This window comes from Kribbella deserti (assembly GCF_042434725.1).
In the GTDB taxonomy this organism is placed as follows: domain Bacteria; phylum Actinomycetota; class Actinomycetes; order Propionibacteriales; family Kribbellaceae; genus Kribbella; species Kribbella deserti.
The window spans coordinates 114,488-171,843 of sequence record NZ_JBHLTC010000011.1 but is presented as its reverse complement, the minus strand read 5'-3'; the positions used below and the strand labels follow the sequence as shown (position 1 = coordinate 171,843).

Here is a 57,356-nt window from a genome sequence, read left to right as displayed (position 1 = left end):
CTCGTCGCCGTAGTAGACGACCGGCTGACCGCGGGTGAGGAACATCAGTGAGTGCGCGAGCTTGTCCCGGGCAAGCAGTTCGTTGCCCTTGGCCCCTGCGTTCTTCAGGAAGGTGCCGACCCGGCCCATGTCGTGATTGCCGAGGAACGTCGGCAGCTGGTACGCGTTCGAATCCGCGTCGGTGTAGTAGTCGTCGGTGGTGAAGAAGTCCCGCAGCTGACTGGTCGGTTTACCCTGCGCGAAGGCGACCGCGTTCGACTGGAAGCCGAAGTCCAGCGTCGCCTGCAGCCTGCCCTTGGTGGTGTACGGCGACATCAGCCGCGCGTCCGCGTCGAAGACCTCACCGAACATGAAGAAGTCCGCGTTACCGCCCTTGCGCGCGTGTTCCAGCACGGCGGGGGAGAACTTCTGCCAGAACTCCATGTTCACGTGCTTGACCGTGTCGATCCGGAAGCCGTCGATACCGAGATCCGCCCAGGCCTGGTAGACCTCGGTCATCCCGTCGACCACCTTGGGCTGCTCGGTGAACAGATCGTCCAGCCCGACGAAGTCGCCGTACTCGCTGGACTCACCGGCGAAGGTCGAGTCGCCCCGGTTGTGATAGAGGGTCGGATCGTTCAGCCAGCCGGGGACCTTCACGTTCGCGTCCGCCGGGGTGCGGAAGACCGGCACGTTCGGGAACGACGTCTTCGGGTCCAGCGGCGGGAAGGTGCTGCCGCCCGCGTAGGCCTTGTCGTCGAACACGTTGCCCTGGGCATCCTTGTACGGGCTGGTGGCCTTCGGGATGTAGCCGTACTGCCCGGACTGGTAGGCGATCACGTCCGCGGTGTGGTTCGTGATGATGTCGAAGAAGACCTTCATGCCCTTGCGGTGGGCCAGGTCGATCAACTGGCGCATCTCCTCGTTGGTGCCGAGATGCGGGTCGATCTGGGTGAAGTCGGTGATCCAGTAGCCGTGATACCCGGCGCTGACGTCGGCGCCGGACCCCTGCACCGGCCGGTTCTTGAACGACGGGGTCAGCCACAGCGACGTCGTACCGAGGTTCTTGATGTAGTCGAGCTTCTGGATGATCCCAGCCAGGTCACCACCGTGGTAGAAGCCCTTGTCCGTCGGGTCCAGCCCGGTACTTAGGCGATCCCCGGTCAGACCGCCCGCGTCGTTCGCCTTGTCGCCGTTGGCGAACCGGTCGGCCATCACGAAGTAGAACCGCTCCTTGGTGAGGTTCTCCCGCAGGCTCGGGCTGGCGAGCTGCTTGTCCGCCGGGGTGAGACCGCCCGCGAGGTCGACCGGCGCCACCTTCAGCACGTGCGAGGTGTCGTCGTAGTCGAACCGCAGCTTGGCCGGGCCCTCGATCCGCAGCGGGATGTTCGCGCCGTCGCGGACACCACCCGCGCCGTAGTTCTCGGTCCAGGACCCGTCGACCGTGACCTTCAGCTCGTACGCTCCCGCGGGCACGTCGAACGTCCGGCTGTACGACGTCCCCGGGCCCTTCGCCAGCCGGCTGGCGGCGCAATCCGGCTGCCAGTCAGCGGGACATCCCAGCTCGGACTGCACCGACCCGGCGACGGTGATGACCCGCTCGGCCTGAGCTTGAGCCGCGAGCTGGACCGGTGTGCCGAGGGCCGCCGCGGGGGCGGTCGCGGTCCCGAGTCCGGCGGCCACCAGGCCCACCGAGGCGAGCACCGCTGGAACGATCAAACGAGAACGCGCGAACACCGACATCGGCAAACCCTCCCAGAGCCCAACGAACAGCCGGACGCTAACCCGCCCACCCGCGCAACGGAAGACCTCGCCCGGCCGAGTTCAGCCAGGGGCGGCTGCCAGAAGGCCGGTTCAGGGGCGGCGGGCGACCAGGATGTCGCGCACGATCGCCTGGTCGACGCGGTGCACGAAGCCGTCGTACGGCGCGTCGATCAGCGGTTCGAGGCCCGCGCCGGCCAGGATCTCGGCGGCCGCATCGCGCCGGGCGACGTTGGTGTTCCAGGCGATGCCGAGCGCTCCGCCCGGGCGCAGCAGTCCGGCCCAGGTCGGGGCGGCCGCCTTCAGCAGGTCGATCGGGCTGCGGTGCAATCCGGATTCGGCGGTGCGGCTGCCGTGCTGAACGCCGTACGGCGCGTCCGTCACCAGCAGGTCGAAGCTGCCCGGCTTGTAGAACTCCAGCGCCCTGGTCGTGTCCACGTTCACGTAGGACAGGTTGAGCTTGTCCCCGGCCTTCCAGCTCTCCTTGGTCAGCCCGAGGGATACCTGGAGCCGGTGCGCGACCACCTCGTGATTGCGGCGGACCCGGATCACCTCCGCGTCGTGCTTCAGCCGCTTGCGCTTGAGCCAGGTCTGCAGGAACGTGCCGTACAGCTCGAAGTCCTTGCGGTCCACGTCGACCCCGGCGGCGTCGAAGCCGTACATCAGCGCCTGGTTCATCGTCGTACCGCGGCCGCAGAGCGGATCCACCACGCTGAACTTGCGAGCCAGCATCTGCTCGGCGAAGGCCGAGGCCAGCAGGGTGACGTTGAGCAGCAACTTGGTGAAGTGCTCGTTCGTTTTGCCCTGGTACTTCTGAATGCTGATCAGGTCGCTGTCGAGCTTGTCCAGCGGCCGCAGGTGCAACGGCGCGAGCAGCCGGCCGTCGTACTGGAACAGCGCGTAGACCGATGACATGTTCGACAGCAGCGCGATGTCCCGCTCGCTCAGCTCATCGGCCTCGAACGTGACGTACGGAACGCCGCCGATCGAGGTCTGCGCGATGTCGCTGATCCGGGCCTCGAGCGCGCGTTCGCCGAACAAGGCCAGTTCCGCCATCGTCAGGCCGGTGGACGACTCGGCGTACACCCGGTTGGTCGCCGGAAGAATGAGTAGTGCGTACTGAGCCATATCTCCTGCAGGATCCGGCGAATGGAATGGGCGACGGGCGATCGTATCGCAGCCGCTCCGGGCCGGCTTGGACCCGATGCTCCTCTGGGGGCCGGTCGGCGGTCGGCGATCGGTGGTCGGTGGTCGGTGGGATTGTGGCCGGGCATGTTCGGCAGGGCCGATGCGACGGGGGCATGCGTCTTCACTCGCGGGTCGTCGCGGGTCGTCGCGGGTCGTCGCGGGTCGTCGCGGGTGCGCGTGAGTGGTCGCGGGTGCGGGTGCGCGTGCGTGGTCGCGAGTGGTCGCGAGTGCACCACCTCACCGGGGCCGGGATATTGCGTGGTCACCCGTCCCCCTGAGGAGTCGCGGATTGTCGGGCCGGGTCGGCCCGCGTCAAGGGTTGGAATCGCCTGCGGCGACGCGTGCGCGCCCTTGACCCGGGCCGACCCGGCCAAGTGCAGCGGGCTATCAGGGGGACGGGTGGGGTATGGCCGGTCGACTCGGGTGGTGCCGAGGTCGGCTGCCGAGTATTTGCGCGACTACCTGGTTGGAACCGGGTAGTCGCGCAAAAAGTCGGTAGCGGGTCTACCAAAAGCCGGTAGTCGGCTCACAACCCGGTAGCCGGCCCGGGCACGCGCCGTACCTGGGCCTGTTCGACGGACCAGCTCAGCGCAAAGGCGAAGAGGCGAACCGGGCTGAAGCAGCGACCTGCGGCGACAGACCGGGCGAAACGGGAGCGGAACGGGGGCGAAAGACGGGCAGCCCAGGAGATCGGGATCGGGCGGCAAGGGTGGATATCGTCGCTGATCCCCAGCTCATCACTGTTAGATGGTGGGCCACTCGGGCGCGAGGATCGACATCACGGTGGCGTCGACGCGTTCGCCCTCCCAGAGCAGGGCGTCGCGCAGCACGCCCTCGGTCACGAAGCCGGCCTTCTCGTACGCGCGACGGGCCCGCGGGTTGAACGCGTAGACCTCCAGGCTGATCCGGTGCAGGCCGAGCTTCTCGAAGCCGTAACCGACGATCAGGCGGGTCGCCTCGGTGCCGAGGCCGCGGCCACGTCCGGTCGGGCCGATCAGAATGCGGAAACTGCAGGACTCGTTGTCCGGGTCCCACTCGTTGAGCACGGCCTCGCCGACGCACTCACCGGTCTCGTTGTCGACGATGGCCAGGTCGAGCCGGTCGGGCTGGTCGGCGCGGGTGCGCATCCACTCGCGCGCCCGCTCCGGTGTCAGCTCGCCGTGGCTGCCGGTCAGGCGCGTCACCTCGGGGTCCTGCATCGCCGCCCACATCGCGTCGAAGTCGTTCACGGTGAGGCAGCGCAAGGTCACCTTGTCGCCGGTCAGCGTCGGCTTGTACGAGAAGTCGGTCACGCAGGGAGTCTGCCCGAGGTCCCGCCGCGACCGCGAGGCATTTAAGGCTGGGTGACGAGAGCGGGCAGGATCTGGCCGATCGGGTCGTGGGCGAGGGCGTCGGCGGCCGCGTCGTACGGCGTGGGCTCGGCGTTGATGATCAGCAGCCGGGCGCCGAGGCCCTGGGCCACGTCGCACAGGCTCGCCGCGGGGTGGACCTGGAGCGAGGTGCCGATCGCGATGAACAGGTCGCACTCCCGGGCCGCGTCGACCGCCCGATCCATCACCGCCGGGTCGAGGGACTGGCCGAACGAGACCGTGGCCGACTTCAGGATGCCGCCGCAGACCTCACACGGCGGATCGTCCTCGCCAGCCTCCAGCCGCGGCAGCAGCTCGGCCATCGGGAGGCGCCGGTCGCAGCTCATGCAGACCACGTTCAGGGCGGTGCCGTGCAGCTCGTGCACCAACTCGGGGGAGGACCCGGCCTTCTGGTGCAGGCCGTCGATGTTCTGGGTGACGATGGCGCGGAGGCGGTGCTGGCGCTCCAGCTCGACCAGCGCGCGGTGACCGTCGTTCGGCTCGACCGTCCACGGCTGGGTGATCAGGCGCTGCTTCCACGCCTGCATCCGGACCTCGGGGTCGGCCAGGTAGCTGTCGATGTCGAAGATGGCCATGGCGGCCGGGTGCTGGGTCCACAGCCCCTGCGGTCCACGGAAATCCGGGATGCCCGACTCCGTCGAGATACCCGCACCGGTCAGGACGGTGATCCGTTGCGCCTTGGCGACCAGCTCATATGCGTCCATTACTAGAGGGTAGTCAGGTCCGCCGCCGGATCTTGGCATCTCCCAGCACATCGGTGACCAGTTTGCGCGAGGACATTGGTGACATGCCCGGCGCGTTCGGTCGATGCGACGGCGGAGCGGGCTTCTTCACTCACGAGTGGTCACGAGTGGTCGCGAGTGCGTCCGCCTGACCGGGCTGTTGGCGAGATCTACCGAAGCCGGGATTGTTCGGTGGTCATCCGTCCCCCTGAGTCTTTCGAATTGCCGGGCCGGCTATCAGGGGGACGGGTGAGGTCTGGCCGGTCGACTCGGTGGTTCGGCGTGCTCGGCCGGAGGTGATTCCGAATGCTCGGCCGGAGATGGTTCCGGGATGCTCGGTCGAAGGTGGTTCCGGGCCTGCGGACGAACGGGTCTTGCCTCGCCTGTTCACCGGGTCGACCTTTGACGTCGGGGGGCGACGACGGGTCCCCCCCCTGGCGAAGAGGGGTCGACCCTCGGAACACGTCAGCCGACACAGTCCACTGCCGAGTATTTGCGCGACTACCTGGCTGCAACCGGGTAGCCGCGCCAAAACTCGGTAGCGGGCACACCACAACCCGGTAGCCGCACCACAACCCGGTAGCCGTCCCCACGATCCGCCGGGCACCTCGGGCTGCGCCGGCATCAGAGGCCGCTCGACGCGTCAGGTCAGCCGCCGGATCTCGTAGCGCTCGCCGTCGGCCCGGACCAACTCCTGCGCCCGCATCCGGCACCAGGCGGGGATGTCCACCGCCGCCGCCGGGTCGTCCGCCAGTACGACGACCGTCTCGCCGACGCCGAGCTCCCCGAATCGCTTCGCCAGCATGATCACCGGTAGCGGGCAGAGCATGCCCCGGCAATCGAGCTCCAGCACTGGACCGGTCACAGGGCGGTCACAGGCCCACCTGGGCCCGGATGTCCCGCACGATGCCCGGCACCACCCGCGCGAACCGGTCCACCTCGTCGTACGTCGACTCGCGGCCGAGGGAGACCCGGACGTTGCCGTGCGTGAGCGCTCCCATCGCCGCCAGGACGTGCGACGGCCTCAGCGTGCTCGCCGTACAGGCCGAACCGCTGGAGACGGCGAACCCCTCGGCGTCCAGCGCGGTCACGAGCGCCTCGCCATCGACGTACAGGCAGGAGAAGGTCAGGATGTGCGGCAGCCGGTCGTCCGGATCGCCGACCACCTCTATGTCGGACACGTCCGCCATCAGCCGGTTCCGCAATTCGCCGATCCAGGCCCGGTGCCTGGTGTCGAGCTCCTTGGCCTCCGTACGACGGGCCTGCAGCGCGGCGGCGGACGCCAGTACGGCCGGGATGTCCGGATGGCCGGGGGCGAGACCTTGCTCGCGTTCCTCCAGGGGCCAGCGGGGCAGCAGGCGCACACCTTTACGTACGGCGAGCAGGCCTACCCCGGCAGGGCCACCCCATTTGTGGGCGCTTGCCGTGAGCAACGACCACCTGGCGGGCAGGTCCTCCCGGCCGAGGGTGGCCGCCGCGTCCACGAGCAGCGGTACGCCCGCGTCCGCGCAGGCCGTCGCGATCTCGGTGACTGGCTGCCGGGTGCCGACCTCGTGGTTCGCCGACTGCAGCACGGCCAGGGCCACGCCCGGCGCCGCCACGGCAGCGCCGTACACCTCGGTGTCGATCCGGCCCAGCGCGTCCACGCCCACCTCGACGCCGGCCCCGGCCACGGCGGCGGCGTGCAGAACGGCGGAGTGCTCGACCGCGGAGTGGACCACCCGATCGCCCGTACGACGGCGGGCGGCGGCCGCGGCGGTCACGCCGGTGTGGATGGCGGTCGTGCCGGAGGACGTGAAGAACAGCTCGTCCGGGCGGCAGCCCACGGCGTCGGCGACCACCTCGCGGGCGTTGTCCCACAGCAGCCGGGCAGTGCGTCCCTCGTGGTGCAGCCGGGCCGGATCGGCCCAGCCCGAGTCCAGCGCGGCCAGCAGAATCTCCCGCGCGGCGGGATGCAGGGATTCCGACGAGGCGGCGTCCAGATACGAGCGGTTGGTCACACTCGCCAACTTACCGACCGGGTAAGGCCTACCTGTGCGCGGTTCTGTCATTGCTGTCCAGTAGTGTTCTGTCGTCAGTCTCACCTGGGAAGGGAAAGGCGCCCCGTGGGTTCGAAGAGACGCCTGGGAGTAGCAGCCATCAGTGCTGCAGGATTGCTCCTGGCAACCGGTTGTTCCGCCGAGACCACTGAGCAGTGGAAGCGGCTAGGCCTGCCCGAGGGCGCCTCGGACCGGACCGAGTACGTGCACAGTTTGTGGATCGGCGCCTGGATCGCCGCCCTCATCATCGGCTTCGCTGTCTGGGGCCTGATGCTGTACGTGGTGGTCCGGTATCGCCGGCGTAGCGAGGACGCGCCCCGCCAGGTCAGGTACAACCTGCCGCTGGAGGCGCTCTACACGCTGGCCCCGTTCGCCATCATCGGCGCGCTGTTCTTCTACACGATCGAGAACGGCAACAAGGTCACGGCGATGTCGGACAACCCGGCGCACACCGTCAAGGTGGTCGGGTTCCAGTGGCAGTGGATCTTCAACTACGACGAGCAGGTCGAGGGCGAGTCGGAGAAGGGTGTCTGGGAGACCGGATCCTTCGCCAAGCCCGCGGAACTGTGGCTGCCGGTCAACGAGTCGGTCCGGTTCGACCTCAGCTCGCCCGATGTCATCCACTCGTTCTGGGTGCCGTCGTTCTACTTCAAGCGCGACATCATTCCCGGCCGGGCCAGCTCGTTCGAGCTGACGCCGACCAAGACCGGCACCTTCGCGGGTAAGTGCGCGGAGCTGTGCGGGCTCTACCACACCCGGATGACCTTCAACGTTCGCGTGGTCACCCGAGCCGAGTACGACGCGCACCTCAAGGAACTGGCCGCCAAGGGCCAGACCGGTGCCGCGACCGGCGGGCAGGACGCGGACACCATCCCCGCTGGGGAGCACGACAAAGAGCACGGAGGCGAGAAGTGACCGACTTCGCCGAGCGGAGCGCGATCCCGGCCGTCGGTGCCGTGCCGCGCCGCCGGAGCAAGGGACAGCTCGCCGTCAAGTGGCTGACCACGACCGATCACAAGCTGATCGGCCACATGTACCTGCTGACCTCGTTCGCGTTCTTCCTGATCGGCGGCGTGATGGCGCTGCTGATCCGCGCCGAACTGGCCAAGCCGGGTCTGCAGATCGTGAACGAAGAGGTCTACAACCAGCTCTTCACCATGCACGGCACGATCATGCTGCTGCTGTTCGCGACGCCGCTGTTCGTCGGCTTCGCGAACGTGATCATGCCGCTGCAGATCGGTGCGCCTGACGTCGCGTTCCCGCGGCTGAACATGTTCAGCTTCTGGCTGTTCCTGTTCGGTGGCCTGATCACGATCAGCGGCTTCTTCACCCCCGGTGGTGCCGCCGACTTCGGCTGGTTCGCCTACGCGCCGCTGTCCAACGAGGTCCGTTCGCCGGGCGTCGGTGGCGACCTGTGGATCATGGGTCTGTGGATGGCCGGTCTGGGCACGATCCTGGGTGCGGTCAACTTCGTCACCACGATCATCACCATGCGCGCGCCGGGTATGACGATGTTCCGGATGTCGATCTTCACCTGGAACATCCTGGTGACGTCGATCCTGGTGCTGATCGCGTTCCCGATCCTGGCCGGCGCCCTGCTGATGCTCGAGTCCGATCGGATTCTCGGCTCACATGTGTTCGACGCTGCCAACGGTGGGCCGATGTTGTGGCAGCACCTGTTCTGGTTCTTCGGTCACCCCGAGGTGTACATCATCGCGCTGCCGTTCTTCGGCATCGTGACGGAGATCCTGCCGGTGTTCAGCCGCAAGCCGATCTTCGGTTACATCGGCCTGGTGGCCGCGACGCTGATGATCGCGGCGCTGTCGGTGGCGGTGTGGGCTCACCACATGTATGTCACCGGCGCGGTGAACCTGCCGTTCTTCTCGTTCATGACGTTCTTGATCGCGGTGCCCACCGGGGTGAAGTTCTTCAACTGGATCGGCACGATGTGGGGCGGGTCGCTGTCGTTCGACACCCCGATGCTGTGGTCGGTCGGCTTCCTGACGACCTTCCTCTTCGGCGGTCTGACCGGCATCATTCTCGCCTCGCCCGCGCTGGACTACCAGCTGTCCGACTCCTACTTCGTGGTCGCGCACTTCCACTACGTCGTCTTCGGCACCGTGGTGTTCGCGATGTTCGCCGGGTTCTACTTCTGGTGGCCGAAGATGACCGGGCGGATGCTGGACGAGCGCCTCGGCAAGCTGCACTTCTGGCTGCTGTTCCTCGGCTTCCACACCACGTTCCTGGTGCAGCACTGGCTCGGTGTCGAGGGCATGCCCCGCCGCTACGCGACCTACAAGGCCGACGAGGGCTTCACCACGCTGAACGAGGTGTCCAGCATCGGTGCCTTCCTGCTGGGCGTTTCGATGCTGCCGTTCTTCTACAACGTGTACAAGTCGCGCAAGACGCCGCTGGTCAACGTTGACGACCCGTGGGGCTGGGGCCGTTCGCTGGAGTGGGCGACGAGTTCGCCGCCGCCGCGGCACAACTTCCTCAAGCTGCCACGGATCCGTTCGGAGAGCCCGGCGTTCGATCTGCACCACCCGGAGCTCGCCCTGGCGGAGTACCGCGACAATCATGTCGCGCCGGGCAACCTGCTCGACGCCGGCGATGACGACGGCCGGGTCGAACATCTGGAACAGGTCGTACAAGACCGCGACGACGTGGACGGAGACAAGGCATGAAGGCGGAGGCCTGGATCTTCGGCATCCTGACGGTGTTCGTCATTCTGGTGACGCCGGTCTACTGGTTCATGTCGAAGGACCCGACCGGTACCAGCGCGCTGGTGATGACGTTCTTCCTGTGTCTGCTGGTCGCGTTCTACCTGGGCGCCACCGGCAAGCGGATGGACGCCCGTCCGGAGGACCGCAAGGACGCGGAGATCGTGGAAGGCGCCGGCGAGCTCGGCTTCTTCCCGCCGTACTCCTGGTGGCCGCTGTACTGCGCCCTGGCGCTGTCGGTGATCGTGCTCGGCATCGTGTTCGGGTGGTGGCTGTTCATCATCGGCAGCGCGATCGGCATCGTCACGCTGTCCGGGTTCCTCTTCGAGTACTACCGGGGCGATCACGCACACTGAGTTCGACTGTCGGTAACCACCAGAGAACCCTGTGCCTTCGGGCCAGGGTTCTCTGGTGGTTTTCGGGCCTTTGCCGAGCCTTGATCGCTCGCTTCGGCGCGGAATTCCGGGCCTTTTCAACGTCGGGTCTCCGGCTTTTCAGCGCTGTGCTTCGCGCTTTTCGGGGGTGGTCTGAGCGGCGGGTACGCTGGGCGACGGTCCAGAGTGTCGCAGGGTCCTGGGGGCCCAAAGGGGAGAGTTCGGGGATGTTGAGTCCGGTGAGGAAGTACGGCCGTGCCGTGGCGCTGTTGGCCGCCGTGGCACTGTCGGTCACGGCGTGTAGCGACACCGAGGGAGGGCCCGACGCCGGCCCTGGTCAGTCGCCATCCGCGACCCCCTCGACCACCGGCCCGACGACCCCGGGCGCGACCACCACGACGACCGAACCGGGCGGCAACTCCGATCCTGGCGCGGCCAAGATCACCGTCACCCCGGCCGCGGAGACGAAGTCCGTCCGACCGGATCAGCCGGTCAAGGTGACGGCGGCCGACGGCACCATCAATTCGGTACAGCTGACCGATTCTGACGGCGACGAGGTCAAGGGCAAGCTCGACGACGCCAAGACCACCTGGACGTCGGAGCCCGCCCTAGCTCCGGGTACGACGTACACGGTCCTGACCAAGGCGACAGGCACCGACGGCAGGGAACTCACCCAGAAGTCGACCTTCCGTACGCTGACCGCCGCGAACCGCCTGAAGGCTTCGATGGCCCCGCTGAACGGCGAGACCGTCGGTGTCGGGATTCCGATCCAGATCTACTGGAACAAGCCCGTCAAGGACAAGGCCGCCGTCGAGAAGCGCCTGTCGGTGAAGACGTCGACCCCGGTCGAGGGCGGCTGGTACTGGCTGAACAGCAAGACCGTGCACTACCGCCCGAAGACCTACTGGCCCGCCGGTACGAAGGTGGCGGTCGACATCGGCATCCAGGGCGTGAACGCCGGTAACAACACCTGGGGCGCCGCCAGCCGGCACATCGAGTTCAACATCGGCCGTTCGGTCGTCGCCAGTGTCAACGTGCCGAAGCACCTGATGGTGGTTCGCATCGACGGCAAGGTGGCCCGCACCATCCCGATCACGGCCGGTAAGAAGGGCTTCACCACCCGCAGCGGTGTCAAGGTCATCATGGAGAAGTACCGGGTGAAGCGCATGGACGCCCGTACGGTCGGTATCCAGCCCGGCGACCCGGAGTACTACGACATCCACGACGTGCAGTACGCCCAGCGCGTCACCAGCTCCGGCGAGTTCGTGCACGGCGCCCCCTGGTCCACCGGCAGCCAAGGCAGCGCGAACGTCAGCCACGGCTGCATCGGTATGAGCATTGCCGACGCCGCCTGGTACTTCGCCCAGACCAAGCGCGGCGACGTCGTCAACGTCACCGGCACCAACCGCAAGATGGAGATGGGCAACGGCTGGGCCGACTGGAACCTCAGCTGGCCCGAGTACCAGAAGGGCTCGGCCCTGAGCTGATCAGGGCAGTCACCCGCTTCATCAGGAAGACCTGGGCGGAGCGGTGGATAGCCTGCGCACGACGGTGGCCTTGACGCCAACCGCCTCTGGCGAGTTCGAGGCCCCGTCGGTGCCGTCCAGCAACCGTGCGACCGCGAGTTGGCCGACCCGGTCGGCCTGTCCGGTCACGGTGGTGAGGCCGGGATGGACGAGCTCGGACAGGATGTCGTCGTGCCCGGTGACGCTGACGTCCTCGGGGACGGACTTACCTAGTCGGCGTAGCCCCTCGACCAGTCCGGCGGCCAGGACATCGTCGAACGCCAGCACCGCGGTCACGCCGCGTTCCAGCACCGTGGCGGCGGCAGCGACTCCGTCGGCGTGAGTATCGGTCGTCGGGTCCAGCCGGACGAGTTCGACGTCCAGCATCTTGGCTCGTTCGACCACTGTTCGCGCGCGCTGTTTGTTCGACCAGGATCCGGCCGGACCCGGCAGGTACGCGACGCGCCGATGTCCCAGCTCGACCAACTCGTCCAGCAGCTCTCGCATCGCGGCCCGTGAATCGGTGAAGACGCTGGCAATGCCCTCGACGACCCGATTCACCAAGACGAGCGGTACGAGATCGCTGATCTCGCGGATATGGGACGTGCTCATCCTCGGCGCGCACAGGACCACGCCACGACTCTGCTGCGCGAACTGTTCGCAGACCTCGCGCTCGATATCGGCGCTGTCGTCGGTGTCGGCGACGAAGATGCCGGTCGACTGCAGCCGGGAGGCCCGCTGGGCGGCCTTCAGCAAGGTGGTCATGTACGGATTGGTGATGTCCGGTACGACCAGGCCGATATTCGGCGAGGTCCCGGTGATGAGCGAGCGCGCCATCACGTTCGGCGTGAACCGCAGGCGCGCGGCGGCCTCGCGGACGCGCCGGGACGTCTCCGGCGAGATCCGGCCCGGACTCGAGAAGACGCGCGATACCGTCGAGATCGAGACGCCGGCGGCCTCCGCGACGTCCTTCAGGGTTGCAGCTCGTGCTCGCGCCGTCATCTGGCCTCCCGGTCCATGGAGCATGCCGGGCCCAACTCAGGGTGGCCGTCGTTCCCGTGAAGGTCGATCGAGCCTGTCTGGCAGGCCCATGCCACGCCCAGTTCGCTGAAGAGGCTACCAGTGGCGACGCCCCGGACGGTGCGGACCGTCATCCCTTCAGCGCTCCCTCGGTCAGGCCCTTGAAGACCTGCTTTTGCATCAGGAAGTAGACGAGCAGCGGCGGAATCATCACCACGATCGCGGCGGCCGAGATGACTCGCTGATCGGCTGAGAACGTGCCGGACAGGTACTGGACGCCGACGTTGACCGGGTAGTTCGACGGATCGCTCAGGATGACCAGCGGCCAGATGAAGTGGTCCCACGAGTCGAGGAAGCCGAGCACCGTGATGACGGCCAGCGAGCCGCGGACCGACGGCAGCATCACGTGCCAGAAGACCTGGACCGGCCCGGCGCCGTCGATCGCGGCGGCCTCGCCGAGCTCGTTCGGGATCCGCACGAAGGCCTGCCGCATCACGAAGATCGCGATGATCGACACCGCCTGGGGGAGTACGACGCCGATCAGGGTGTCGTTGAGCCGCAGTTGGCGGGTGACCAGCATCGTGGACACCAAAATCACCTCGAACGGCAGCACGGCGGTTGCCAGCAGCAACGTTGTGTAGAGGGTGCGGCCGCGGAACGGGATGCGAGCCAGGGCATAGCCGGTCAGCGTCGCCAGTACGACGGTGGTGGCCATTCCCATTGCGGAGATGGCGACCGAGTTCCACACGTAGCGCAGCAACGGGATCTGGCTGAAGGCGGTCGCGAAGTTCTCCAGCGTCGGGTGCTGCGGCACCAGGGCACCGGGGAATCCGACGGCCGATTCGCCCGCGCTCTTCAGCGCCGTACTGACCTGCCACAGCAGCGGGCCGAGCACGGTCACGGTCGCGATGATCATCAACGGCCAGCGGATCAGTTTCTCGCGAGTGGTGATCATCGGGTCCTCCGGGAAAAGCGCCAGCTGAGGGCGGACACCAGCAGAACGAAGACGAACAACACCAGGCTGATCGCGGAGGCGTAGCCGGCGTCGGTTCCGGGCGAGATGCCCTTCTGAAACAGGTAGACGACGATCGTTTGGGTCGCGTCGCCAGGGCCGCCGCCGGTGATGACGTACGGCTCGGTGAACACGCGCAAGGTCGCGATCGCCGCGAGGATCGCGATCATTGCCGTCGTACCGCGGATCTGCGGCAGGGTGACGCTGACCGTACGGCGCAGCCAGCCGGCGCCGTCCAGCTGACCGGCCTCGTCGAGCTCGGACGAGACGTTCTGCAACGCGGCCAAGGTGATCAAGGTGTAGAGCGCGCAGCCTTTCCAGATCGTCACCAGCGTCAGGCTGAACAACGCCAGGCCGGGATCGGTGAGGAACGGCACCGGCCCGCTCACGATGCGCAGGCCCTGGAGGATCTTGTTGACGAGTCCGTCGGAGTTGAGCAGGTACTGAAAGACGACGGCGATCACGGCCAGCGGAAGCACCATCGGCGAGAACAGCAGCGGCCGGATCACGCCCGCGCCGCGCAGTCTGGTGTTGACCAGTACGGCGAGGCCGGTCGACAAGATCACGAGCGCGGGGACCGAGACCAGCAGGTAGAGAAAGGTGCGGCCGACCGCATGCCAGAACGTGGCGTCCGACAACAGCTCGGAGAAGTTGGCCAAGCCCGTGAAGGTGCCGCCGCCGATCGTGCTCGCGTTGGTGAACGCCAGTACGAAGGTGTTGGCCAGCGGGAGGAACAGAAACGTGATCTGGAGGGCGAGCGCCGGACCGACGAACAGCAGCGGCACGTACCAGCGGTGCCGTCGCTTCACCGGCGCGGTTCGCTGCTGCGCCCGCACGCGCTGTTCGGTCGCGACTGCGGTCACTTCTGCCGCTCCTGAAGGATTTTGGTGAGCTTCGTCTCGGCGTCACTCAACGCGTCCGCGGGACTCGCCTTGCCCAGGATCGCGGGCTGGACCGCAGCCCACAGCGTCGTGGCGTATTCGGCGTCCACGGCCGAGGGCTTCACCAGCGTCTTTCCGTCCCGAAGGCTGGTGGCCGCAATCCCTCGCGCGACAGTGGTCAGGTCGCTGCCTGCGCCGTCGCCGGAGCTGAAGAACGCGTCGCCGAGCGAGGCCGTTGTGCTCGGGAAGACGCTGGAGACCTTCGCGAGCGCCAGCTGGTTCTCGGCCGACGTCATGAACTTCGCGAAGGCCAGCGCGGTCGGGAGGTTCTTGGAGGCCTTCGGTACGGCGAGTCCGTGGGCGACCACCCACGTGCGCTTGGTTGCGTCCCCGAGCGGTTTGCCGACCTTGACGTTGGCGAAGACGGCGGGCGAGTTCTCCTTGATGATCTTGAGCCGGGAGCCGCCCGCTTCGAGGTACGCGGTTTTGCCCTCCGAGAAGGTCTCGATCTCGCTGCGGTCCTTCGCGGTCACACTGTCCTGCGGGATGCCGCCGGTCCGGTAGAGGTCTCTCAGCTTCCCAAGGAACGCGACGGCTTCGGGCGTATTGACCACGGCCTTGGTCGACTTCGCGTCGACGAGCGGAACGCCCAGCGTGAACAGGTACGTGGGCAGGCCCGCCTCGGTCGGCTGGAACCCGGCCACGCCGGCCGACTTCGCGATTTGCGCGGATCGGGTCAGCAGTTCGTCGTACCCGATGGGATCGGGACTGCTGCCCAGACCGGCCTTGCCGAGCACGGCCTTGTTGGAGATCAAGACCGGGGTGTTGAGGTACCAGGGCAGTGCGGCGGCGCCGGTGTCGGCGAAGGCGAACGACTGCCAGGCGGAGGCGACGTAGCTGCTCTGCAGATCCGCGGCGGACCGGGCCATGTCGACCACGAGGCCTTGGCGGCCGAGCGGCGCGAGCGTGCCGGTATCGAGGTCCAGCACGTCCGGCAGGGTGCCGGCGATGGCGTCGGCACTGATCTTGCGAGCCGCCGCGCTCGCCGGGATGTCGGTCCACTCGACCTTCGTGCCGGGATGCGCCTGCTCGAAGGCGTCGACGGTCGTCTTCAGGTACTCGTCGAAGGTCGGCGATAGCTGCATGGTCTGGAACTTGATCGTGCCCTTGACCTCGCCGCTCACGTCCACCTCGGCCGGCTGGGTTGTGCTGCCGAGGCCGCAGCCGGCGAGTAGCGCGACGGTGCCGGCAAGTGCGGCGACGAACCGCGGAGATCGTTTCGATGCTGACATGAGGGCCCCTCTGAGGATGGTATCGATGCGTTGATCGACTGATCTGTGCAAACGTTTGACAACTCGTGTCGGAACAGTAGGCTGGCTGTCCCTTGTGGTCAACAGATTCTTCGTCGTAAGTTCTTTCCGACCGCACTAATCGTGCAAACCTTTGACAAGGACGTGAGGCAATGCGCTGGATCGACGAGTTGCTGGGCCGACTGACACCGGCGCAGAAACTGGCCCAACTAGTGCTCGTACTGCCGGGGGTGGAATCCGGGCGGCCCGACGCGGCGACCCGCGAGGCGCTCGAACTCGGCGTCGGGGTGCTGCACAGCGTCCGGGGCATGCCCGCCTCGGCCGCGGCGCGGTACCACAACGCGGTTGCCGAGATCTGCGCCGATGCGGGCCTGCCGACCGCGCTGCTCGGCGGGAACCTCGAGTCCGGTCTGGCCTACTCACTCGGTACGAGCGGGACCCACTTCCCCTATCCGCGGGGGATCGGGCTGTCCGGCGACACCGAGCTGGCCTACCGGATCGCGGCGGCCGGTGCGATCGAGGCGCGGGCGGTGGGATTCCACTGGACCTTCAGCCCCTGCGTGGACGTCATCACGGTGCCGGACGACCCGATCCTGGGCATCCGGGCGTACGGCGTCTCGGCTGAGCTCACCGCCGAACTGGGAGCCGCGCAGATCCGCGGATACCAGGATCACGGCGTGCTCGCGACGGCGAAGCACTTCCCGGGCCACGGCGACAGCAGCGTGGACAGTCACCTGGACCTGCCGCGCGTGGACCGGACCGCCGCGGCGCACGAGGACATCCACCTGGCGCCGTTCCGGGCGGCGGTGGAGGCCGGGGTGGCGACGATCATGGTCGCGCATCTGGAGCTGCCGAAACTCGGCATCAACGAGCCCGCGACTTTGTCGAGCACGGTCAACCGGCAGTGGCTGCGATCGGATCTCGGCTTCGACGGCGTGATCATCACCGACGCGCTGGAGATGGCGGCCGTTGCCAATCGCTACGATCCGGCCGAGTCAGCAGTGCTGGCGCTTCGGGCGGGCGCGGATGTGCTCAACGTGAAATGCCCGGCAGGGGAGGGGCCACGGATCATCGCCCGCCTGGTCGAGGCCCTGGCTGCTGGTGAGGTCGACGAGAAGCAGGTGGACGAGAGCCTGCGTCGGCTATTTCTTGCCAGGGCGAGGATCGGTCTGGACGATCCGCAGCCGGTGGACGAAGAGCGTGCGGCCGCGCTGGACGAGGCACTGACGTGGCACGACCCGGCCCGAAGCAGCACGGTCTCGGTCCACGGTGCGCCGGTAGGACTCGATGGCTTTGCAGTCGTCGGCGAGTCGGCGCTCGCCCAGCGCTTCACCGAGATCGGCGTACGGCGAGGGGTGGCCGCCTCGGGAGACGCGGTGGTCGCGGTGGTTTCACCCGGCACAGTGCCGTTGGCGCAGCAGCGGGAGATCGTGGCGAGTGCCTTGGCCGAGGCGGGTGACGTAGCGGCGGTTGTCATCAACTCCGGCGAACCGGCGGAGACGTTCGGTGATCTGGCCGATCACGTGGTGACCACTGCCGCCGTCGACGCCTTCGACATCGTCAACGACGCCGCGATCGACGCGGCCTTCGACGTACTCACCACTGACGCACTGATCACCGACGCACTGATCACTGAGGGGTGACCGCATGACCGTTGGTATCGACCATGCGCCGGATATCAGCATCCACCCGACCCGGGCAGAGCTGGGCCACGCGTCGGCAGCGGCCGCGGCCACGGTCATCCGGCGTGCGATCGCCCAGAGCGGCCGGGCCCGCATCATGCTGGCCGCCGCTCCGAGCCAGGCCGCGACACTTTCCGCGCTGGCCGCCGAGCCGGACATCGACTGGAGCCGGGTCGAGTGCTTCCACATGGACGAGTACGTCGGCCTGCCGGTGGACGCCCCGCAAGCGTTCGCGAACTGGCTGCGGTCCACGTTCCTCGACCGGGTGGCGCGGGCGCTGTTCCATCCGGTGGTACCCGGCGACCGGCCGGACGAGGCAGCCAGGCGGTACGGGCTGCTGATGGGGGATGAGCCGTTCGACGTCGTGCTGCTTGGCCTCGGAGTCAACGGCCATCTCGCGTTCAACGATCCACCGGCCGATTTCACCGATGACCGCGCGGCCAAGGTCGTCGTACTGGACGAGACGAGCCGCCGGCAGCAGGTGGACGAAGGCAACTTCGCCACGCTGGACGACGTTCCGACCCACGCCGTGACGGTGACGATCCCGCGCCTGCTGAACGCGCACAACCTGATCGCCTCGGTGCCAGGAGCGCCGAAACGCCAGGCCGTGCTCGACACCCTCACCCGGCCGATCGGCCCCGATTTCCCAGGTACGGCGCTCCGCACGCATACCCAAGTCCAGCTGTTCCTGGACCGTGAGTCGGCTCCGCACGCCCGCTGACGCCTCGCCAATTCGCCAGGTCCGCGCCCGAGGCACCGGGAGGACCTGCCGGCGGGATGGCCAGCCACTCGCAGGAACGGCGTAGGACCGGACTCCATGGACTCACGTGCCCTGTGAGCTCAACCGTCGGCGCTCACGGGGCTCGTACGGGCGTGCTTGAGGTAGGCCGCTTGGGGCGGCGTGTGCGTGGGACGATCCGCCGACAAAGCGTTGATGCCGGCGATGCTCGCGGTGTTGGGCGGCGGGGGTTTGGTGCGGCTAGCGGGTTTTCGCGCGGCTACCGGGCTTTGGTGTCCCCGCTGCCGAGTTGTTTGGCCGCTACCCGGTTGCAGCCGGGCAGTCGTACAAAAAGTCGGTAGTCGGCGGTGCAGGGGCGCCCGCCCAGCCCGTGCACCGCCACTAGGCCCGTCGACCGCCCTTACCACCCGGCATCATGGCGATGAGCGCGACGCGGAGCGTGCGGGACATCCCGAAACCCGGGCAGACCTCACCCGTCCCCCTGATAGCCCGAACCGACCTGACAATTCGCAAGACTCAGGGGGACGGGTGCCCACGGTTCCACCGGCTCTCCTGTGGATCGGCCCGGACAGCGTCGATTGAGGTAGAGGGCGCCGAGCAAGGTGGTTGGGAAAGCGAAAGGCCCCGGCAAGGAGCCGGGGCCTTTCGGGGGTGCGGGTTACTTTTCGCTGCGGTTGAGGGCCGCTTGGTTTTCGCCTGCCTGGTGGGCTTGGGCCTCGTCCAGTTCGACGGTGCCGGTTGCGCCTTCGACCGTGTGGTCGTCGCCGTGGTCGTCGTGACCGTGGGCGTGGGCTTCTTCGATCTCTGTCCGCGTCGGCTTCTGTACCGCGTCCGCGAAGTAGAAGGCGGACAGCTTGGCGCGGATCTTCTGCAGGCCGCGGCGGGGGGCCGCGACGCCGTTCTCGTCGGTCTCCGGGCCGAGCTCGAGCGGCGTCTGCCGGTCGTGCGCGGTGAGGGTGTAGGCCTCGTAGGTGGAGATCGGCGCGTGGCGTTCGCTGTACGAGCCGTCGGGGGAGCGGACGATGATGCCCGTCTCGAGGCCGTGCAGCAGGCGCTCCCGGTCGGAGCGCTGCAGGGAGATCGCGATCCGGCGGGCCGCCCAGAAGGCGATGACCGGACCGAGGAAGACCGCGAAGCGCAGGAACCAGGTGACCGCGTTCAGCGAGACGCCGAAGTGGGTGGCGATCAGGTCGTTACCACCACCGATCCACAGCAGCGCGTAGAAGGTGATCATCGCGACGCCGATACCGGTCCGGGTCGGCACGTTGCGCGGCCGGTCCAGCAGGTGGTGTTCGCGCTTGTCGCCGGTGATCCACTGCTCGATGAACGGGTAGAGGGCCACGAAGGTGACGAACGCGGGCGGGATCAGCAGGGCCGGGATGATCAGGTTCCAGCTGAGCGTGATGCCCCAGAACTCGGACTCGAATCCCGGCATCAGGCGCACGGAGCCCTCCAGCCAGCCCATGTACCAGTCGGGCTGGGAGCCTGCCGTGACCTCTGCTGGGTTGTACGGCCCGTAGAGCCACAACGGGTTGATCTGGAGCAGCGCGCCCATGATGGCGGTGACGCCGAACACGACGAAGAAGAAGCCGCCCGCCTTGGCCATGTAGACCGGCATCAACGGGTAACCGACAACGTTCTTCTCGGTCCGGCCGGGGCCGGCGTACTGGGTGTGCTTGTGGTAGACGACCAGGATCAGGTGGGCCGTCACCAGCGCCAGGATCAGGCCGGGAATGAGCAGTACGTGCACGGTGAAGAACCGCGAGACGAAGTCGTCACCGGGGAACTCGCCCCCGAAGATGAAGAACGTCAGGTACGTACCGATCACCGGGCTGGCCTGGACCATGCCCTGGGTGATGCGCAGACCCGTACCGGACAGCAGGTCGTCCGGCAGGCCGTAGCCGATGAAGCCCTCGATGATGCCGAGGAACAACATGCCGAAGCCGATCACCCAGTTGAGCTCACGCGGCTTGCGGAAGGCGCCGGTGAAGAAGATCCGGAGCAGGTGCACCATCATCGACGCCACGAACAGGATCGCGGCCCAGTGGTGGATCTGCCGCATCAGCAGACCACCGCGGACGTCGAACGAGATGTCCAGCGTCGAGGCGTAGGCCTCGGACATGTGCAGGCCCTTGAGCAGGCTGTACGAGCCCTGGTACTCGACCTCGGCCATCGACGGGCGGAACCAGAAGGTGAGGAAGACGCCGGACAGCAGCAGGATGATGAAGCTGTAGAGCGCGATCTCGCCGAGCATGAAGGACCAGTGGTCGGGGAAGACCTTGCGCAGGTTCTTCTTGCCCATCTTGGCCAGTCCGAGCCGATCGTCGGCCCATTTGACCGGCGGCGGCAGTTCGTTGGAAGCCATTACCTCACCCTCGCTCGAAGAAGCTAGGTCCGACGGGTTCGGTGAAGTCGCTTTGGGCTACCAGGTAGCCGTCGGCGTCCACTCTCAACGGTAGCTGTGGCAGTGGCCGGGCGGCAGGGCCGAAGACCACCTTCGCGGCGTCGGCCAGGTCGAACGTCGACTGGTGACACGGGCACAGCACGTGGTGGGTCTGCTGCTCGTACAGCGAGATCGGGCAACCGACGTGGGTGCAGATCTTCGAGTAGCAGAGGATGCCGTCGATACCCCAGTTCTCCCGGCCGGCCGGGACCCGGATCTTCTCCGGCTCGATCCGGACCAGGATCACGGCGGCCTTGGCCTTGGCGTTCTGGTACTCGACCGCGCTCTCCTCCTGGATCTCCTGGAGGTTGGCGGGTGCGGCGTTCACCAACTGCCCGACGACCAGGTCCGACGGCTTGATCGGCCGCAGCGTGACGTCGTTCACAACCCGGATCCCGTCGGCCCAGATGGTCGTGTAGAGCTTGCGGCCGGGCAGCGGGCCGAGGTCGCGCAGCAGCACGATGGCCGGCAGGCCGAGCGCGGCCATCGCGCCGATCAGCGAGCGCCGGATCAGCTTGCGCCGGGTGAAGCCCGACTCCGCCGTACCGGTCTGGAAGGCCTCGATCACGGCGGCCTTGTCCTCGTCCGAGGAGCTGGCCGGGTGACGCATCTCGACGATCTCGTTGTCGACCATGAGCTTCTTGGCCCACTGGATCGCGCCTACGCCGATGAGGAACAACGCGAGGCCGAGCGTGAGACCCAGCACCAGGTTGTTCGCGTTACCGGTCAGCGGCCCGAAGACCAAGATGGCGTGTCGCGGAATCGCGAAGTACGCCACGCAGGCACCGAGCGTGAGCAGGGTGGCGATGCCGAACATGGCCGCGACCTGCCGCTCAGCGCGGTCTGCCGCTTTCGGATCGATGTCGGTGATGCGGTGTTCGTGCGGTTCGATGCCTGGATCGGCGATCGGGTCGGCCACCACCGTGGCCGGCAGGAACTTGTCGTCAGTGCTCATCCTTGGCCCTTACTCCCTTGGCCCCGATCCAGACGGCCACGCCGACCAGGATGCCGATTCCGACCAGCCAGCCCCACAGGCCTTCGGAGACCGGGCCGAGGCGGCCGAGTCCGAAACCGCCCGGGTCCTGCTGGTTCTCCAGCGCCTTCAGGTAGGCGATCACGTCACGCTTGTCCTGCGCGGTCAGCACCTGGTCGGAGAAGACCGGCATCTGCTGCGGACCGGTCAGCATCGCTTCGTACATGTGCTTCTCGCTGACACCCATCAGCGAGGGGGCGTAGCGGCCGTTCGGCAGCGCCCCGCCACTACCGGCGAAGTTGTGGCAGGCGGTGCAGTTGGTGCGGAACAGCGCACCACCGCGGGTCACCTGCTCGTCGGTCGCCTTGCTGACGTCGTACGCGTCGGAGTTCGGGACCGCAGGGCCGGGGCCGAGCGAGGCGACGTACGCCGCGAGGGCTTCGATCTCCTCGGGCGAGTAGACGACGTTCTTGCGCGGGACCTGGGCGCCGGTCTGCTGGGCCGGCATCCGGCCGGTACCGACCTGGAAGTCGACCGCGGCGGCGCCCACACCGATCAGGGACGGCGCGACAATGCGGCCTTCGCCGTCGGTGCTGCCTTCGGCGTTCAGGCCGTGACAGCTGGCGCAGCCGACCGCGAAGAGCTTGCGGCCCTCTTCGATCTTCTGCGACTGGGCGGCGTCGTCGGCGACGGCGGCGTTATCGGGCACCAAGGCGGTGTAGGCGGTGCCGACGGCGAGAAGGCCGAAGAGCAGCACGACCAGACCGGCCGAACGGTGTCGCCGTCGCGCGGACAAGAACCGCGCCGGTGACGATGCCATGGATTTAGCGGTCCTCTCGGCTGAGGATTTCAAATGGACTCTCACTTGAGCAGGTAAATGGTCGCGAACAGGGCGATCCACACGACGTCGACGAAGTGCCAGTAGTACGACACGACGATCGCGGAGACGGCTTGCTCGTGGGTGAACTTGCGGGCCAGGTATGTCCTGGCGAGCACGAACAGGAAGGCGATCAGACCGCCTGTCACGTGCAGACCGTGGAACCCGGTGGTCAGGTAGAAGACCGAGCCGTAGGCCGAGGAGGCAATGGTCAGGCCCTCGTGGATCAGTTCGGCGTACTCGGTGACCTGACCGGCGATGAAGACCGCGCCCATCAGGTAGGTGAGGGCGAACCACTCACGCATACCCCAGCGGCGGACGTTCAGCAGCGAGGAGGTCCGGGCGACCCGTCCGTCCTCCGCCGCGAAAACACCGAACTGACAGGTGAACGAGGACGCCACCAGGATCAGGGTGTTAATCGTGGAGAACGGAATGTTGAGCATCGCTGTGGACTGTTCCCACAACGTGTCCACTCCGGGCGCCGCCGCGGCGGTCGTCACGGATCGGATCGTGAAGTACGCCGCGAAGAGGGCGGCGAAGAACATCAGTTCGCTCGAGAGCCAGACGATCGTTCCGACACTGACCATGCTGGGACGGTCGTGATGTCCGTGTTCACGAGACGCTGGGAGTGCAGTTGCGGTGGCCACGCCGTCATTATGTCGGTCCCGCTGTCCGACAGCACGCCCACCCCCGGGCATGTCGTTGACATCACCTTTCTAGTGTGGGGGTGTGCTTCCCACTCACGCCCAGCCCGGCGACCAGATCGAGCCCTTCACGCCACGCAGTCTGCTGACCGCGTGGACCTTCGAGCCGGTGCTGCTGATCGCGATCGTGGTGGTCGGAGCCCTTTATCTGTTCGGGGTTCACCGCCTTCGCAAGCGCGGTGACTCCTGGTCGCGCGCGCGGACGTTCGCGTTTTGTGGCGTAGGTCTCGGTAGTGCGGTGATCGCGACACAGTCCGCGCTCGGCACCTACGACACGGTTCTGCTCAGCGTGCACATGGTGCAGCACATGATCCTGTCGATGCTGACGCCGTTGGCCTGCGCGCTCGGCGCGCCGGTGACGCTTGCCCTGCGCACCCTTCCGGCGCGGCTGCGTGGATGGCTGCTTTATTTACTGCACTCGCGTTTTGCGAAAATCATCTGCTTCCCGATGGTCGGCTTCGTTTTTTTCATCCTGAGCCCGTGGGTGCTGTACTTCAGCGGCTGGTACGACGCCACGTTGCGCTCGACGGTGTTGCACGACCTGCTGCACGTGCACTTCCTGGCCGTCGGCGCCCTGTTCTTCTGGCCGTTGCTCGGGCTCGATCCCGTACCGGGCCGGGTGATCTATCCGTTCCGGCTGATCTTGACCTTTCTCACACTGCCGTTCCACGCGTTCCTGGGCATCACGATCATGGGATCGGAGAAGCTGATCGCCGAAGACTGGTACACCGCTTTCGGCCGGTCCTGGCCGCCCAGCCCGATCGACGACCAGTACCTGGCGGGTGGTCTCTTGTGGGGTTCGGGGGACATCGTCGGCCTGGTCTTCTTCGCCGTGCTGTTCGTGCAATGGGTGCAGCAGTCCCAGCGCGAGGCCAAGCGGGAGGACCGTCGCCTGGACCGGCTGGACGAACAGGCCCGACGCGCTGGCCGGGCACAGCCCTGACACCGGTACGATCTGCCTCGTGACTGAGTCAACGAGTGCAGCGCGTCCGCTGAAGGTGCTGGTTTACAGCGACGACCGTTCGACCCGGGATGCCGTCCGGCTGGCCCTGGGCAAGCGGCCGGCCGCCGATCTGCCCGAGCTGGAGTACGTCGAGTGCGCCACCGAGCCGACCGTGATCAAGCACATGGACGCGGGCGGTATCGATCTGGCCATTCTCGACGGTGAGGCCGTGCCCGCCGGTGGCATGGGGATCGCCCGTCAACTCAAGGACGAGATCTTCCGCTGCCCGCCGGTGCTGGTGCTGACCGGTCGCCCGCAGGACGCGTGGCTGGCCACCTGGTCGCGGGCCGAGGCAGCCGTCTCCCACCCGCTGGACCCGGTCCGGCTGGCCGAGGTGACCGCCGGGCTCCTGCGTACCCGTCTCGCCTCTCTGCCCGCCACCACCTGAGCCGATCTGTGAGGGCCCGCCATGTCTGACGCGTCGTACACCTGGCCGCAGGTGCTGGGCCCGCTCGTCCGGGGGCAAGAGCTCGAACCGGCCGCGACCGCCTGGGCGATGGAGGAGATCCTCTCCGGCTCGGCGTCCCCGGCGCAGCTGGCCGGGTTCGTGATCGCGCTACGCACCAAGGGCGAGACAGTTGGCGAGGTCGAGGGCCTCGTCGCGACCATGCGCGCCTTCGCGACGCCGATTCAGGTTCCCGGCCGCACGCTTGACGTGGTCGGTACCGGGGGAGACCAGGCTCACACGGTCAACATCTCCACCATGTCGGCCCTGGTGGCCGCCGGGGCCGGGGCGAAGGTCCTCAAGCACGGCAACCGCGCCGCCTCGTCGGCCTGCGGTACGGCGGACGTGCTGGAGGAGCTCGGTATCCCGATGGACCTCTCGGCCGCCCAGGTGGCAGAGGTCGCCGAACGCGCGGGCATCACCTTCTGCTTCGCCCCGGCGTTCCACCCCGCGCTGCGGCATGCCGCCGTACCGCGCCGGGAGCTCGGTGTGCCGACCACGTTCAACTTCCTCGGGCCGCTGGCCAACCCCGGCAATCCGTCCGCCCAGGCCGTCGGTGTCGCAGATGGCCGCGTGGCGGGGCTGATCGCGGGCGTGCTGGCCCGGCGGGGGATCGACGCGCTGGTGTTCCACGGCGACGACGGCCTGGACGAGCTCACCACCACCACGACTTCGCAGCTCTGGTCGGTCTCGGGTGGTTCGGTCGAGGAGCCGGTGACGCTGGATCCGCGCGAACTGGGCATCGAGGCCGTTCCCGCCGAGGCGCTGCGCGGTGCCGACGCGTCGTACAACGCGAAGGTGGTGCGCGCGCTGCTCGACGGTGAGCGCGGACCGGTTCGCGACGTCGTACTGCTGAACTCGGCGGCGGCGCTCGCGGCGTACGACGCGACCACCGGCCCGATCGTGGATCGCCTGCGCGCGGGCCTCAACCGGGCGGCCGAGGCGATCGACTCCGGCGCGGCCAAGGCGGTTCTCGATCGGTGGATCACCGCCTGCGCCGAGGTGCGCTGAGCCGCTCGGGCTGCTCAGCGTTCGGGCTGGTTAGCTGAGCAGCATCTTGGTGACGCGCTGACGCCACACGGTGAGCCACTGCGGCGTGCTGCCGCACAGGTCGGCGATCGCCACCATCGCCGTACCGTCGCCCTTGTCCACGACCGTGATCGCGATGATCGCGAACGTCTCCTTGAGTTGTGGCTCGTTGATCGGCACCCGCGCGGTGATCTCGTGCGCGCGATGGCCGTTCACCATCATCGGCTTGTGCACCACGTTGGTCGGCTTGAGGTTCTGACCGTGGTACAGCCGGTTGATCAGCCGCCCGCCCACGTGCGCCGCGGCGCTGCGTAGCCCGGCGGGCGTCGGCTTGTACGCGATTTCCTTCGGGAGAGCACCGAACCCGACGTGGTTGCCAAAGTCGCTCGAGCCGTTGTACTTCGGGTGCACGGTCAGCCAGAGGCCGATACCGCCGTACAGCCCGATGCGGTTGTGGTCCTCCTTCCACGCGGAGGACATGCCCGGCATCTTGTCGCCGTTGGTCGCGACCATGAACGCGCCGACGTACTTACCGACGGGCTCGGGCGGCGGCAGCGTCTTCTCCGGCTTCGCGGACGGGCTGATCGTCTCCAACGGCTTGCCGTTTGCCGAAGGCAACGAAATCGGGGTCAGTGCGTCGGTCTTGTTCCAGATCCAGGAGACGACCAAGACCGTGGCCACCAGGGCAGCGACCAGCATGCCGAGCGCCCCGGCAAAACGAGGCGCACGCCATCCCTGTACCGCTCCACCCCTGCCGGCCACACCGTTCCCATCCCCAGGCCCACCCGGCCCGCTACCACCAGGCCCACCACCAAACCGGCCAAACCCGCCGTCACCACCGCCCGGACCGTTGCCGCTTGGTCCGCCGGGCATGCCGGGTTGCCAGGTCAGCGGTTGGCTTTGGGCCTGCTGCTGTTGCGGATGCTGCGTCGGTCCCTGAGCGAGCCCGCCACTGCCACTCGGCAGCCGAGGCCCAGGCAACCGCGGCCCCTGCGCCACCGCCGGCCGTCCACTGCCCGGCACCCCACTTTGGGACGGCGCGCCGCCCTGCGACGGCACGCCACCTTGCGAGGGCACGCCGGCCTGCGACGGGTCCGTCGGCCGTACGCCGCCTTGAGGCGCAGCCCCTGGAGCTGTGGTTGCCTGCGGGTTCACGCTCTGCGGCACATTCTGCTGCGGCCCACCCGGCCCAACCATCGGACCGGTCTGCTGCGGTGCACCCGGCGCAACTCCCGTTCCAGTGTCTTGCCCAGGTACGCCGCCCCACATCGGCTGACCGCCTGCCGCACGTGAACCCGCCTGCACCGGCCCAACGCCCTGCGCGGGCGTCCGCCCCGGGCCAATGCCTTGCCCACCCTGACCGGGCTGGACAGGCTGACCTGGTCCTACGGGCTGTACGGGTTGTCCTGGTGCTGCGGGCTGTCCCGCGTGGTCAGGCCGAACAGCCTGCCGTGGTCCCATTGGTTGACCAGGCTGGCCAAGTTGCCCGGGCTGCATCGGTGCTACAGGTCGCGTCGGATCTCCGACTTGACCGGCTCCCAGACGTTGGCCCGGCCCTGCAGGCACGCCCGGCCCTGCAGGTCCCCCTGGCCCCACGGGTTGGCCTGGTCCTACAGGTTGGGTCCGATTCGCGGGTTGGACCGGCTGGGTGGTTCCTGCGGCCTGACTCGGGTTCGCGGGCTGACCGGCAAGGGCAGACCCAGCCGCGAGTGGTCCCTGCGGAACGCCTGCGCCTCTGCCGCCCTGCGACTGGTGAGTGCCTGCGACAGGTCCGCGATGATGCCCGCCGACTGTTGCGGGCTGCCCTAGGGCCGTATTCGGAGCCACTTGAGTGGGTTGTCCCGACGTACCGGCGTTTGCTACCGCCCCCAGAGCCGGACCGCCACTTTGCCCGGCAGTTGGGGCCTGAAGCTGACCAGGCTGCCGACTCACTCCGGAGGCAGCGGTTTGACCGGGCGGGCTTGAGGACGTCCCGGGCGCCTGCTGAGGACGGTTGTCCCGAGCAAGGAACCGCGCCGGGCCCGACGCGACGACCGGAGCCGTTCCGCCATCTTGCGGCGGCTGAACCACCTGCGGCGGTTGAGCTGTCTGCGGCTCGGCGCCTACGCGCGGACCTGGGTTGCCCTGCGGACCCGGCGCCATCTGTTCGCTTGAGTGGACCTGAGTGCCGGCCTGACCCGCCTGAGGCTCCGCATCGCGTGAGGCAGCCGACGCCAACGGATCACCGGTACCCACGGCCGGACCAGCAGCCTCGACCAGGGGTGATTCGGCCTTGGGCTCGGCCGCGGGGTCGAACAACGCCTGCGGTGCGGGCGGCGGACTCTGCGCGGCGAGTGGATCATTGGCGGAGGATGCCGCCAGATTCGCCAACGAGCCGGGGTCGTACGGCGAGGTCAGCGCCTCAGCAGCCGACGACAACCCCGACGACGCCCGCTCCGCAGTCCCCGGCAAGGCGCCATCTGGACGTCGTTCGGTTGGGCTTTGAAGTGCGGAGACCGGCGCGGCGTCAGAACGTGCGGGCGTCTCGGCGGGTACGCCAGAGGCCTCGGCGCGTACGGCGGGGTCCGAGGTACTGGCGTGCCCCGACTGGCTCGTGTGCGCCAGCTGACTCGCTCGGCCTGGCTGATCCGCGGGACTCGGTTGGCCCGATGAAGACGATTCGTCTGGCTGGTTGGAGTGGTCCGGGCCGGTCGGGTCGTATGCCGGGATGGCGTGCAAGGTGGTCGTCGTATCGCCAGGCGTTGGCAGCGACGTCGGAATCGGATCGCGGATCGGGTTGTGCGCGGCGGGTGCCATCGGCGAATCGGCGCGCGAGGCGTGTTCCGGATTCGGCAGCGGGCCGCGAGGGGCCGCTTGTACGCGCGACGGATCCGCCAGGCTCTGGCGTTGCTGCGCGAGGCGCTGCCCTCGAGTCAGCACCTCCTTCCGCCGTGGCGCGGACTCCTCAACCACCGCGGGCTGGGCAGCCGCTTCAGCCAGCGAGCCTTCGGCCACCGAGCGCTCGGCCCGCGAGTCTTCGGCCCGCGAGTCTTCGGTCGCCAAGGGCGAACCAGGTGCGGTCGGCAGGTCGAGCGAGGCTGCGGCGCGCACTTCGTCGGACTGCGCGGAGGCGTCAGGTGGCGTAGTCGGAGTCGCGTCGAGTGCAGGGGCCAGCCGCAGCCGAATCGGCTCCACCGGACTCGCTGATCCCTCCGATCCGGAGACGAACGCCTCAGTCCCGGCAGACCCAGCGCCAACAGACTCGGTGTCGGGAGACCCGGCGCCGACGGACTCGGCCGCCGCGGAGCTAACGACCGCAGACTCAGCGGCCGCCGTGGAGGGCGTCGCAGAGGCGGAGGACGCCGTAATGGGGGAGTCCGGATGGGTGGGGACGGGGGTGGGCGTGGAGGCGGTGGGGCGGGGGGCGCCGGGTAAGGGGGCGCTGTGACGGGCGGTGGGGCGTGGTGTGGTCGGAGGCGCGGTTGCTGGTGGCTCTTTGGTCGGCAGTCGCTCGGGACCGGGCGCGCGGTGTGCCGGCGCGCGACGGCCTTCCTCGACCGGCCGGACGGGCGGTTCCGGCGGCGGATCGGGTAACTCAGGCACGATTTCCGAGTGCTCAGCCAACGTTGACCGCCTTGTAAACAAGGTTTTCAAACACCTTGAGGTCGTTCCGGTTGGTCGGGATGTCGCTCACATAAGCGACCGCGGTGCCGTCCCCGAGGTCGAACACGGCCACGGTGAGCAGCAGAGTCGGCGAGGTCAGCTTGGGGTTCGACGCGGTGATGGTCTGCTGGACGAACCAGCCCTGCTTGCCGGTCCGGGTCAGCGGGCCGGTACGGATGACCTTCGCGGTCCGCGGCACCTCGCCGTACAGGCTGCTGCGCAGTTGCAGCGCGAGGTCCGAGGCGCTCGCTTGCGGGTCGCCGTTGAAGAGTACGGCGGTGCTGAGGGAGCCGACGAAGATGTTCGCGTACCAGTCGTTGGTGCCGTCGAACTTGCTCTGCAACAGCACTCGCTGGCCGTTGGAGTTCTCCACCTGCTGGACGAACCGGAGCCGGTCGGACCACGGCGGACGCAGTCGCGGGAACGAGATCGCGTTCGAGGCGATCCGGTTGCCCCGGTGCAGCACGGGATTGCGGGAATCCCCAGGCGGAACCGTCTCGCCGTTGGTCGGCGTAGCGGTCGGGGTGGTCGCGGACGTGTCAGGGGTCGTCGAGGCGCCCGGCGGGTTCGCGCTGGGCTTGTCGTCCCGGCCGGCGATGAACCAAACACCCACGGCGATCACGAGTACCGCCACCACGGCTGCGGCCAGCACGGGGACGAGCGGGAAGCCCTTGCTCTTGGACCGGTCCGGACGCTGGAAAGGCGGCGACAACGGTGGCAAGGGCTGCTGGATCGGCGGAGCCGGCTGGGTGGGCTGCACCGAGATCTGCCCGACGAACTGGTCTCCGCCGACTCCCTGGTTCCAAGGGGTCGAAGCGCCTTGGGTGGCCGCGTCGCTGCTTGTAGAGGCTGCACTTTGGGTGGCGGCGCCTTGGTTCCACGGCGTGCTTGAGTCGGTTGTAGGTGACCAAGGCTGTGTGCCGGTCGTAGACGTGCCGACGGAGCTGAGGCCGGCTTGGCCTGTTCCAGAGTCTGGATCAGCCTTGGGCCAGGTAGTCGCGCTAGAAGTTGTTGCCGTTCCACTGGCGTTCGCATCGCTGCGAGGCGTCGAGTCGTCGGTTGCCGGCGCTGGAACGGTCCAAGCAGAGGCAACGCCGCCAGACCACGGCGACGGTTTCTTCACCTCGGACCGGGCCGACTCCTTGGAGTCCTCTGCGGCCTTCTCTTCCTCGGCACGGGCAGCACTGGCCGCCGACTTCGCGCCGAGTGCCGTCACGCTCGCGAGGCCCTGGTCGCCGCTGCTTGCCGCGTCCGGCGTGGCCTTCGTCTCGTTCGGGAGTTCCGGTACGGCGGTGCCATCGGTGGTCGCGCTCGGACCGGCCTTCGCGTCGTCGGCCTCAGTACGGCGGGTCTCCGTCGACTCAGGTTGAGCCGTCTTGGCCTCAACCCGCTCGGGCTGGGTGGTTTCGGCCTCGGTTGGTTCAGGCTGAACCGACGTGGGCAGGGCTGGTTCGGCCTTCGGCTGATCCGGCTCAACGGTCTTGGGCTGGGTCGGCTCGGTTTTGGCGGCGGCAGCGTCGTCCGCCTTGGGTTCATGCGCCTTCGGCTGAGTGGTCTCGGGCTTAACGGCCTTCGGTTGCGGCGGCTCCGGATCGGCCTTCGGGTGATCGGCCTTGGTGGTGTCAGCAGCTGTTTCAGCGGTCTTCGGCTGGGTCGCCGCCGGGCTCGGCTTGGACTCGGTATCAGCGGCGGTCTTGCCCCCGCCCGAATCAGCCTTGGCCTCGGTCTTCTTCGCGTCAGCGTTGTCCGTCGAGGCCTGGGCCGATGATCCAGCCTGCGCACCGGCCGACGTGCCGCTTGTCACACCCGAACCGCTCGAACCCGCGCCGCCGTTCGAACCCGAGCCGGCCGTCGTACCACCCGTGCTGGTAGGCGTCTTGCCGCCCAAGCCCGTCGCCGTACCGCCCTTGGTGGTCGACGTACCGGCTGAGGTGGACTTGGCAGCGGTGGACCCACCGGTGGCCTTGGTGGACCCGGCTTTGCTCTTGGTGGACTTGGCGGTTGGTGCGGCCGGGGTACCGCCGGCGGCGTCCTCTTTCTCCGTCTTATTGGTCCACTGCGTCCCGTTCCACCAGCGAATGGTGTTCGGCTGCCCGGTGGGATCCGGGTACCAACCGGCGGGGGGATTGCTCATAGGTTCACCGTATCCAAGGCTCGTGTCAGGCGTTGGCCTCTTGCGGGCCGGGGCGGGCCCGCCTGAAATGCATCAGATCCCGTCGTCCGCACCGAGGCTGAAGGCGGCCTCGAGGTCGTGGGTCGAGTACGTGCGGAACGCGATGTGCGTCTCGGTGCTGAGCACCCCGGGCACCCGGTTGACGTGGTCGGGAATGACCGTCGCCAGGTCGTCGTGGTGGGCGACGCGGATCATCGCGATCAGGTCGAGTGAACCGGTCACGGAGTAGACCTCGGAGACACCCTCGATGGCGGCCACACGTTCGGCGACCTCGGGGATCCTCGCCACGTCGGCCTTGATGAACACGATCGCGGTGACCATGTCGTCCTCTCGTCCGGTTTGCTTTCGCGCTGAGCATAGGCGCAACCGCCCTCGCCTGACCCATCATGGCCCGACCGGGCGCAGCGCACGCCGTCGTTCGCCCGGTTCGGAATGATCGGCTCCGGCTCGGGCGTTGTCCAGTCGGCGCAGGTGCCGCCCGGCTCCGGCGATCGGGCTGGTCCACTCGCCGTCCAGTTCCACCAGGCGGACTCCAGGTGATTCCAGCCATCGCAGCACCAGTTCGATCTCCTCCGGCGACGCTGATGCCGCGGGCCCGATCCCGGGCAGCACGGTCTCGGCCGAGGCCTGCAGCATCTCCAGATGACGGCGTGGATGGGTCCCCACTGGGCTCACCCCGGCCGCGGCCAGCCGTCCCCGGCGGATCACGTGCAGCTCCCAGCCGCCGTCATCCAGCCTGCGGGCTGCGCACAGCTCCGGACAGCTCGTGATCGAGGCCATTCGTTGCATCCGCGCGCTGCCCCGCACAAACGAGCTGAGCCGGTCTCGATGCACGGCGGCATCCTCGAACCGTTCCTCCGCCGCGAGCAGGTCGATCCGCGTGGTCAAGGCGTTCACGACCGGAGTCGGGTCGACCGCGAGAGCCGCTCGCAAGGCGGTCACAAATTCGCCGTACGCCTCGACGTCGATCCGGCCGTCGCACGGCGCGAGGCAGCGGCCCATCTCGGCGAGCACGCAAATGCTGCTCTTGGGTTGCCGGGACAGCCGTTGGGTGCACTGGCGTATGGGAAAGGTCTCGTGCAGCGCGGCCATCGCCCGCTCGGCCGTCTGCTTGCGACCGAAGGGGCCGAGATACCCCGCGCCGTCGTCGCGAATCTCCTTCACCAGGGAGAGCCGGGGGAATGGCTCGACCGTCACCTTCAGCCAATGCTGTCGCTCGGGGAACCGGGATTTCCGGTTGTAGCGAGGTTTGTGCTGGGCGATCAGCCGCAATTCCCGCACTTCGGCCTCCAGCGGAGTGGCGCACTCGATCCCACGCACCGCCGTGGCGAGGCCGATCATCTCGCCCATCCTGGTGCGGGTCTCGGAGGCGGTGAAGTAGTTCCGGACGCGCGTGCGCAGGTCCTTCGACTTGCCGACGTACAGCACTTCGCCGCGGTCGTCGGTGAAGAGGTACACGCCAGGAGCGTGCGGTAACGGCTCTGCGAGATGGCGCTTGGACCGTTGCGCCGTACTCACCCGGGACGAGAATGTCTGCAGGTCCTCCAGCGTCTGCACCCCGAGCGAGCCGACCCGTTCGAACAATCCATGCAGTACGTCGACGGTGGCACGGGCATCGGACAGCGCGCGGTGGTTCGGAGTGGTGCCGGCGCGGAAGAACCGAGCCAGCGTGCCGAGTTTGCAGTTCGGGGTTTCGTCGCGGGTGAGCGCCCGCCGCGCCAGCAGGGCGGTGTCCACCACGATGAAATCGGGCCAGTCGAAACCGTGCTCCTTGGCCTCATGCCGCAGGAAGCCGACGTCGAACGGCGCGTTGTGCGCCACCAGCACACAGCCCTGGGCGAACTCCAGGAACGCGGGCAGCACTGAGCCGATCCGTGGCGAGGTCGCGACCATCGCGTTGGTGATACCGGTGAGCACGGCAACAAACGGCGGAATCGGCCCGTGGGGATTCACCAGCGTCTGGAACTCGCCGAGGATCTCGCCGCAGCGGACCTTGACCGCACCCACCTCGGTGATTCCGGACTCACCGGGCGCGCCGCCGGTGGTCTCCAGGTCGACCACGCAGAACGTCACGTCGCGCAGCGGAGTGCCGAGCTCATCGAAGCTCGTCTGCACGCCGCGGATCCGGGTCTGTGCACCGTTGGTGGCTGCGCCGGGAGTGGTCATGGCCAGGACCGTAGAGGGCCCCACCGACAATCTTCGCGAGACCCGAGCCAGGACCGACTAGGCTCTCTGCATGGGTACACGCGTGTTCACCGCTCGATCGGCCCGGCCGCAAGGCCGTCCGCCGTGTCGCGCTGCCCGCGTCGTGCCCAGGGGGAACCACCGCTGGGGGACCCACGGCTGGCACGAGGCATGGTGTCCGAGGTAGCGGCCGACGCCGGGTCCAACGCCACGATTCTCCCCGAACCGGTCCGCCAGCGCGTGCTGGCGCTGGCCGCGCAGGCGCTCGGCGCGATGCCGGCCACGGATATCCCCGCGCCCTTGCGACGGTTCGCGAGTTTCGCCCCGGCCAAACGAGCCAAGCTGTCCGCGTCGGTGCTCGGGCCGATCCTGGACACCGACGAGCGCTTCCGCCGCTTGGTCGCGATCGAGGTGCGTCGCGAGCATCCGGAACTCGGTGACGCCGTCGCGGACGCCGTACCGACGCCTGCCGCCGACCCGGCCGAGGTGGCCGCGTTGGCGTACTTGATTCGTCCCGAGGACTGGCAGGCCCGGGTGGCAGAGGCCGCCCAAGTGCCCAAGGCCGCGCCGAAGGCCGATGACGAGGCCATCGCGCGTCTGGGCGAGCAACTCGACCAAGCGCGTACGGAGACCCGCCAGATCCGCGAGCGCCTCCGGGAACAACTGGCCGAGGTAAAGGCCGAGAACGTCACACTCCGCCGGAAGCTCAACGAGGCCCGTCAACGCATCGCAGGCCTCCAGTCGGACCTGGCGGATCGGACCGCCGCAGCCGACACCGCCGACGAACGGGTGGACGCTGCCCGGGCGGAGTCCGAGCGAGAGCTACGGAAGCTCCGGGCCCGGATTACGGAGCTCGAGGCGGTTGAGCATGCTGCACGCCGTACGGCGGGCCAGGAGCGGGAATTCGCGTCCGTGCGGACAAGGCTCTTGCTCGACACGGTTATCGAGGCTGCGAGCGGTCTACGCCGAGAACTGGCTCTGCCCCCTGGGGGAGACCTGCGCCCAGCTGACACGGTCGCGGGGGTCGAACCGTCTGCAGAGCCTGTAGGCCGTTCCGCGCCGGACGACGATCCCAGCCTGCTGGACGAGTTGCTCGCGCTACCGCAGGTGCATCTTGTTGTGGACGGCTATAACGTCACGAAGACAGCCTGGCCGAGTGCTCCGCTCCATTCACAGCGGCAGCGTCTGCTGACGGCGCTAGGGGCGTTGGTGGCGCAGCGGCGGATCGAGGTGACGGCCGTGTTCGACGGTGCCACTTTGTCGGGTCCGGTGCAGCTCAACGCGCCTCGGGGGGTGCGGATCCGCTTCAGCCCGGCGGGGGTGACGGCGGATGAGGTGATCCGGCAACTGGTTCGCGCCGAACCACCGGGCCGGCCGGTCGTGGTCGTGTCCAGCGATCGCGAAGTGGCCGACAGCATCGTCGCCATGGGCGCCCGCGCCCTCGCCGCCAGCACCCTCATCACCCGCCTCGCCCGCGGCTGACCCCTCCGCCTCGCCCGCGGCTGGCCCTTCCCGCCTGAACCGACGTCCTCGGCGGTTGGCCTTCGCGCCGGCGGCTCACCTTTCGCCGGCGGTGGCTTTGGGCTCGCCAAAGTCGGTCTCCAGGAGACCGACTTTGGCGACCGTGCGGAAGGGGGTGATCACGGTGCGTGGGAGCGGCCGGGGATCGCGGCGATCAAAAATTGTCGGTGGCGGTCTCTAGCGTCCTTCTCAACCGGATGCAAGTCCGGTTCTTCCCACCTTGGAGGACGACGTGTTGATCGACTGCGACGCCTGTGTGATGAGAGGCCCGGACTGCCGGGACTGCGTGGTCAGTGTGGTGCTCAGCCTGCACGCCGAGCGGCACCAGAACCTGGTCGTCGACGACGAGGAGCTCGCTGCCCTCGACGCGCTGGCCGAGTCCGGCCTGGTGCCGCCCCTGCGGCTGGTGCACGCCGTGGACAACCCGCTGGAGTACGGCGACGGGCCGGACCAGGGCTCAACCCACCGACCAGGCCCAACCCCCGGGCAAGGCCCGGCCCGCCGGCAAGCCTGATTATCGGCCCGCGCGACCTTCGTACAAGCTTTCGCTGGTCTGCGCGATCCTCGAGCAACCTTTCGTGCGGCCACACGCGTATATAGGCCGGGAGTCGGCGAGGAGCCGGTGGTGAGGCCCCGGTCGGCCAAAGCTGCCGGGAAGTTGCCGGAGTACTTCCTGTTACCCGACGGACCCGCCACATAGCCTCATGACCGAGGCCAGGCGGACAACGATCGGGCGTGATCGAGCCGGCCAGGGCCTGGCAGAAGGAGTGTGACAAAAGTGCCCTCAACCAACCAGAACGACTGGAGCTGGTGCTCCGCCTCCTGACCGCGAGACGGCCACCCGCGACGATCGAGCGGGCCGCGCGCTGACGGCCAACGCGCGCCGTGCTGTGTGGGGTTGTTTGCCGGGTGCAACCACTGCGGAGCCGGACGGGCCACTGGACCAGGGGATCGGCGCGGTTATGGGTGGCTGCGTGCCGGGGAAAGGGGTGGGCGGGAGTTTGTACTGGCATGGGTGGGTTGACGTTAAGTTTCCATCAAACCAGGGGGGCGAATTGCACCGGTCACGAATCGGTTACTACTGTTACCACTCGTTACCCGCTGGCGCCGCCCCATTTCCGGAGCGGCCGGGTAGCGACGCCGATGTTGGGCCACCGAGCGGTGGTGGCCTACGGGGACGGCATGAGTCGGAAGGGAACCTACCGGGCTGTGTCCACCGGCCGCACGTACCGCACCAGAGGTCTCGCCCTCGCTGCAATCACCAGCACTGCGCTGATCGGAGTTCTGCTCGTGCCGGGATCGGCTGCCGCCGACCCGAAGCCGACACTTGAGCAGGCTCGCGCTCAGGTCGCCGCGCTGCAGGAGAAGTCCGAAGTGGCCGGAGAGGCCGCGAACGACCTGCGCGACGACATCAAGGCGGCGACCCGCAAGGTCAAGGCGATCTCCGCGGGCATCAAGAAGCAGCAGGCCCAGGTCAACAGCATCAAGCTGCAGATCGGCGCGCTCGCGGTCGCTGGCTACCAGCAGACCGGCATGACCACGACTGCTCAGCTGTTGCTGTCCGATGACCCGGACCAGTTCCTCAGCCAGGCCTCCACGGCGCAGGCCTTCGCGGGCCAGCAGTCCGCCACGCTGCGCCGCTTCCAGAGCGCGCAGGGCAAGCTGGCCGATCTGCAGGCCGGCGAGCGCACCGAACTCGCCGCGCTGCAGGCCATCCAGTCCAAGCAGGACCAGCTCAAGGCGCAGGCCGACAAGGCCTTGGCCGACGCCGAGCAGGTTGTCGCCCGGCTCGACAAGAGCGCGCGGGACAAGCTTGCAGCCGAGGAGCGCGAGGAAGCGCGCAAGCTCCGCGAGGAGCGCGCCAACCGCAGCAACAACCGGATGGAAGAGGAGATCGACGTTCCGATCTCGGAGCGCGCGAAGATCGCCGTCGAATACGCGCTGGACCAGCTCGGCGATCGCTACGTCTGGGGCGCCGACGGACCGAGCTCGTTCGACTGCTCGGGTCTGACCATGGCGGCCTGGGGCAAGGCAGGCGTTTCGCTGTCGCACTCGTCCCGTGCGCAGATCGGTGAGGGCCGCCGGGTCAAGCGCAGCGCGCTGATGCCGGGTGACCTCGTCTTCTACGGCAGCCCGATTCACCACGTCGGCATGTACATCGGCAACGGCAAGATGGTGCACGCGCCCCGTCCGGGCAAGCCGGTCGCAATCAACCCGATCGACTACATGAGCGGCTACGTCGGCGCCAGCCGTCCGGGCTGAGCCGCCGCGTACGGCTAGGAATTGCGTGTGATCGGCTCCGGGGCAATGCCCCGGAGCCGAGTCGTTTGCCCGACCAACGGCGATCACTGTCCGGAGGACGCTTTACAGTGACCGAAGTGATCGACGAGCAGGACGGACCGGACAAGGCCCGGCCGTCCCCGGCCGGGTCTGGCTCTGTCACGCCTAATCCGCGCCTCGCTGACCCCAAGAACCTCGAGCCCAAGCACCCAGACCACGCACGCCCGAACCACGAGCGTCCCCAGCACGGGGCGGCTCAGCATGCGGCTGGGGCGCATCAGCCTGAGCACGCGCAGCCCCGGACGGCCGGGCAGTTGTCCCGGCGCGCCGTGCTCGGTCTGGCGGTAGGCCTCGCCGCGAGCGCGGGCTACCTCGGCATCCGCCAAATCGGCGACGACCCGAATACCGGTACGGCCGGCCCCACCCCGTCCAGCACTCCCTCCACCCCGGACGAGGCGGCTGAAGGCGTACGACGCGCCTCGCTCGGCGGCGCCGTACTCCAGCAGTTGGCGGATGCCGTCGGCAACGGTGATCGCGCCGGTTTCCTGGCCGCGGTCGACCCGCGCTCGACCGGATTCCGCGATGAGGCGCGCACGGTCTACAACAACCTGCGGGATCTACCGCTCGCCGTCTTCCGGATGCGGTACGTCAGCGACGACCCAGGCGCGATCGAACCGGACCGCCTGCAGGCCCTCGGTGCCACCGAGGCGTGGCTGGCCCAGGTGGAGGTGACCTGGCAGCTCAAGGACTTCGACGCCAAACCCGCGCGGGCGATTCTGCCGGTGACGATGGTGGCGCGCGGTTCGGAGACTTACGCCGCGTCGTTCTCGGAGCGGTTCGTCAGCGGTCAGCGCCGGCCGATCTGGGCGCTGGGGGAGCTGCACCTGCTCGATGGGGACCACAGTCTGGTGGTCAGCCTGCATCAGAACGCCGACCTCAAGGCCTACACGAAGCTGGTCGACCAGGCCGTCGACTCGGTGACCGAGGTCTGGGGCCGGAAGTGGCGGCGGAAGACCGTGCTCTACCTGCCGGCCAAACAGAACCAGATGGAGCAACTGCTCGGCGCCCAGCCGAACACGTACGGGCAGATCGCCGCCGTCACGATGGCCGAGCTGGATCAGCCCCAGCCGAACGCGCCCGTCCGCGTCGTCGCGAACCCGAAACTCTTCGGCGAGCTGGGTCGTCAGGGCCGCCGGATCGTGCTCACCCACGAGACCACGCACATCGCCTCGAACGCGACCGCCTCGCCGGTTCCATTGTGGCTTGCGGAGGGTTTCGCGGACTACGTGGCGTTCACCGCGGTCGACGTACGGACGGACTCGGCGGCTGCCGAACTCTTCAAGGCCGTTCGAGCGGGCAAGGGACCCAAGGGCCTTCCCGCGCCGGAGATGTTCGCAGCGTCGTCTGCGGAGCTTCCGATCGCGTATGAGTCCAGCTGGCTCGCTTGCCGGCTTATCGCGGAGACAGAAGGCCAAGCGAAGCTAGTCCAGTTCTACCGGGCAGTGCATGCCTCGAAGGGCCAAGACGGCATAGTGAAGGCCTTCCGGGATGTACTCGGTACCACCGAGCAGGAGTTCGTGCAGGACTGGCAGCGCTACCTGCAGCGTCTAGCTGGTGCGTAACCCGGAGAATGGCCGCATGACATCAGCGGATCCCGTCGCCGAGAAGTCCAGCCGGAACGCAGCAAGGTGGGCGGCGCTTGTCCTGGCCATCGCGCTCACGGCGGTCATAGTCTGGACGACGCCCTGGGTGACGCTGAAGGGCATGCCCGCGCCGAACGCCGCACTCGACTTCACCGCGGCGGAGATCGATCGCCAGCAGGCCTTCCGGTCAGAGCTGCTGCCGTGGTCAACCGTCTCCTGGATCCTCTCCCTGGCGGTACCGCTCATCCTCGGCTTCACGCCACTCGGCACGCGGATCTACGACCTGATCCGCCTCAAGCGCTGGTACGTCGTACTCCCGCTGGTGGTCGTCGTACTCGGTCTGCTGACCAATCTCGTCACCGTGCCGAGCGGTATCGCGGCTGAGCGCGTACTACGTCGCTGGGGTCTGTCGACGCAGGACTGGGGTTCGTGGCTGCGGGACCGGGCCGTGAACTGGGTGATCGGAACGCTCGCGCTGGTCGTCGTGCTGCTCGTGCTGGTCGCGTTGGCGCGGAGGTGGCGGCGCTGGTGGTGGGCGCCCGCGGCGATGGTGGCCGCGAGCCTGGTGATCGTGGTGTCGTTCGCCTATCCGGTGTTGATCGAACCGCGCTTCAACGAGTTCACCTCGATGCCCGCGGGGGAGCAGCGCGACACATTCATGAAGCTCGCGGCCGATGACGGCGTACCGGTCAAGGACGTTCTGGTCGCGGACGCCTCTCGCCGGACGACCGCGCTCAACGCGTACGTGTCGGGCTTCGGGTCCACTCGCCGCCTGGTCGTGTACGACAACCTGCTGAAGTCCGCGCCGCCGGACCAGGTCCGCCTGGTCGTCGCGCACGAGCTGGGCCACGCGGCCGAGGACGACGTACTGCATGGCACCCTGATCGGCGCGCTCGCGGCGGCCTTCGCAGTTGTGCTGCTCCGGGTGTTGCTCGGGGCAAGGATCGCGGATCCCCGCCGGACCGCGTTGTTGCTGGCGATGGTCACGATCGGTACGACGCTCGCGGCGCCGGTGCAGAACCTGGTCAGCCGGCGGATCGAGTCGCGCGCGGATCTGCACTCGCTCAACCTCACCAGGGACCCGGCCGGATTCGCCGCGATGCAACACCGGTTGTCCGTCACGAACATCTCCGGCCTGGAACCGGCCCGCTGGCGCTATGTGATGTTCGCGAGCCATCCGGCGCCACCCGAGCGCATCGCGATGGGCCGTGGCTGGGGCGCGCAGAACGGCATCCAGGTGCCGCCGTTGGCGCCGAAGTGAGCCGCATCCTCATCGTCACGAACGACTTCCCGCCCCGCCAAGGTGGCATCGAGACGTTCGTACGGGCCTTGTGCGACCACTTGCCGGCGGACGAGCTGGTCGTTTTCACGTCGTCCATGCCGGGTGATCAAGCGTACGACGCGACTCTGCCGTTTCCCGTGGTTCGAGACCGTACGACGATGCTGGTTCCGGGCCCGCGGGTCAATCGTCATGCCGCGGAGGTGTTGCGGCGTTACCAGGCGGACCGGGTGATCTTCGGTGCCGCGGCGCCCCTCGGACTGATGGCGCCGGCGCTTCGCAAGGCGGGCGCGCGCAAGGTCATCGCGATCACGCACGGGCACGAGACGTGGTGGGCGGCGCTACCTGGTTCGCGGCAGGCGCTGCGGCGGATCGGCGAATCGGCCGACGTGATGACGACGGTGTCCGACTGGTGTGCCGAACGGATCGCCCGGGCGCTGACCCCGGCGGCCCAGGCCCGCATGGTGCGGCTACGTCCTGGGGTTGACGTCGAACGGTTTTATCCCGGCTGTGGTGGTGCCGAGGTTCGCACGGCCCTTGCCTTGGGCAACAGGCCGGTCGTGGGGTGTGTCTCCCGGCTGGTTGCGCGGAAGGGCCAGGACAGCTTGATCGAGGCGTGGCCTCGAGTGCTGGCGGTCGTGCCGGATGCGGTGCTCTTGCTGGTGGGTGGCGGGCCGGATCGTCGGCGGCTCACGGAACTTGCCGAGCGCAACCAAGTTGCGGAGTCGGTGGTGTTCACCGGGCCGGTGGCGTGGGCGGAGATCCCGCCGTACCACGATGCCGTTGACGTGTTCGCGATGCCCTGCCGGACAAGGCGACTCGGGCTGGAACCGGAAGCGCTCGGCATCGTCGCCCTGGAGGCCGCCGCCACCGGAAAGCCCGTGCTGATCGGTGATTCCGGCGGCGCGCCCGAGACGGTCGAGCCGGGCCGGACGGGATACGTCGTCAACGCCGACACGGTCGCCGACCACCTGATCGAGCTGCTCACCAACCCGTTGAAGGCGAAGGCGCTGGGGGAGCAAGGCCGCCAACGCGTCCACCAGTCCTGGACATGGCAGGCCACAGCCCAAACCCTGCACCACCTACTGAACGACCCGCGCTGACCCCGCCAAACCCGCCCACCCACGTTGACCCGCCCGAACTCACCCGCGTGGCAGCGGACCCGCCGCGTATTACCGCCGCCCACACAATCCCCACGACGGTCGGACGCAAAATGCGGCGACCCACACGATCCGTCCGACCGTCGACTTAGGGAGTACGGCGTACGCGGTGTCGGCCGTACGAGCGGGCGGATAGGGGCGGGTGGATGAGGGTGGATGCGGTGGGGCAACGCGAGGTGGCGGGGTTAGCGTTCGGAGACCATTACGTCTACGGCGTATTGGTCGGCGCGGTAGCAGTGGTTGCCGTATTCGACGGGTTTGCCGTCGGAGTCGTACGCGCTGCGGGTCATCGTGAGCAAAGGCTCGGCCTTCGAGGTGTGCAGCAATCGGCGTTCGGCGGCGGTGGCGTTGCGGGCGCCGATTCGTTGGCGGGCCACGGTCGGGCGGACGCCTTGTTCGCGGAGTAGCGCGTACAGGCCGTCCGCGCACAACCGTTCCGGGGTCAACGCCGCGCCGATGCTCTGCGGCATCCAGTTGCGCAGGATCGCCAGCGGCGCGTCCCCCGCATAACGAAGCCGGACCATCGCCACCAACGGCGTATCCGCGGGTAGATCCAGCGCGACCGCCGCCGGCTCGTAGATCGCGTCCGACTCCAGGCTCAGCAACTCGGTCCGGGGCGTGCGGCCCTCGCGGATCAGGTCGTCGTACAAGCTGGTGAGCTCGACCCGGCGATGCACCATGCGGTTCGCCACCGTCGTACCGACCCCGCGGCGGCGGACCAGTAGGCCCTGGTTGACCAGCTCGGCGATGGCCCGGCGAACGGTAGGCCGGGACAGGGTGAGGCGATCGGCCAGCGCGACCTCGTTCTCGAACGGGTCGCCGGGCTTGAGGGTGCCGTCGCTGATCGCGGCCTCGAGCTGCTCAGCCAGCTGGTGGTAGAGCGGCACCGGACTGGAGCGATCGATGCGCACCGGGAGGGCTGCCATGGCGATGAGGTTACATCTGGAAAGTATGTAATGTCACGACGTGAAGATGTTCTAACAAACTATTGACATCACCCTCGCCGCCGACCAGTGTTGTCGCCAGTCAGCCACCCTCGGCGAGAGGTATCTCCGTATGCGAATCGGACTGGTCGGTGCCGGCCGGATCGGCGCCTTCCACGCAGCGACACTGGCAGCTTTGGCCGCGGTCGAACAGGTGGTCATCACCGACGCGGCTCCCGATCGGGCCGAGATGGTGGCCAAGGACCTAGGGGCGGAATTCGCCCCGGATGTCGACTCGCTGCTGGCGATGGGCCTGGACGGGTTCGTCATCGCGGCGGCCACCTCGGCGCACGCCGACCTGATCGGCAAGGGCCTGGCCGCGCGCATCCCCATCTTCTGCGAAAAGCCGCTCGCGGTCGACCTCGCGGGCACCCAGGCCGTCGTACAGGCGGTCGAGGCCGGCGCCGTGCCCGTGCACATCGGCTTCCAGCGCCGGTTCGACTTCGGCTATCGCAAGGCCGCCGCGGCGGTGAAGAACGGCGAACTCGGCTACATCCACACGATCCGGGCGAACACTGGGGACGTATCCCCGCCGCCCGCGGAGTACATCCCGACCTCCGGCGGATTCTTCCGCGACTGCAACGTGCACGACTTCGACGCGCTCCGGTTCGTCACCGGTCGCGAGGTGGTCAGCGTCTACGCGACCGGCGCGAACCGGGGCGAGGCCTTCTTCGGTGAGTACGGCGACGTGGATTCCGCCGCCGCGCTGCTCACCCTCGACGACAACACCTTCGTCCTAGTGAACGGCACCCGCTACAACGGCGCCGGGCACGACGTACGCATGGAGATCCTCGGCAGCAAGGGATCGCTCGCGGTCGGGCTGGACGACCACACCGCGCTCACGTCGGCGGAGGCGGAAGTGACGTTCCCGGCCGGGCCGGCGCACGGCACGTTCATGGAGCGGTTCCACCCGGCGTACGTCGCCGAGCTGACCGCCTTCACCGAGGTGGTCGCCGGGACGCGCGAGGTGCCTTGCACGGTTCGGGACGCCCTGGAGGCTTTCCGGATCGCCGAAGCCTGTGAGATCTCCCGGCGCGAGAACCGCCCGGTCAACCTGGACGAGGTAGGACGATGAGCTCGATCGAAAGCCGCATCGCGGGGGCACCGATCTCTTGGGGCGTTTGCGAGGTCCCGGGCTGGGGTTGGCAGTACGACGCGGACACCGTGCTGGACCAGATGCGCGAGGTTGGACTGGCCGCTACCGAGTTCGGGCCGGACGGTTTCCTGCCGGACGCGCCGACCGAAAAGGCCGCTGCCTTGAGCGACAAAGGCCTCAAGGCTGTCGGCGGATTCGTCCCAGTGGTTCTGCATGATCCCGGTCATGACCCGGTGCCGGAGGTGGCCGAGGCGCTCAAGGGATTCGTCGCCGCGGGCGCGGGCACGCTCGTGCTGGCGGCCGCGACCGGCAGCGACGGGTACGACGATCGCCCGGTCCTCGACGAGGCGGGCTGGTCCACTCTGCTGGGCAATCTCGATCGCCTCGCGGAGTTGGCTCGCGAGCAAGGCCTCGTCGCGACGCTCCACCCGCACGTCGGCACGATGGTGGAGAACGCCGAGGACGTCGCCCGGGTCGTCGACGGCAGCACGATCGGCCTCTGCCTGGACACGGGCCATCTGCTGATCGGCGGCGTCGATCCGGTCGAGCTGGCGAAGAGCCACACCGCGCGGATCGTGCACACCCACCTGAAGGACGTTGACGCCGGCTGGGCCGCGAAGGTCCAGTCCGGGGCGGTGAGCTACACCGACGCCGTCCGGCAGGGCATGTACCGCCCGCTCGGCGCCGGCGATATCGATCTCGGCACGATCGTGAATACCCTCGAGTCCGCCGGGTACGACGGCTGGTACGTGCTGGAGCAGGACACCATTCTCACGGCGGCACCCGAGCCCGGCTCGGCTGGTCCGCTGGCCGACGTACGAGCGAGTGTGGCGCACCTCCGCAAGCTCGCCGAAAGGGCGTGAGATGTACGACGTACTGACCATCGGCCGGATCGGTGTCGATCTGTATCCGCTGCAGACGGGCGTACCACTCGAAGACGTCGAGGCTTTCGGGAAATTCCTGGGCGGCAGCGCGACGAATGTGGCGGTCGCGGCCGCGCGGCACGGCCGGCGTTCGGCGGTCATCAGCCGGACCGGGAACGACCCGTTCGGGAAATTCATTCACCGTACTTTGGGTGAGCTCGGGGTTTCGGACGAATTCGTGTCCGGGGTCGAGGGACTACCGACGCCGATCACGTTTTGCGAGCTTTTTCCGCCGGACGATTTCCCCTTGTATTTTTACCGATTCCCCAAGGCGCCGGACCTGGTGATCAATCCGTCCGAGCTGGATCTGCAGGCGATCAAGGACGCGAAGATCTATTGGTCGACCGTGACCGGATTGTCGGCCGAGCCGAGCCGCACGGCGCATTTCACCGCCTGGGAGGCCCGGGAGCGAAAGCCGATCACCGTGCTGGATCTGGATTACCGGCCGATGTTCTGGGCCGATCCGAGTGAGGCGCACGAGCAGGTGGATCGCGCCCTGCAGTACTGCACCGTTGCCGTGGGCAACCGGGAGGAGTGCGAGGTCGCGGTCGGCGAGACCGATCCGGACAAGGCCGCGCTGGCCCTGCTGGACAAGGGTCTCGAGCTGGCCGTGGTGAAGCAGGGGCCGAAGGGGGTACTCGCGCGGACGCGGACCGAGCGGGTCGAGGTGCCGACGTTCGAGGTCGAGGTGGTCAACGGGCTCGGCGCCGGCGACGCGTTCGGTGGCGCGCTGTGTCACGGGCTGCTGGCCGGCTGGCCGCTGGAGCAGACCCTGCGATTCGCCAATGTCGCCGGCGCGATCGTCGCCTCCCGGCTGGAATGCTCCACCGCCATGCCCACCTCAGCCGAGGTGGAAGACCTGCTCCGGTCACAAGCGTCCGATGAACGACGACACGCCGCGTCACAAGCGTCCGATGAGCGGGGACACGTGGCGGGGGCGACGGCGGGTGAGTGAGGTGTGGGATTTCGCGGCGTTGACGGAGGTTCGGGCGCGCAGGCCGGCCGCGGTGGGGGAGGCCTGGGCGGCGCGGAAGCGGCGGGAGTTGCTCGGCGAGGACGGGCAGTTGCTGATCGTCGCGGCGGACCACCCGGCCCGCGGCTCACTCGGCGTGCGCGACAACAAGATGGCCATGGCCAGTCGGCCCGAACTGCTGCACCGGTTGATGACCGCCTTGCAGCGTCCGGGCGTTGACGGCGTACTGGCGACTCCGGACGTGCTGGAAGACCTCCTGCTGCTCGGCGCTCTCGACGGAAAGCTCGTCATCGGGTCGATGAACCGGGGCGGCCTACAGGGTTCGGTGTTCGAGTTGGACGACCGGTTCACCTCGTACTGCGCGGCGGATCTCGCCTCACGCGGGATCGACGGCGGCAAGATGCTGACCCGGATCGACCTGGGCGACGCCGGAACCGTCGCCACGCTGGAGGCGAGTGCCCGGGCGGTGACCGAACTGGCCGAGCGCGGGTTGATGGCGATGGTCGAACCGTTCTGGTCGACGCGGCAAGACGGCCGGGTGACGAACCTGCTCGATCCGGATTCCGTGATCAAGTCCATTCAGATCGCCTCGGGCCTCGGTGCGACCAGCGCGTACACCTGGCTGAAGTTGCCCGTGGTGGACGATCTCCCGCGCGTGATGGAGGCGACCACCTTGCCGACGTTGTTGCTCGGGGGAGACCCGACGGGCGCGCCGGAAGACACCTACGCGTCCTGGGGTAAAGCGCTCAAGCTACCGTCCGTTCGTGGTCTGGTGGTGGGGCGCGCGCTGCTCTTCCCGCCGGACGGGGACGTCGCCGCCGCGGTGGATCACGCCGCCGAACTCGTGCACGGAGGTGCCGCATGACCGAGTGGTTCCGACCCGCGGGTACGACGGCCCGCGACGGCTTCGACCTCGCCGTCGTACCCGGTGAACCCGGCTGGTCCCACACCGGCCTGTACGTCGTGACGCTCGCGCCGGGGGAGTCCCGCACGATCGAGACGGGCGGTAGCGAGTACATCGTGCTGCCGCTCCAGGGCTCCGCCGAGGTGACCAGCGCCGGTGAAACGGTCAAGCTGGACGGCCGGGACAACCCGTTCGCGGGTCCGACGGATCTCGCCTACGTTCCGATCGGCTCCAGCTTCACCGTCGAGTCTGCCGGGGGAGCGCGGATCGCCTTGCCGCATGCGAAGGCCGCGACGGCGTACCCGTTCCGGCGGATCGGCAAGGAGCAGGTGCCGACCGAACTGCGCGGTGCGGGCGTGGCCTCGCGACAGGTGAACAACTTCGGTACGCCGGCCGTGCTGGAGGCCGATTCGATCATCGCGTGCGAGGTGATCACGCCGGGCGGCAACTGGTCGTCGTACCCGCCGCACAAGCATGACGAGCACAAGCCGGGCGAGGAGAGTGAGCTGGAGGAGATCTACTACTTCGAGCTCCAGTCCGAACAAGGTGCCGCGGGCAACAACGAGCCGATCGCCTATCAACGGGTCTACGGCACCGACGAGCGGCCGATCGACGTACTGGCCGAGGTTCGCAACGGCGACCTGGTGCTGGTGCCGCACGGCTGGCACGGGCCCGCGATGGCTCCGCCGGGATACGACCTGTACTACCTGAACGTGATGGCCGGACCCGGCGCGGAACGGCAGTGGCTGATCAGCGACGACCCACGGCACGGCTGGGTCCGGGACAGCTGGACCAGTCAGCAGATGGACCCCCGCCTACCTTTCGGAGGACAGTGATGACGCTCCGGCTCACCGTTGCTCAGGCCCTGGTGCGATTCCTGAGCGTCCAGTACTCGGAGCGCGACGGCGAACGGCAGAAGTTGTTCGCCGGCATGCTCGGCATCTTCGGCCACGGGAACGTCGCCGGGGTCGGACAGGCCCTGCTGGAGTCCGAACTCGAGGACCCGACGGCCCTGCCGTACATCCTGGCGCGCAACGAGCAGGCCATGGTGCACACCGCGACGGCCTTCGCGCGGATGCGGGACCGCCTCCAGACCTACGCGTGTACGGCGAGCGTCGGCCCGGGTTCGACGAACATGGTGACGGGCGCCGCGCTCGCCACGATCAACCGGCTGCCGGTACTGCTCCTGCCCTCGGACGTGTTCGCGACTCGCGTGGCGACGCCCGTACTGCAGGAGTTGGAGTCGTACGGCGCCGGCGACGTCTCGGTGAACGACACGTTCCGTCCGGTCTCGAAGTACTTCGACCGCGTGTGGCGTCCCGAGCAACTCCCGTCGGCCCTGCTCAACGCGATGCGGGTCCTGACCGATCCGGTGGAGACGGGCGCGGTCACACTCGCATTGCCGCAAGACGTTCAGGCCGAGGCGTTCAACTGGCCGGAGGAACTCTTCGCCGAACGGACCTGGCGTATCGCCCGTCCGTTGCCCGAGGCATCCGTCGTCGAGCAGGCGGCCGAGCTGATCCGCAACAGCGAACGCCCGTTGATCGTCGCAGGCGGCGGCGTCGCGTATTCCCGCGCGCAGGAGGCCCTCCAGGCGTTCGTCGAGGCCACGGGTATCCCGGTCTCGGAGAGCCAGGCGGGCAAGGGCTCGTTGCGTTACGACCACCCTCAGTCGGTCGGCGCGGTGGGCTCGACCGGTACGACGGCGGCGAACGCGCTTGCGGCCGAGACGGACCTGGTGATCGGGATTGGAACCCGGTACAGCGACTTCACCACGGCCTCGCGGACGGCGTTCCAGAACCCGGCTGTGCGGTTCGTGAACCTCAACGTGGCCAACTTCGACGGCGGCAAGCACGCGGGTCTACCCGTGGTCGCCGATGCCCGGGAGGCTCTGACCGCCTTGCGTACGACGCTCGACGGCTGGTCCGTGGCGGACGACTACCGCGAACGCACCGCCGAACTGGCCCGGGACTGGGACGCAACCGTCGAGCAGACGTACAACCCGCCGGTCGAGGTGACCGATCGCCTCGCGGCCGGACTGCTCACGCAGGGCGAGGTCCTCGGGGTGGTCAACGAGACCTCCGATCCGCGCGACGTCGTGGTGTGTGCCGCCGGATCGATGCCGGGTGACCTGCACAAACTGTGGCGGACCCGCGACGCCAAGGGCTATCACGTCGAATACGGCTATTCCTGTATGGGCTACGAGATTGCCGGCGGTATCGGCGTACGGCTCGGTGCACCGGATCGCGACGTGTTCGTGCTCGTGGGCGACGGCTCGTACCTGATGATGTCGACCGAGCTCGTCACGGCCGTGCAGGAGAACCTCAAGATCATCGTCGTCCTGGTTCAGAACCACGGCTTCGCCTCGATCGGCGCGCTGTCGGAATCCCTCGGCTCGCAACGCTTCGGTACGGCGTACCGGCGGCGCACCGGCGACGGGCGGCTCGACGGGGACTACCTGCCGGTGGATCTCGCGGCGAACGCGCGCAGCCTCGGCGTGGACGTGATCGAGGTGGACGACCGGGCGGGCCTGGATAAGGCCGTCGCGACCGCGAAGGCGGGGGACGGACCCCTGCTGATCCACGTCCGGACCGACCCGCTGGTGCACGGGCCGGACAGCGAGTCCTGGTGGGACGTACCCGTGAGCGAGGTGGCCGGGCTGGACTCGACCCGCGCGGCGCGAGCGTCGTACGAGGAGTCGAAGCAGGCCCAGCGCTGGTACGTCGCCCCGGTGGACGAGGACTGACATGGCCAAGGTGAAGCTCGGCAGCGCGCCCGATTCGTGGGGGTGTGGTTCGCGGACGACCCGCGGCAGACGCCCTGGGAGCGGTTCCTGGACGAGGTCGCGGCGGCGGGATATCGCCGGATCGAGCTCGGGCCGTACGGCTACCTGCCGACGGACCCAGCGCGCTTGTCCGACGAACTGGCCAAGCGCGGGCTGGAGCTCACCGCAGGCACGATCTTCGAGCACCTGCACCTGCCGAGTTCGTGGGACGCGACCTGGGAAGGCGTCGTGGGCGCGGCACGGCCGCCAGATGAACGAGCTGGGCCGGCGGATCGCGGACGAGTTCGGGTTGCGGACCCAGTTCCACCCGCACGCGGACACCCATATCGCCACCCACGAGCAGGTCGAGCGCTTCCTGGCCCAGACGGACCCGGCGGTGGTGAACCTGTGCCTCGACACCGGGCATCTGAGCTACTGCGGAGGCGACAACCTGAAGCTGATCCGGGACCACCCGGGCCGCATCGGGTATGTGCATCTCAAGCAGGTGGACCCGGTCGTACTGGCCGAGCTGGCAAAGCTGGAGATCGACGTGTATGCGATCGTCGAGCAGGATCTGTATCCCTGCGACCCCGACGAGCCGCTGCCGATCGCCGAGCGTACCTTCGCCTATCTTTCGGCACACGGACTCTGAGGAACTGGGGACTTCAGGTTGACTACGGGGTCTTGTTTCACGAATCCCACACCCGTGGGAACACTCGAGAGGTTGGTTCGACTCATGATTCGGTGGCAGAAGAAGGCAGTGGCCACGGGGGCGGCGCTGAGCCTGGCGATCGCGCTCGCGGCGTGCAGCTCGTCCGGCGGTAAGCAGGAAGAGCAGAAGGCGGACGGCGGCGGCGGTAACGTCGCCAACACCCCGCGGATGAAAATCGCCTTCATCACCCACGCGGCGCCCGGCGACACATTCTGGGACCTGGTCCGCAAGGGTGCCGAGGCCGCCGCGGCCAAGGACAACGTGGAGCTGCAGTACTCCGGTGACCCCGAGGGCGCGAACCAGGCGAACCTCGTGCAGACCGCCATCGACGCGAGGGTCGACGGCATTGCCGTGACGCTGGCCAAGCCCGACGCGGTATCGGCCAACGTGAAGAAGGCCGTTGCCGCGGGCATCCCGGTCACCGTGCTGAACGGCGGCATCGAGCAATGGAAGGCCGCGGGCGCGATCGCGTACTTCGGCCAGGACGAGCGCATCGCCGGCCAGGCCGCGGGCGAGAAGCTCACCCAGATCGGCGCGAAGAAGGCCGTCTGCGTGATCCACGAGCAGGGCAACGTCGGTCTGGAGGCGCGCTGCCAGGGCCTGAAGGACAAGTTCCCGACGGTCGAAAACGTCTACATCACCGGCACCGACATGCCCGGTAGCACCACCACGATGACCTCGAAGTTGCAGCAGGACAAAGCCGTCGACTACGTGGTGACCCTCGGCGCCCCCTTCGCGATCGCCGCGGTCAAGGCCGTCAAGGACTCGGGTTCCAGCGCGAAGATCGGCACCTTCGACACCAACAAGGACCTGGTCGGCGCGATCAAGGAGGGTACGGTCGAGTGGGCCGTCGATCAGCAGCCGTACCTGCAGGGTTACCTGGCTGTGGACAACCTCTGGTTGTACAAGACGAACGGCAACACGATCGGTGGTGGCAAGGCCACGCTCACCGGTCCGGCGTTCATCGACAAGACGAACGTGGCCGCGGTGGAGAAGTTCGCCGCCAACGGAACCCGCTAGGTCATGGCCTCTACGCTCGTGGCGCCGCCGGCAACGGACGACCGCGTCTCACGGCGGTCGCTCGGCGCCCGGCTGCTGAGCCGGCCCGAGATCGGGTCGCTTGTCGGCGCCGCCGTCATCCTGGTGTTCTTCCTCGTGGTCGCGCCGCCGTTCCGGGAGATCACCACGACCGGCACGATCCTTTACCAGGCCGCGCTGATCGGCATGATGGCTGTACCGGTCGCCTTGTTGATGGTCGGTGGCGAGTTCGATCTGTCGGCTGGTGTCGCCGTGACCACGGCCGGCTTGACCGGCGGGTTGTTCGCCTACCAGTTCAGCGTCAACGTGTGGGTCGGCGTGCTCGTCGCGCTGGTCGTCGCGATAGGTGTCGGCGCATTCAACGGCTGGCTGCTGATGCGGACGGGTTTGCCAAGCTTCCTGGTGACGCTCGGAACCTTTTTCATCCTGCAGGGACTCAACCTTGGTGTCACCAGAATCCTCTCCGGCACGGTTTCGTCGAACTCGATCCGTGACATGGACGGGTTCAGCAGCGCACAGGCGGTTTTCGCGTCGGAGTTCGTGGTGAAATTCCGGATCCTGGGCATTGGATTCGGGCCACTGACGATCAAGATCTTGGTCATTTGGTGGATTCTCTTCGTCGTGCTGGCGAGTTGGGTGCTCTTGCGGACCAAAATCGGCAACTGGATCTTCGCGGTCGGCGGAGATGCGGCAGCGGCTCGGGCTGTCGGCGTTCCGGTGAAGAAGGTGAAGATCGGCCTCTTCATGACCGTCGGCTTCTTCGCCTGGTTCTCCGGCATGCACCTGCTTTTCAGCCAAAGCAGCGTGCAGTCCGGTGAAGGCGTCGGTAAGGAGTTCATCTACATCATCGCCGCGGTGGTCGGTGGCTGTCTGCTGACTGGTGGATACGGCTCGATCGCCGGTTCGGCGGTCGGTGCGCTGATCTTCGGCATGACCCAACTCGGAGTCGTGTACGCCGGCTGGAATGCCGACTGGTTCAGGGCCTTCCTCGGCCTGATGTTGCTGCTGGCAACAATTGTCAACCTCGTCGTCAAGAATCGGGCGGACTTGAGATGACCACCACGAGAGCCTTCGCGGACGAGGCGGCCAGCAGCCCCACGACGCCGATCGTGCACCTCGAGAACGTCGGCAAGAGCTATGGCAACGTGCACGCTTTGCGCGATGTCACGCTGGCCGTTCGGCAGGGCGAGATCACCTGCGTGCTGGGTGACAACGGCGCGGGAAAGTCCACGCTGATCAAGATCGTCTCGGGACTGCACGACTACAACTCGGGCACCATGTCGGTGAACGGGCAGGCACGTCATTTCAGCTCTCCGCGCGAGGCGCTGGACAGCGGTATCGCCACGGTTTACCAGGACCTCGCGCTCGCGCCCTTGATGTCGGTGTGGCGCAACTTCTTCCTTGGCAATGAGGTGACAAAAGGCCCGTTCAAGGTCCTGGACACCGCCACGATGAAGCGAATCGCTGACGAGGAACTGACCAAGATGGGGATTTCGATTCCTAATTTGGAGCAGCCGGTTGGCATGTTGTCGGGTGGGCAGCGGCAGTGTATTGCGATCGCCCGGGCCATTTATTTCGGTGCCAAGGTGCTGGTTCTGGATGAGCCGACGGCGGCGCTCGGGGTGAACCAGTCGGGCGTCGTACTGAAGTACATCGTGAAGGCGCGCGATGCCGGTCTTGGCGTCGTGTTCATCACGCACAACCCGCATCACGCGTACCTGGTCGGCAACCACTTCGTCGTACTGAAGCTGGGCAGGGTCGCGCTAGATACGCATCGGGCCGACATCACGCTGGAACAGCTCACCAACGAAATGGCCGGTGGTGCCGAATTGGAGGCGCTCAGCCACGAGCTGCGTGGGATCGACGCCGGCGCGGTGGTTCGGCCCACCGGAAAGGCGGGCCCGATCGAATCGCCTTTGGAGAAGCATGACTGACTTGCGGATCGGCATCATCGGCGTCGGCCTGATGGGCGCTGACCACGCCGAACGGGTGGTGCACCAGACCTCCGGTGCCCGCCTGGTCGCGGTCTCCGACCCGGACTCCGCCCGCGCCTCGGCGCTGGCGGACCGGCTCGGCGTTCGTACCATCGACGACCCGCTGGCGTTGATCGCGGACGACGAGGTGGACGCGGTGATCGTCGCTTCGCCCGGCTTCGCCCACGCGGAGCAGTTGCACGCGTGCCTGGATCACGGGAAGCCCGTGTTGTGCGAGAAGCCGCTGACGATGGACGCCGAGTCGTCGCTGCGAGTGGTCGAGGCGGAGCACAAGCTCGGCCGCTCGCTGATCCAGGTCGGGTTCATGCGCCGGTTCGACCCGGAGTACGCGGAGCTGAAGAAGCTGCTCGACTCCGGCGATCTCGGCCGGACCTTGCTGCTGCACAACGTGCACCGCAACAAGACCGTGCCCGAGACGTTCCGCAGCGAGATGATCGTGCGCGACTCGCTCGTGCACGAGGTCGATGTGACCCGCTGGCTGTTCGGCGAGGAGATCACCCGCATCACCGTGCACGCTCCGACGCCGACCAGCCTGGTGGCCAACGGCGCGCTGGACCCGCAGTTCGCGGTGTTCGAGCTGGCCAATGGCGCGATCGCCGATGTCGAGGTGTTCGTGAACTTCCAGGTCGGCTACGAGGTGCGTTGCGAAGCCGTGGGGGAGTTGGGCAGCGCCACGATCGGCCTCGGCAGCGGCGTACTGACCCGGGCCGCGGGCCACTGGGGTGGCGCCGTACCGGACGACTTCCGCCAGCGGTTCGCCCTCGCGTACGACATCGAGGTGCAGCGCTGGGTCGACGCGGCCAAGCGCGGTGAGATCGACGGGCCTTCCGCCTGGGACGGCTACGCCGCGGCCGCCGTCTGCACCGCCGGGGTGGAATCGCTCACCACCGGCCGCCCGATCGAGGTCGAGATGGCCCGCCGCGGCGACGTACTTCCATCCGTTCAACCCTGAGGAACTCTCGTGAGCACATCCCGAATCACCCATCTCGTCGGCGGCGCCCCGTGGACCGGTGTCGCCGAGCGAACCAGCCCGGTCTACAACCCGGCCACCGGCGCGGTGACCGGTGAGCTCGATCTCGCCTCGGCGGCCACGGTCGACGAGGTGGTGAAGGTGGCCCACGAGGCCTCGAAGGCCTGGGGCGCGACGTCGCTGACCAAGCGCGCGCAGGTGCTGTTCGGTTTCCGCGAGCTGCTCAACCAGCGCAAGGAGGAGATCGCCGCGCTGATCACGGCCGAGCACGGCAAGGTGCTCTCGGACGCGCTCGGCGAGGTGACGCGCGGCCTCGAAGTGGTCGAGTTCGCCTGTGGGATTCCGCATTTGCTCAAGGGCGGTTACAGCGAGAACGTCTCCACCAAGGTCGACGTGTACTCGATCCGCCAGCCGCTCGGGGTGACCGCGGTGATCTCACCGTTCAACTTCCCGGCGATGGTGCCGCTGTGGTTCGTACCGATCGCGGTTGCCTGTGGCAACAGCGTGGTGATCAAGCCGTCCGAGAAGGACCCGTCGGCCGTGAACGCGGTCGCCGCCCTCTGGAAGGAGGCAGGTCTGCCCGACGGCGTGGTGAACGTGCTGCACGGTGACAAGGAGGCCGTCGACCGCCTGCTGGAGCACCCGGACGTGAAGTCGGTGTCGTTTGTCGGCTCCACCCCGATCGCGCGCTACGTGTACGAGAAGGGCACGGCGCATGGCAAGCGTGTCCAGGCCCTTGGCGGCGCGAAGAACCACATGGTCGTACTGCCGGACGCCGATCTCGACCTCGCCGCCGACGCCGCGGTGAATGCCGGTTTCGGCTCCGCCGGGGAGCGCTGTATGGCGATCTCGGCCCTGGTCGCGGTCGAGCCGATCGCCGACGAATTGGTCTCGAAGATCGCATCCCGGATGGCCACCCTGAAGACCGGTGACGGTACGCGCGGCTGCGACATGGGCCCGCTGGTCACCGGGCCGCACCGCGACAAGGTCGTCGGCTACGTCTCGTCGGGTGTTGACGAAGGTGCTGCACTGGTCGTCGACGGGCGTTCGCAGGAGATTGACGGAGCAGCGGATGGCTTCTGGCTCGGGCCGACGCTGTTCGACAAGGTGACGCCCGAGATGTCGATCTACCGCGACGAGATCTTCGGCCCGGTGCTGTCGGTGGTCCGCGTTCCGTCGTACGACGCGGCGCTGGACCTGGTGAACTCCAACCCGTACGGCAACGGCACCGCCATCTTCACCAACGATGGCGGAGCCGCGCGCCGCTTCCAGAACGAGGTGGAGGTCGGCATGGTCGGGATCAACGTGCCGATCCCGGTGCCAATGGCCTACTACTCCTTCGGCGGCTGGAAGAACTCGCTGTTCGGCGACACGCACGCCCACGGCACCGAAGGCGTGCACTTCTTCACCCGCGGCAAGGTGGTCACCAGCCGCTGGCTCGACCCCACCCACGGCGGCCTCAACCTAGGCTTCCCCACCCACGATTGAGTGGCTTCACACCGTGGCGGTCGGCCTTGGCATCAGGCCGGCCGCGCGGTACGTCTCGTCGATCAGCTCCATCGTCGCGACGGCGTCGTCGGCGTTGATCGGCAGAGCGGCGCCGTCGCGGAGGTGGTCGGTGAACGCCTCCAGCTGATACGTGTACGACGACTTGCGGCCAAGCTGCTCGACCCAGGTGTCCTCGCGCGTCTTGATCGTGACGAGATCATCCAGGTGCGGCAGCACGAAGTTCGGCGCGAAGGCCTCGCCACGCGTACCCACGATGCGGCAGCTGAACTCGACCGCGTCCGCCGCCATGCTGCACCGCGCCGTACCGCTCGCGCCGTTCGGGAATTCCAGTACGGCGGTCAGCCACTCGTCCACGCCCGGCCTACGCCTTCGCTCGGCGGCCTTCGCGCTCACCACGGACGGCAGGCCGCCACCCCACGGCGCGAGCATGCGCTGCGCGTGCAACGCGTAGCACCCGACATCCATCAACGCCCCGCCCGCCAACTCGTACGACCAGCGCGGGTCGTCGTCAGCCGGCGCGGGCATCACCATCGTTATTTCGACGTGGCGCAATTCGCCCAGCTCGCCCTTTTCCAGCAGCTGGTGCAAACGCTGCGTCACCGGGTGGAAGAGGTAATGGAATCCCTCCATCAGGACCACGCCTTTTTCCCGGGCTTTGTCGCGCACAAGTGCTGCCTCGACGGAATTACTCGCGGACGGCTTTTCGGTCAGCACATGCTTGCCAGCGGCAATTGCCTTGAGGTTCCACGGCCCGTGCAGGCTGTTGGCCAGCGGGTTGTAAATGACCTCGATCTCGGGATCCGCCAGCAATTCGTCGTACGTCGTGTGCACGCGCTCAACGCCGTGTTCGGCCGCGAACGCCTCCGCCCGGTCCCGGTCCCGCGCCGCCACTCCGACCAGGCGAGCGCCGGTCAGCTTGGCGGGGGCGACGATCGCGGCGGCCGAGATCCGGGCCGCGCCGAGAATGCCGATGCGAAGTGGCTCCATACCGTGCTGTCTCCCTCGAGTGTCTTCAGCTGCCGTCAGCTGGTGCGACGGCGGTGGTCTTGCTCGGTCAGCGTCTGTTGCAGGCGATCCGCCGGCCAGTTCTCCGCCAGCGCCTGCCGGACCAGCTCGGCCTGGCTCGGCGGCGCGAGCCCACCGATCGGCTGATCGCGATCGAGGTTCGTCGGAAAACTGTAACCTTCGGCGCTGGCGCTGACCACGTTGTCCAGCAGGCGGTCCACTGTGCCGGAGGCCTTCAGTTCGCGCAACGCCGGATAGAGCGCCATGGACATCCCGGCCCGGTCGACGCTCTCCATCGCCAGCCCGAACCGCATCACCCTTTGCCAACGGCAACTGAACGTGATTCGCCACGAAGTGCTCGGCGAATTCCTGCAGCCGCCACGCGAGATAGCCCAGCTCATACTTATGAGAATGCGGAAGATAAAGCGTTGGGCCACTCTCGACCGGCATATCGTTATGCGCGACGGCGCCTTGCAACGTCAGTACGGGCGACAGCCGGTGCACGTGGTCCGGAAAGCGTTGCGCGACCTCGTTCGACTGGAATCCGAGGTGGTAGTCGCGATGAACGGTCTGTCCCTCACCGCCCGGATTCACCACGTTCACCTGCGAAGTCACCTGGTACGCCGGTCCCAGCCACGCCACGAGCGCTAGCACGTCGTTCCCGTAGTAGTCCGCGAAAGCCTTCGGCGCTCGGAGGGCCAGCTTCTCAAGGGCGTTCCACACGCGGTCGTTGGCACCAGGCTTCGCGAAGTGGTCCCCACCCTGCTGCCCCGAGGCCCGCTGCTCCGCAATCAGCGCCTGAAACTCCGCCGTGACGGCCTCAACCT

The 57,356-nt window shown here is 67.8% G+C and carries 48 protein-coding genes and 2 pseudogenes (2 of these 50 running past the window's edge); 28 read left to right on the top strand and 22 right to left on the bottom strand.

Going from position 1 to position 57,356, the window contains the following annotated elements:
• From pulA to ACFFGN_RS10210, 6 genes are all read right to left on the bottom strand, one after another.
• Positions 1 to 1,722, bottom strand: the beginning of a protein-coding gene (gene pulA / locus ACFFGN_RS10235) for a pullulanase-type alpha-1,6-glucosidase (protein WP_380045811.1). It extends 4,038 nt beyond the left edge of the window; only the first 1,722 of its 5,760 coding nucleotides appear in the window; its start codon is at positions 1,720 to 1,722; its stop codon lies beyond the left edge, outside the window.
• A gap of 111 nt (positions 1,723 to 1,833) precedes the next feature.
• Complete coding sequence (locus ACFFGN_RS10230) at positions 1,834 to 2,868, bottom strand: TRM11 family SAM-dependent methyltransferase (protein WP_380045809.1); 1,035 nt, start codon at positions 2,866 to 2,868, stop codon at positions 1,834 to 1,836.
• A gap of 803 nt (positions 2,869 to 3,671) precedes the next feature.
• Positions 3,672 to 4,220 (bottom strand): GNAT family N-acetyltransferase, encoded by a 549-nt coding sequence (locus ACFFGN_RS10225; RefSeq protein ID WP_380045807.1) that lies wholly within the window; start codon positions 4,218 to 4,220, stop codon positions 3,672 to 3,674.
• A 41-nt stretch (positions 4,221 to 4,261) separates the two neighbouring features.
• A complete protein-coding gene (locus ACFFGN_RS10220; protein WP_380045804.1) occupies positions 4,262 to 5,002 on the bottom strand; it encodes an SIR2 family NAD-dependent protein deacylase in 741 nt (246 codons plus the stop codon).
• Between the two features lie 661 nt (positions 5,003 to 5,663).
• Positions 5,664 to 5,885, bottom strand: a complete 222-nt coding sequence (locus ACFFGN_RS10215; RefSeq protein WP_380045802.1) for a sulfurtransferase TusA family protein — start codon at positions 5,883 to 5,885, stop codon at positions 5,664 to 5,666.
• Positions 5,886 to 5,892: 7 nt separating this feature from the next.
• Positions 5,893 to 7,020, bottom strand: coding sequence for a cysteine desulfurase family protein (locus tag ACFFGN_RS10210; RefSeq protein WP_380045800.1), 1,128 nt, complete (start codon positions 7,018 to 7,020; stop codon positions 5,893 to 5,895).
• Positions 7,021 to 7,125: 105 nt separating this feature from the next.
• Here ACFFGN_RS10210 and ctaC point away from each other — a divergent pair, with 105 nt between their 5' ends.
• The 4 genes from ctaC (at position 7,126) to ACFFGN_RS10190 (ending at position 11,640) form a co-directional block, all read left to right on the top strand.
• A complete protein-coding gene (gene ctaC, locus ACFFGN_RS10205; RefSeq protein ID WP_380045798.1) occupies positions 7,126 to 7,974 on the top strand; it encodes an aa3-type cytochrome oxidase subunit II in 849 nt (282 codons plus the stop codon).
• Positions 7,971 to 9,743: an aa3-type cytochrome oxidase subunit I gene (gene ctaD / locus ACFFGN_RS10200; RefSeq protein WP_380045796.1), complete on the top strand. Its 1,773-nt coding sequence runs from the start codon at positions 7,971 to 7,973 to the stop codon at positions 9,741 to 9,743. The genes ctaC and ctaD overlap by 4 nt, the downstream gene beginning before the upstream one ends.
• Positions 9,740 to 10,135, top strand: coding sequence for a cytochrome c oxidase subunit 4 (locus tag ACFFGN_RS10195; RefSeq protein WP_380045794.1), 396 nt, complete (start codon positions 9,740 to 9,742; stop codon positions 10,133 to 10,135). The genes ctaD and ACFFGN_RS10195 overlap by 4 nt, the downstream gene beginning before the upstream one ends.
• 245 nt (positions 10,136 to 10,380) lie before the next feature.
• Entirely contained in the window at positions 10,381 to 11,640 is a 1,260-nt protein-coding gene (locus ACFFGN_RS10190) for a L,D-transpeptidase (RefSeq protein WP_380045792.1), read from the top strand.
• Between the two features lie 21 nt (positions 11,641 to 11,661).
• Here the strand turns inward: ACFFGN_RS10190 and ACFFGN_RS10185 are convergent, their stop codons facing one another.
• From ACFFGN_RS10185 to ACFFGN_RS10170, 4 genes are all read right to left on the bottom strand, one after another.
• Complete coding sequence (locus ACFFGN_RS10185) at positions 11,662 to 12,660, bottom strand: LacI family DNA-binding transcriptional regulator (protein WP_380045790.1); 999 nt, start codon at positions 12,658 to 12,660, stop codon at positions 11,662 to 11,664.
• Positions 12,661 to 12,808: 148 nt separating this feature from the next.
• Positions 12,809 to 13,633: a carbohydrate ABC transporter permease gene (locus ACFFGN_RS10180; RefSeq protein ID WP_380045788.1), complete on the bottom strand. Its 825-nt coding sequence runs from the start codon at positions 13,631 to 13,633 to the stop codon at positions 12,809 to 12,811.
• Entirely contained in the window at positions 13,630 to 14,553 is a 924-nt protein-coding gene (locus tag ACFFGN_RS10175) for a carbohydrate ABC transporter permease (RefSeq protein ID WP_380045786.1), read from the bottom strand. The genes ACFFGN_RS10180 and ACFFGN_RS10175 overlap by 4 nt, the downstream gene beginning before the upstream one ends.
• Complete coding sequence (locus ACFFGN_RS10170; protein WP_380045784.1) at positions 14,550 to 15,863, bottom strand: extracellular solute-binding protein; 1,314 nt, start codon at positions 15,861 to 15,863, stop codon at positions 14,550 to 14,552. The genes ACFFGN_RS10175 and ACFFGN_RS10170 overlap by 4 nt, the downstream gene beginning before the upstream one ends.
• A gap of 170 nt (positions 15,864 to 16,033) precedes the next feature.
• Here ACFFGN_RS10170 and ACFFGN_RS10165 point away from each other — a divergent pair, with 170 nt between their 5' ends.
• Entirely contained in the window at positions 16,034 to 17,524 is a 1,491-nt protein-coding gene (locus ACFFGN_RS10165; protein ID WP_380045782.1) for a glycoside hydrolase family 3 protein, read from the top strand.
• A 4-nt stretch (positions 17,525 to 17,528) separates the two neighbouring features.
• Complete coding sequence (locus ACFFGN_RS10160; RefSeq protein WP_380045780.1) at positions 17,529 to 18,284, top strand: 6-phosphogluconolactonase; 756 nt, start codon at positions 17,529 to 17,531, stop codon at positions 18,282 to 18,284.
• A 676-nt stretch (positions 18,285 to 18,960) separates the two neighbouring features.
• Here the strand turns inward: ACFFGN_RS10160 and qcrB are convergent.
• The 4 genes from qcrB to ctaE are packed head-to-tail and all read right to left on the bottom strand — an operon-like array spanning position 18,961 to position 23,293.
• Positions 18,961 to 20,667 (bottom strand): cytochrome bc1 complex cytochrome b subunit, encoded by a 1,707-nt coding sequence (qcrB, locus tag ACFFGN_RS10155; protein ID WP_380045778.1) that lies wholly within the window; start codon positions 20,665 to 20,667, stop codon positions 18,961 to 18,963.
• Between the two features lie 4 nt (positions 20,668 to 20,671).
• Complete coding sequence (qcrA, locus tag ACFFGN_RS10150) at positions 20,672 to 21,700, bottom strand: cytochrome bc1 complex Rieske iron-sulfur subunit (protein ID WP_380045776.1); 1,029 nt, start codon at positions 21,698 to 21,700, stop codon at positions 20,672 to 20,674.
• Positions 21,690 to 22,538 carry a cytochrome bc1 complex diheme cytochrome c subunit gene (gene qcrC / locus ACFFGN_RS10145; RefSeq protein ID WP_380045774.1) on the bottom strand — a complete coding sequence of 283 codons (849 nt, stop codon included), beginning with the start codon at positions 22,536 to 22,538 and terminating at the stop codon, positions 21,690 to 21,692. Before qcrC ends, qcrA begins: the two co-directional genes overlap by 11 nt.
• Positions 22,539 to 22,579: 41 nt before the next feature.
• Entirely contained in the window at positions 22,580 to 23,293 is a 714-nt protein-coding gene (gene ctaE / locus ACFFGN_RS10140) for an aa3-type cytochrome oxidase subunit III (protein WP_446685179.1), read from the bottom strand.
• A 31-nt stretch (positions 23,294 to 23,324) separates the two neighbouring features.
• On the opposite strand from ctaE, the gene ACFFGN_RS10135 reads away from it, so the two are divergent.
• From ACFFGN_RS10135 to trpD, 3 genes are read left to right on the top strand one after another with little or no spacing between them, the layout of a single operon-like run.
• On the top strand, positions 23,325 to 24,242 hold the full coding sequence (locus tag ACFFGN_RS10135) for a cytochrome c oxidase assembly protein (RefSeq protein ID WP_380045770.1): 918 nt from the start codon (positions 23,325 to 23,327) through the stop codon (positions 24,240 to 24,242).
• 19 nt (positions 24,243 to 24,261) lie between these two features.
• Positions 24,262 to 24,690 (top strand): Rv3143 family two-component system response regulator, encoded by a 429-nt coding sequence (locus tag ACFFGN_RS10130; RefSeq protein ID WP_380045768.1) that lies wholly within the window; start codon positions 24,262 to 24,264, stop codon positions 24,688 to 24,690.
• Positions 24,691 to 24,711: 21 nt separating this feature from the next.
• Complete coding sequence (trpD, locus tag ACFFGN_RS10125) at positions 24,712 to 25,758, top strand: anthranilate phosphoribosyltransferase (protein ID WP_380045766.1); 1,047 nt, start codon at positions 24,712 to 24,714, stop codon at positions 25,756 to 25,758.
• A 30-nt stretch (positions 25,759 to 25,788) separates the two neighbouring features.
• Here the strand turns inward: trpD and ACFFGN_RS10120 are convergent, their stop codons facing one another.
• The 4 genes from ACFFGN_RS10120 to ACFFGN_RS10105 all read right to left on the bottom strand — a co-directional run bounded on the left by ACFFGN_RS10120 (position 25,789) and on the right by ACFFGN_RS10105 (position 33,757).
• Positions 25,789 to 26,475: a hypothetical protein gene (locus ACFFGN_RS10120; protein ID WP_380045764.1), complete on the bottom strand. Its 687-nt coding sequence runs from the start codon at positions 26,473 to 26,475 to the stop codon at positions 25,789 to 25,791.
• A 2,896-nt stretch (positions 26,476 to 29,371) separates the two neighbouring features.
• The gene (locus ACFFGN_RS10115) at positions 29,372 to 31,552 is read right to left on the bottom strand and encodes a DUF2510 domain-containing protein (RefSeq protein WP_380045762.1); all 2,181 of its coding nucleotides are present in this window, start codon (positions 31,550 to 31,552) and stop codon (positions 29,372 to 29,374) included.
• A gap of 72 nt (positions 31,553 to 31,624) precedes the next feature.
• On the bottom strand, positions 31,625 to 31,912 hold the full coding sequence (locus tag ACFFGN_RS10110; protein ID WP_380045760.1) for an Lrp/AsnC family transcriptional regulator: 288 nt from the start codon (positions 31,910 to 31,912) through the stop codon (positions 31,625 to 31,627).
• Positions 31,913 to 31,975: 63 nt separating this feature from the next.
• Positions 31,976 to 33,757 carry a DEDD exonuclease domain-containing protein gene (locus ACFFGN_RS10105; protein WP_380045758.1) on the bottom strand — a complete coding sequence of 594 codons (1,782 nt, stop codon included), beginning with the start codon at positions 33,755 to 33,757 and terminating at the stop codon, positions 31,976 to 31,978.
• 192 nt (positions 33,758 to 33,949) lie between these two features.
• On the opposite strand from ACFFGN_RS10105, the gene ACFFGN_RS10100 reads away from it, so the two are divergent.
• The 6 genes from ACFFGN_RS10100 to ACFFGN_RS10075 all read left to right on the top strand — a co-directional run bounded on the left by ACFFGN_RS10100 (position 33,950) and on the right by ACFFGN_RS10075 (position 41,601).
• Positions 33,950 to 35,257 (top strand): NYN domain-containing protein, encoded by a 1,308-nt coding sequence (locus tag ACFFGN_RS10100; protein ID WP_380045756.1) that lies wholly within the window; start codon positions 33,950 to 33,952, stop codon positions 35,255 to 35,257.
• Positions 35,258 to 35,528: 271 nt separating this feature from the next.
• Positions 35,529 to 35,810 carry a hypothetical protein gene (locus ACFFGN_RS10095; protein ID WP_380045754.1) on the top strand — a complete coding sequence of 94 codons (282 nt, stop codon included), beginning with the start codon at positions 35,529 to 35,531 and terminating at the stop codon, positions 35,808 to 35,810.
• Between the two features lie 668 nt (positions 35,811 to 36,478).
• A complete protein-coding gene (locus tag ACFFGN_RS10090; RefSeq protein WP_380045752.1) occupies positions 36,479 to 37,558 on the top strand; it encodes a C40 family peptidase in 1,080 nt (359 codons plus the stop codon).
• Between the two features lie 107 nt (positions 37,559 to 37,665).
• A complete protein-coding gene (locus ACFFGN_RS10085; protein ID WP_380045750.1) occupies positions 37,666 to 39,198 on the top strand; it encodes a gluzincin family metallopeptidase in 1,533 nt (510 codons plus the stop codon).
• Positions 39,199 to 39,214: 16 nt separating this feature from the next.
• Complete coding sequence (locus ACFFGN_RS10080) at positions 39,215 to 40,480, top strand: M48 family metalloprotease (RefSeq protein ID WP_380045748.1); 1,266 nt, start codon at positions 39,215 to 39,217, stop codon at positions 40,478 to 40,480.
• Positions 40,477 to 41,601 carry a glycosyltransferase family 4 protein gene (locus tag ACFFGN_RS10075; protein WP_380045746.1) on the top strand — a complete coding sequence of 375 codons (1,125 nt, stop codon included), beginning with the start codon at positions 40,477 to 40,479 and terminating at the stop codon, positions 41,599 to 41,601. Before ACFFGN_RS10080 ends, ACFFGN_RS10075 begins: the two co-directional genes overlap by 4 nt.
• Positions 41,602 to 41,843: 242 nt before the next feature.
• Here the strand turns inward: ACFFGN_RS10075 and ACFFGN_RS10070 are convergent, their stop codons facing one another.
• Entirely contained in the window at positions 41,844 to 42,584 is a 741-nt protein-coding gene (locus ACFFGN_RS10070; RefSeq protein WP_380045744.1) for a GntR family transcriptional regulator, read from the bottom strand.
• Positions 42,585 to 42,714: 130 nt separating this feature from the next.
• Between ACFFGN_RS10070 and ACFFGN_RS10065 the strand changes: the two genes are divergently transcribed.
• The 12 genes from ACFFGN_RS10065 to ACFFGN_RS10010 all read left to right on the top strand — a co-directional run bounded on the left by ACFFGN_RS10065 (position 42,715) and on the right by ACFFGN_RS10010 (position 55,503).
• Positions 42,715 to 43,716: a Gfo/Idh/MocA family protein gene (locus ACFFGN_RS10065; RefSeq protein WP_380045742.1), complete on the top strand. Its 1,002-nt coding sequence runs from the start codon at positions 42,715 to 42,717 to the stop codon at positions 43,714 to 43,716.
• Complete coding sequence (locus ACFFGN_RS10060) at positions 43,713 to 44,600, top strand: sugar phosphate isomerase/epimerase family protein (RefSeq protein ID WP_380045740.1); 888 nt, start codon at positions 43,713 to 43,715, stop codon at positions 44,598 to 44,600. Before ACFFGN_RS10065 ends, ACFFGN_RS10060 begins: the two co-directional genes overlap by 4 nt.
• A 1-nt stretch (position 44,601) precedes the next feature.
• Entirely contained in the window at positions 44,602 to 45,615 is a 1,014-nt protein-coding gene (iolC, locus tag ACFFGN_RS10055) for a 5-dehydro-2-deoxygluconokinase (protein ID WP_380045738.1), read from the top strand.
• Positions 45,575 to 46,498 (top strand): Cgl0159 family (beta/alpha)8-fold protein, encoded by a 924-nt coding sequence (locus ACFFGN_RS10050; protein ID WP_380045736.1) that lies wholly within the window; start codon positions 45,575 to 45,577, stop codon positions 46,496 to 46,498. The genes iolC and ACFFGN_RS10050 overlap by 41 nt, the downstream gene beginning before the upstream one ends.
• Entirely contained in the window at positions 46,495 to 47,373 is an 879-nt protein-coding gene (gene iolB / locus ACFFGN_RS10045; RefSeq protein ID WP_380045734.1) for a 5-deoxy-glucuronate isomerase, read from the top strand. The genes ACFFGN_RS10050 and iolB overlap by 4 nt, the downstream gene beginning before the upstream one ends.
• Positions 47,373 to 49,283 carry a 3D-(3,5/4)-trihydroxycyclohexane-1,2-dione acylhydrolase (decyclizing) gene (gene iolD / locus ACFFGN_RS10040; RefSeq protein WP_380045732.1) on the top strand — a complete coding sequence of 637 codons (1,911 nt, stop codon included), beginning with the start codon at positions 47,373 to 47,375 and terminating at the stop codon, positions 49,281 to 49,283. Before iolB ends, iolD begins: the two co-directional genes overlap by 1 nt.
• A 289-nt stretch (positions 49,284 to 49,572) precedes the next feature.
• Positions 49,573 to 49,953 (top strand): TIM barrel protein, encoded by a 381-nt coding sequence (locus tag ACFFGN_RS36075; RefSeq protein ID WP_446685178.1) that lies wholly within the window; start codon positions 49,573 to 49,575, stop codon positions 49,951 to 49,953.
• An 84-nt stretch (positions 49,954 to 50,037) separates the two neighbouring features.
• Complete coding sequence (locus tag ACFFGN_RS10030; protein WP_380045728.1) at positions 50,038 to 51,033, top strand: sugar ABC transporter substrate-binding protein; 996 nt, start codon at positions 50,038 to 50,040, stop codon at positions 51,031 to 51,033.
• A gap of 3 nt (positions 51,034 to 51,036) precedes the next feature.
• Positions 51,037 to 52,107, top strand: coding sequence for an ABC transporter permease (locus tag ACFFGN_RS10025; RefSeq protein WP_380045726.1), 1,071 nt, complete (start codon positions 51,037 to 51,039; stop codon positions 52,105 to 52,107).
• Entirely contained in the window at positions 52,104 to 52,985 is an 882-nt protein-coding gene (locus tag ACFFGN_RS10020) for an ATP-binding cassette domain-containing protein (RefSeq protein WP_380045724.1), read from the top strand. Before ACFFGN_RS10025 ends, ACFFGN_RS10020 begins: the two co-directional genes overlap by 4 nt.
• Positions 52,978 to 53,997 (top strand): Gfo/Idh/MocA family protein, encoded by a 1,020-nt coding sequence (locus tag ACFFGN_RS10015; protein ID WP_380045722.1) that lies wholly within the window; start codon positions 52,978 to 52,980, stop codon positions 53,995 to 53,997. The genes ACFFGN_RS10020 and ACFFGN_RS10015 overlap by 8 nt, the downstream gene beginning before the upstream one ends.
• A 9-nt stretch (positions 53,998 to 54,006) precedes the next feature.
• A complete protein-coding gene (locus tag ACFFGN_RS10010) occupies positions 54,007 to 55,503 on the top strand; it encodes a CoA-acylating methylmalonate-semialdehyde dehydrogenase (RefSeq protein ID WP_380045720.1) in 1,497 nt (498 codons plus the stop codon).
• Positions 55,504 to 55,509: 6 nt separating this feature from the next.
• Here the strand turns inward: ACFFGN_RS10010 and ACFFGN_RS10005 are convergent.
• The 3 genes and pseudogenes from ACFFGN_RS10005 to ACFFGN_RS09995 form a co-directional block, all read right to left on the bottom strand.
• Positions 55,510 to 56,490 (bottom strand): annotated as a pseudogene (locus ACFFGN_RS10005) (Gfo/Idh/MocA family protein); the annotation flags it as partial.
• A gap of 56 nt (positions 56,491 to 56,546) precedes the next feature.
• Entirely contained in the window at positions 56,547 to 56,825 is a 279-nt protein-coding gene (locus tag ACFFGN_RS10000; RefSeq protein WP_380045716.1) for a hypothetical protein, read from the bottom strand.
• Between the two features lie 70 nt (positions 56,826 to 56,895).
• Positions 56,896 to 57,321, bottom strand: a pseudogene (locus ACFFGN_RS09995) (phytanoyl-CoA dioxygenase family protein); the annotation flags it as partial.
• On the opposite strand from ACFFGN_RS09995, the gene ACFFGN_RS09990 reads away from it, so the two are divergent.
• Positions 57,280 to 57,356: the 5' portion of a hypothetical protein gene (locus tag ACFFGN_RS09990; RefSeq protein WP_380045714.1), read on the top strand. Its footprint extends 73 nt past the window's final position; the window shows 77 of its 150 coding nt (coding positions 1-77); its start codon is at positions 57,280 to 57,282; its stop codon lies off the right edge, out of view. The pseudogene ACFFGN_RS09995 and the gene ACFFGN_RS09990 sit on opposite strands and share 42 nt — an antisense overlap.

Bases quoted from the DNA above. Each gene is read 5' to 3' on its own strand.
- ACFFGN_RS10230 (WP_380045809.1), bottom strand. From the start codon at position 2,868: ATGGCTCAGTACGCACTACTCATTCTTCCGGCGACCAACCGGGTGTAC.
- ACFFGN_RS10220 (WP_380045804.1), bottom strand. From the start codon at position 5,002: ATGGACGCATATGAGCTGGTCGCCAAGGCGCAACGGATCACCGTCCTG.
- ACFFGN_RS10195 (WP_380045794.1), top strand. From the start codon at position 9,740: ATGAAGGCGGAGGCCTGGATCTTCGGCATCCTGACGGTGTTCGTCATT.
- ACFFGN_RS10190 (WP_380045792.1), top strand. From the start codon at position 10,381: ATGTTGAGTCCGGTGAGGAAGTACGGCCGTGCCGTGGCGCTGTTGGCC.
- ACFFGN_RS10185 (WP_380045790.1), bottom strand. From the start codon at position 12,660: ATGACGGCGCGAGCACGAGCTGCAACCCTGAAGGACGTCGCGGAGGCC.
- ACFFGN_RS10180 (WP_380045788.1), bottom strand. From the start codon at position 13,633: ATGATCACCACTCGCGAGAAACTGATCCGCTGGCCGTTGATGATCATC.
- ACFFGN_RS10170 (WP_380045784.1), bottom strand. From the start codon at position 15,863: ATGTCAGCATCGAAACGATCTCCGCGGTTCGTCGCCGCACTTGCCGGC.
- ACFFGN_RS10165 (WP_380045782.1), top strand. From the start codon at position 16,034: ATGCGCTGGATCGACGAGTTGCTGGGCCGACTGACACCGGCGCAGAAA.
- ACFFGN_RS10160 (WP_380045780.1), top strand. From the start codon at position 17,529: ATGACCGTTGGTATCGACCATGCGCCGGATATCAGCATCCACCCGACC.
- qcrB (WP_380045778.1), bottom strand. From the start codon at position 20,667: ATGGCTTCCAACGAACTGCCGCCGCCGGTCAAATGGGCCGACGATCGG.
- qcrA (WP_380045776.1), bottom strand. From the start codon at position 21,700: ATGAGCACTGACGACAAGTTCCTGCCGGCCACGGTGGTGGCCGACCCG.
- qcrC (WP_380045774.1), bottom strand. From the start codon at position 22,538: ATGGCATCGTCACCGGCGCGGTTCTTGTCCGCGCGACGGCGACACCGT.
- ctaE (WP_446685179.1), bottom strand. From the start codon at position 23,293: ATGCCCGGGGGTGGGCGTGCTGTCGGACAGCGGGACCGACATAATGAC.
- trpD (WP_380045766.1), top strand. From the start codon at position 24,712: ATGTCTGACGCGTCGTACACCTGGCCGCAGGTGCTGGGCCCGCTCGTC.
- ACFFGN_RS10120 (WP_380045764.1), bottom strand. From the start codon at position 26,475: ATGCTGGTCGCTGCCCTGGTGGCCACGGTCTTGGTCGTCTCCTGGATC.
- ACFFGN_RS10115 (WP_380045762.1), bottom strand. From the start codon at position 31,552: ATGAGCAATCCCCCCGCCGGTTGGTACCCGGATCCCACCGGGCAGCCG.
- ACFFGN_RS10110 (WP_380045760.1), bottom strand. From the start codon at position 31,912: ATGGTCACCGCGATCGTGTTCATCAAGGCCGACGTGGCGAGGATCCCC.
- ACFFGN_RS10105 (WP_380045758.1), bottom strand. From the start codon at position 33,757: ATGACCACTCCCGGCGCAGCCACCAACGGTGCACAGACCCGGATCCGC.
- ACFFGN_RS10090 (WP_380045752.1), top strand. From the start codon at position 36,479: ATGAGTCGGAAGGGAACCTACCGGGCTGTGTCCACCGGCCGCACGTAC.
- ACFFGN_RS10080 (WP_380045748.1), top strand. From the start codon at position 39,215: ATGACATCAGCGGATCCCGTCGCCGAGAAGTCCAGCCGGAACGCAGCA.
- ACFFGN_RS10070 (WP_380045744.1), bottom strand. From the start codon at position 42,584: ATGGCAGCCCTCCCGGTGCGCATCGATCGCTCCAGTCCGGTGCCGCTC.
- ACFFGN_RS10065 (WP_380045742.1), top strand. From the start codon at position 42,715: ATGCGAATCGGACTGGTCGGTGCCGGCCGGATCGGCGCCTTCCACGCA.
- ACFFGN_RS10060 (WP_380045740.1), top strand. From the start codon at position 43,713: ATGAGCTCGATCGAAAGCCGCATCGCGGGGGCACCGATCTCTTGGGGC.
- iolC (WP_380045738.1), top strand. From the start codon at position 44,602: ATGTACGACGTACTGACCATCGGCCGGATCGGTGTCGATCTGTATCCG.
- ACFFGN_RS10050 (WP_380045736.1), top strand. From the start codon at position 45,575: ATGAGCGGGGACACGTGGCGGGGGCGACGGCGGGTGAGTGAGGTGTGG.
- iolB (WP_380045734.1), top strand. From the start codon at position 46,495: ATGACCGAGTGGTTCCGACCCGCGGGTACGACGGCCCGCGACGGCTTC.
- iolD (WP_380045732.1), top strand. From the start codon at position 47,373: ATGACGCTCCGGCTCACCGTTGCTCAGGCCCTGGTGCGATTCCTGAGC.
- ACFFGN_RS36075 (WP_446685178.1), top strand. From the start codon at position 49,573: ATGAACGAGCTGGGCCGGCGGATCGCGGACGAGTTCGGGTTGCGGACC.
- ACFFGN_RS10030 (WP_380045728.1), top strand. From the start codon at position 50,038: ATGATTCGGTGGCAGAAGAAGGCAGTGGCCACGGGGGCGGCGCTGAGC.
- ACFFGN_RS10025 (WP_380045726.1), top strand. From the start codon at position 51,037: ATGGCCTCTACGCTCGTGGCGCCGCCGGCAACGGACGACCGCGTCTCA.
- ACFFGN_RS10020 (WP_380045724.1), top strand. From the start codon at position 52,104: ATGACCACCACGAGAGCCTTCGCGGACGAGGCGGCCAGCAGCCCCACG.
- ACFFGN_RS10015 (WP_380045722.1), top strand. From the start codon at position 52,978: ATGACTGACTTGCGGATCGGCATCATCGGCGTCGGCCTGATGGGCGCT.
- ACFFGN_RS10000 (WP_380045716.1), bottom strand. From the start codon at position 56,825: ATGGAGAGCGTCGACCGGGCCGGGATGTCCATGGCGCTCTATCCGGCG.